This window comes from Pantoea sp. ICBG 985 (assembly GCF_002928365.1).
Classification (GTDB): Bacteria; Pseudomonadota; Gammaproteobacteria; order Enterobacterales; family Enterobacteriaceae; genus Pantoea; species Pantoea dispersa.
This window is the reverse complement of record NZ_POWM01000008.1, coordinates 171,205-227,699: the sequence shown is the minus strand read 5'-3', so window position 1 is coordinate 227,699 and position 56,495 is coordinate 171,205. Positions and strand designations below refer to the sequence as shown.

Genomic DNA, 56,495 nt, shown 5'->3' with positions numbered 1-56,495 from the left:
GCGTCGGCGGCAAGCATGATATGGACAGCCTGGCGGCCCGCTGGCTTAACCACAAAACCGTCACTTTCGAAGAAATTGCCGGTAAAGGTAAAAATCAGCTCACCTTCAATCAGATCGCGCTTGAGCAGGCGGCGCACTATGCGGCAGAAGACGCTGACGTCACGCTGCAGCTTCACCTGCAGATGTGGCCGAAGCTGGAGCAGGAAGCCGGTCCGAAGCAGGTATTCGAGGCGATTGAGATGCCGCTGGTGACGGTCATTTCCCGCGTAGAGCGCAACGGTGTGCTGATCGATCAGAACATCCTCGCGAAACATTCGCAGGAGCTGACCACGCGTCTGGCCGAGCTGGAGCAGAAGGCGCACGAGCTGGCCGGCGAGCCTTTCAACCTCTCCTCCACCAAACAGCTGCAAACCATTCTGTTTGAGAAGCAGGGGATTAAGCCGACGAAGAAAACGCCGGGCGGCGCGCCATCGACCAGTGAAGAAGTGCTGGCTGAGCTGGCGCTCGACTATCCGCTGCCGAAAGTGATTCTTGAGCATCGCGGCCTGTCGAAGCTGAAATCCACTTACACCGATAAGCTGCCGCAGATGATCAATCCGATCACCGGTCGGGTGCACACCTCTTATCACCAGGCGGTAACGGCCACCGGACGACTCTCCTCGACCGACCCGAACCTGCAAAACATTCCGGTGCGCAACGAAGAGGGACGGCGCATTCGTCAGGCGTTTATCGCGGGCGCGGATAAGCGCATCGTGGCCGCCGACTATTCGCAGATTGAGCTGCGAATTATGGCGCACCTGTCGCAGGACAAAGGCCTGCTGGATGCGTTTGCGCAGGGTGAGGATATCCACCGCGCCACGGCGTCCGAAGTGTTTGGTGTGGCGCTGAGCAAGGTTTCCGGTGAGCAGCGCCGCAGTGCGAAAGCAATCAACTTCGGACTGATTTATGGCATGAGCGCATTTGGTTTGTCGCGTCAGCTGAATATTGGTGCCGGCGAAGCGAAGAAGTACATGGATCTCTACTTTGAGCGCTATCCGGGCGTGCTGCGTTATATGGAAGCGACGCGCGCGCAAGCCGCGGATAAGGGGTACGTCGAGACGCTGGATGGTCGTCGTCTGTGGCTGCCGGACATCAACTCCAGCAATGCCATTCGCCGTAAAGCCGCCGAACGTGCGGCGATCAACGCACCGATGCAGGGCACCGCAGCGGACATCATCAAACGTGCCATGATCGCCGTTGACGGCTGGCTGCTGCAGCAGAACAGTGACGAGGTGAAAATGATCATGCAGGTACACGATGAACTGGTATTTGAGATCCACAAAGATGCCGTCGCAGGTGCCAGCCAGACGATCCGCGAACTGATGGAGAACAGCATGAAGCTGGATGTACCGCTGCAGGTTGAAGTGGGAACGGGTGATAACTGGGATCAGGCGCACTAAGGGCCCGCTACCCGCCGCAGATGCAGGCGGCGGGTAACGTCATAAGAAAAAAGTTTACTTAATCGGTTCAGCCGGTCATCAAAACTGCCGGTAAAATACAGGTTAAGTAACTGCTTATCGGCTAAGCATTTTTTTGGTAATTAAACTACATGCCCTGCGCGAAAATGTGACGAAGCTGGTAAAAAAGATGTCGAATTCTGAAACTTAACAACAAAAAAGCCTTTGTTGGTCAGAAAAAATCGGGTAAAGTTCATCGCGTAGGGTACAGAGGTAAGATGTTCTATCTTTCAGACCTTTTACTTCACGTAATCGGATTTGGCTGAATATTAGCCGCCCCAGTCATTTATGACTGGGGCGTTTTTTATTGGGCTTTTTCTGAAAAAAAGCGGACGCTAAGGTCCGCTCAGGCGCTACTCTGACAGCGCTTCACCGTCGCCTTCCTGCGCCGGGGTCAGCTCGCTAAACCAGGTATCGAGTTTCTGACGCAGCTTATCGACGCCCAGTTTTTTCAGCGATGAGAACATCTCGACCTGGACATCGCCCATAAATGCCAGCGATGCTTCACGCACCATGTTCAGCTGCGCTTTACGGGCACCGGAAGCCAGCTTGTCGGCTTTAGTCAGCAAAATCATAACCGGAATACCGCTCTGCACCGCCCATTCAACCATTTGCTGATCGAGATCTTTAAGCGGATGGCGGATATCCATCAGCACCACCAGTCCTTTCAGGGCCTGACGTTTCTGCAAATATTCACCCAGCGCGCGCTGCCATTTACGCTTCATCTCTTCCGGGACTTCCGCATAACCGTAACCCGGTAAATCCACCAGGCGTTTGCCTTCCACCACTTCAAACAGATTAATCAGCTGCGTGCGGCCTGGCGTTTTACTGGTACGCGCCAGGCTTTTCTGGTTGGTCAGGGTATTCAGCGCGCTGGATTTGCCTGCATTTGAGCGCCCGGCAAAGGCAACTTCAATGCCCGTATCCGCCGGTAGATGACGAATATCCGGCGCGCTGAGCATGAAATGGGTGACGTGATAGTTCAAAGCAGACAATGTAAAACTCCAGCAGAATGATCGGGCAATGGCGCTGATTATACCTGTTATGGCGCAAAAGTGCCCGACAGGCGTCTTAACGCGCCATTTTGTAAGAGATCGCCGCTAACTGCTACCAGTGATGACGGATTCATGCAACATTCATTCGTTATATTACTGTTTATTTTCAATAACTTACGTTAAACATGAAAAAGGCCGCTCTAAATTAGAGACAAGTCTCACTTGTTCAATTTACTGTTTGGTCTACATTTGTTGTCAGTGCACGGCAGCACCCATCAGGATGATGAGCTCAGGAGCGTCGGGGATGACCGCGAGCATGGCAGGAGAGCGATTCAGGCAGGAATCGGACAGGGACAGGGATTACTCGCAGGAGCGATGTGGCGATGGAGCAACCGGGACGTTGTGAGCCGTAAAGGATTTGACGCGTGTTTCCTTCGTATGAAGGTGCGAAATAAGGCGATAGCACAGGCTATCGCCTTTTTTCTTTGTCATCTTTCTGCTAGATTTCGCCGCAATTCTATACTGAACTCACCAGGCATCGCCGAGACCGAACACATGAAGCAACCTGCACCAGCCCAGCGTGGCAAACCTGCTGCTAAAGCGAAACGCAAATCGCGTGAAGAACTGAACCAGGAAGCCCGCGATCGCAAGCGCGATAAAAAGCACAGCGGCCACAAATCCGGCAGCCGCGCCAACCCGGAAACGCAGAGCGCCGGTAAAGGGCACAGCCAAAAGAGCGCCGATCCGCGCGTGGGCAGCAAAAAGCCAGTCGCGCTGGTGGCGGACGGCAAAACTCTGCCCGAAAAGAAAGTGGCGAAGCCAAAGCCCAAAGCCGAAAAAGTGCGTCTGACGCCGCAGGAAGAGCTGGCGAAGCTGGAGAACGATGAGCGTCTCGACACGCTGCTCGATCGCCTTGAGAGCGGCGAAACCCTGAGCGCAGAAGATCAGGCGTGGCTGGATGAGACGCTGGATCGCATTGACGAGCTGATGGAAACGCTGGGCATTGCGCTGGACGACGACGCCGAAGACGAGCAGGCAGAAGAGGATATGATGCGCCTGCTTAAGGGCCACTAACCGCCATTTTTGATCGGCATGCGGCTTTGCGCATGCCGCGCTAAACAGGTATTCACCTATGTTTTGGCCTGGATCAATTTTAGCGCTGCTGCTGACATGTTATCTGCTGTGGTTATTGTTTAAACTACGCCGCCTGTCGCGGCTGAAATCGCGCTTACGGCGGCGTTCCGCCCAGCGCTTCTTCTCCTCCTCTGCCACGCGACCCGCCCTCAGACGACGTCACCGTAAGGAGTGAGCATGTCATCGCAGCAGATTGAGTGGGATCAGCGGCTCATCGAAAAATACAATTACGCCGGCCCGCGTTACACCTCTTATCCCACCGCACTGGAGTTTAGCGAAAGCTTTGGTGCGAGCGATTTCCAGCACGCGGTTGAGCGCTATCCCGAGCGCGCGCTGTCGCTGTACGTGCACATCCCGTTCTGCCATCGTCTCTGCTACTTCTGCGGCTGCAATAAAATCGTGACGCGCCAGCTGCACAAGGCCGATCGCTATCTTGACGTGCTGGCGCAGGAGATTCGTCAGCGCGCGCCGCTGTTTGCTGGCCGTCGCGTTACGCAGCTGCACTGGGGCGGCGGCACGCCAACCTTCCTCAATCAACAGCAGGTCAGCCGGCTGGTGGCGCTGCTGCGCAGCCATTTTGATATTACCGACGATGTGGAGATGTCGATCGAGGTCGATCCGCGTGAAATTGAGCTGGAGATGATCGATCACCTGCGTGCGGAGGGCTTTAATCGCCTGAGCATGGGCGTGCAGGATTTCAACAAGGCGGTGCAGGAGCGGGTCAACCGCGTTCAGGATGAAGAGACCATTTTCGCCCTGGTGCAGCGTGCCCGCGCGCAGGGATTCCGCTCAGTCAGTCTGGATTTAATCTACGGCCTGCCGCTGCAGACGCCAGAGAGCTTTGCCTTTACGCTGCAGCGGGTGATTGCGCTCAATCCGGATCGCCTCAGCGTCTTCAACTATGCGCACATGCCTGCGCTGTTTGCCGCTCAGCGCAAAATCAAAGATGAGGAGCTGCCGACGGCGGCGCAGAAGCTGCAAATCCTGCAGCAAACCATTGCGACGCTGACCGGTGCGGGTTACCAGTTTATTGGCATGGACCACTTTGCCAAACCGGATGATGAACTGGCGGTGGCACAGCGCGCCGGCGTACTGCATCGCAATTTCCAGGGTTACACCACGCAGGGCGAAACCGAACTGCTCGGACTGGGCGTTTCGGCCATCAGCATGCTGGGCGACAGCTATGCGCAGAATCAGAAAGAGTTAAAAGCCTGGTATGCCAGCGTTGAGCAGCAGGGCCATGCGCTGTGGCGCGGTTTAACCCTGAGCGAGGATGATTGTCTGCGGCGGGATGTAATTAAAGCGCTGATCTGTAACTTTGCGCTGGATTTTGCCGACATCGAAGCCCGGTGGCCAGTGGTGTTTGAACGCTATTTTGCTGAGGATTTAGCGCTGCTGGCGCCGCTGGTGGCGGACGGCTTGCTAGAGATCGGTGAGCGCCGGCTGCAGGTCACCGGCATTGGCCGTCTGCTGATTCGCAACATCTGCATGTGCTTTGACCGCTATCTGCGGCAGAAAGCACGGATGCAGCAATTTTCGCGGGTAATTTAAGCATAAAGGGAGCCAGCGCTCCCTTTATGTTAACTGAACAGACTGACGCTGAGGGCGCAGACCACGGCGGCCAGCGCGGTTTGCGGTGAGTGAGTCACAGCATTACCGATTGCCGCCACGTTATGCGCGATCAGCTGGATGACAGATTGCAACATGTTAGCCTCTCCCGATTGCCGCCCGTATGATACTGAACGGCACCGGTCTGTACAGATGTTACGCGCAGAAAATGTGCAATAAATAACCCTTTTACACTTTTCCGCGTTATTCCATGCCCAGTTCTTTCAGTTTACGCGTGAGCGTATTGCGGCCCCAGCCCAGTAAACGTGCCGCTTCCTGCTTGTGGCCCTGCGTATGACGCAGCGCAGTGGTCAGCAGCGTACGCTCCATCTCCGGCTGTGCTTCTGACAGCAGGTTCTGATGACCGGAACGCAGCGCGCGGTCTGCCCACTGCGCCAGCAGCGTTGCCCAGCTGTCCGGCAGCGACTGCACCGGATTTTCCGGCGTACTCGACTCAAACAGCTCCGGCGGCAGATCCTGAATCAGCACTTCCTGGCCCGCGGCCATCACCGTCAGCCAGCGGCAGGTGTTCTCCAGCTGGCGCACGTTACCCGACCAGTGCAGTCGCGTCAGCGCGGCTTCAGTCTCCGGATGCAGAATTTTCGCTTCTACGCCCAGCTCACGCGCTGCGACCTGCAGGAAGTAGCGCGCCAGACGCGGGATATCCTCACGACGTTCACGCAGCGGCGGCAGATGCACGCGAATCACGTTGAGGCGATGGAACAGGTCCTCACGGAACTTGCCCTCCTGCACGCGCAGCTCCAGATTCTGGTGGGTAGCGGCGATGATGCGCACATCCACTTTGACCGGCGCATAGCCACCAACACGATAGAACTGGCCATCGGCCAGCACGCGCAGCAGGCGCGTCTGTACATCAAGCGGCATATCGCCGATTTCGTCGAGAAACAGCGTGCCGCCATCGGCCTGCTCAAAGCGGCCCTGACGAATCTGGTTCGCGCCGGTAAACGCGCCTTTCTCGTGGCCAAACAGCTCCGATTCGATCAAATCCTTCGGGATCGCCGCCATATTCAGCGCGATAAACGGGGATTTGGCGCGCGGGCTGTGGCGATGCAGCGCATGCGCGACCAGCTCTTTACCGGTACCGGACTCGCCGTTGATCAGCACGCTGATCGACGAACGCGACAGACGGCCGATGATGCGGAAGACATCCTGCATCGCCGGCGCTTCGCCGATGATATCGGTGGTCGGGCCGCTTACCGGCTGATTGCGCGGCTGCTGCTGCTCCTGATAGTGACTGATGGCACGCTCTACCAGCGCGACCGCTTCATCAATATCAAACGGCTTAGGCAGGTAATCAAACGCGCCCTGCTGATAAGCGCTGACCGCCGCGTCGAGGTCCGAATGCGCGGTCATAATGATGACCGGCAGCATCGGATGACGCTGTTTGATCTGCTTCAGCAGCGCCAGACCATCCATGCCTGGCATACGAATATCCGACAATAATACGTCCGGGGTTTTGGTCGAGAGCGCATCCAGCACCTCGTTGCCGCTGTCAAAGGTGGCGCAGCTTAAACCGGCTCCAGTGAGCGCACGTTCAAGCACCCAGCGGATGGAGCTATCGTCATCGACGATCCAGACTATCCCTCGTTGCATAGAAACCTCACTGGCGAATAGGCAGGTAAACCGAGAATTCGGTGTGGCCTGGCCAACTGTTAAATTCAATTTTTCCCGAATGCTGATCGATCAGGCTGCGGGCGATTGAGAGACCTAAACCGGTGCCGCCTTCGCGTCCGCTGACCATCGGATAGAACAGCGTATCCTGCAGCTGCGCCGGAATGCCCGGGCCATCATCTTCAATGTCGATACGCGCCACTAGCCGGTAACGCGTGCCGTGTAACGTCAGCTGAAACGCGGTACGGGTACGGATGACAATGGTGCCGCCCGCTTCGCCCAGCGCCTGCAGCGCGTTACGCACCACGTTGAGCAGCACCTGCTCAATCTGGTCCGGGTCGTGCGGCAGCTCCGGCAGGCTGGGGTCATAATCACGCACCAGCGAGACGTTTTCCGGCAGCTCCATCGACACCAGGTTAACCACACGTTCAGCTACCTGATGGATGCTCTGGGTCACGTGCAGTCCGGGCTGCTGCGGACCCAGCAGGCGGTCGACCAGGTTACGCAGCCGGTCGGCCTGCTCAATAATCACTTTGGTATATTCATTCAGCGCCGGATCGGGCAGGGCGCGCGATAACAGCTGTGCCGCGCCGCGCAATCCGCCGAGCGGGTTTTTAATTTCGTGTGCCAGGCCGCGTACCAGATCGCGCGCGGCAACCTGCTGGGCGTGCTGAATCTGCTCCTGGCTGAGACGGCGCTGATTATCCATCGGCGCCATTTCCAGCAGAATAAATCCGTCGGGTAGACGCTGTGCCGTGAGCGACATAATGTGTGCGCGGCCATCCACCACTAACGTGACTTCGCTATCGGTAAAGCCCTGGCCTGCCCCTAAACTCTCGCTCATTACCTCAATGTTCAGCGAAAAATAGCCGGTAAGTTCCGGTAAGGGCGTGCCGAACAATTTTCGTGAGCTTTGCGCCAGTAATTGCTGGGCCGCCGGGTTGGCGTAGTGGATAACCAGATCGTTATCGACCAGCAAAATACTGTTGATCAGGGAGTTGAGAATCTGCCCCGCGTCGGGCAGCGTGCCAGTTGCCATACAGCGTTCCTCTGCACTAAATTAGTGCATTATAGCCTTTGGGGACGCAAATCTATCCGTCGAACGATGAATTCGCGGTGAAAAAAGCCCATCCGGAGATGGGCTAAAGTTTCCACGGCAACAAAAAATCTTCAGCGCCAGGATTAGCACCGTCGCGGCGTTGGCGGCTACGGTGCATCTGCGCGAATCTTTTAAGGATTAAACGCTGTAGTACAGTTCGAACTCAACCGGGTGCGGCGTCATGCGTACGCGGTCGTTGTCAGCTTTACGCAGTTCGATGTAAGCATCGATAGCGTCGTCGGTGAACACGCCGCCACGGGTCAGGAACTCGCGGTCTTCGTTCAGTGCATTCAGCGCTTCTTCCAGTGAACCGGCCACTTTTGGAATCTCAGCTTCTTCTTCCGGCGGCAGGTCGTACAGGTTTTTGTCCATCGCATCGCCAGGGTGGATCTTGTTGATCACGCCGTCGAGGCCGGCCATCAGCAGTGCGGTGAACGCCAGGTATGGGTTAGCCGCTGGATCCGGGAAGCGCGCTTCGATACGGCGTGCTTTCGGGCTGGCCACCACCGGGATACGGATAGAGGCAGAACGGTTACGCGCTGAGTAAGCCAGCATTACCGGTGCTTCGTAGCCTGGGACCAGACGCTTGTATGAGTTGGTGGTCGGGTTTGCCAGGGCGTTGATGGCTTTAGCGTGCTTGATGATACCGCCGATGTAGAACAGGGCAGTTTCAGACAGGCCGCCGTATTTGTCGCCAGAGAACAGGTTTACGCCGCCTTTAGACAGTGACATGTGGCAGTGCATACCGGAACCGTTGTCGCCAAACATCGGCTTCGGCATAAAGGTAGCCGTTTTGCCGTAGGCGTGCGCGACGTTGTGCACGACATATTTGTAGATCTGAATTTCGTCAGCTTTCTTGGTCATGGTGTTGAAGCGGGTAGCCACTTCGTTCTGACCAGCAGTAGCCACTTCGTGGTGATGCGCTTCTACCACCAGACCCATCTGCTCCATGGTCAGACACATGGCAGAACGGATGTCCTGTGATGAGTCAACCGGTGGCACCGGGAAGTAGCCGCCTTTCAGACCTGGACGGTGACCTTTGTTACCGCCTTCGTACTCTTTACCGGTGTTCCAGGCTGCTTCGATGTCGTCGATAGCCACGTGTGAGCCGGAAGTTGAAGAGCCGAAACGGATGTCGTCAAACAGGAAGAACTCTGGCTCAGGTCCGAACAGTACGGTGTCGGCGATGCCGGAAGAACGCAGGAACTCTTCTGCGCGCTTGGCAATGGAGCGCGGGTCGCGATCGTAGCCCTGCAGCGTGCCTGGCTCGAGAATGTCACAGCGGATGATGAGCGTCGGATCTTCGAAGAACGGATCCATTACGGCAGTTGTTGCATCCGGCATCAGCACCATGTCTGATTCGTTAATGCCTTTCCAGCCGCCGATGGAAGAGCCATCGAACATTTTGCCTTCTTCGAAGAAGTCAGCGTTAACCTGGTGAGCAGGGATAGTAACGTGCTGTTCTTTACCTTTGGTATCGGTAAAACGCAGGTCAACAAACTTAACTTCGTGCTCGTTCATCATCGAGAGAACGTGTTCAGCGGACATACTCAACTCTCCTGGAAATGGTCATTTTGTCGTCGTGGTGAGAGAACTTCTGTTGCCGGGAATGTGTCACGACTACTGACCACCCCTGACCAAGATCTCGGCAAGCTCTTCAACCGTTGTGCAACTGTCGTTTTCGCTTAAAAGATATAAAGCGAATTCTGTGCCAACTTTATTACAATGGTAAAAATGGCGCTGTGATGCGCCCTGCGGTGAGACGACGGCTGCACCAGCGTGGATGGAATGCACCAAAACAGTGCCGTCAGTTTAGGGGTAAGCACTTAAATGGTGCAAAGCGCCATCAAAGTGCAGCTTAATGCACCGTTATTGGTGCTAAAAACGCGCACTGCGAGAATCTTTCGGCGAAAACTGTGATCATGTTCAGTCTTTCGCTTAATCCGTGTACAATACCGCGTTATTTCTATAATGCCTGAGGCAAAGCTGTGATCGAAAATTTGCGTAACATCGCCATCATCGCGCACGTTGACCATGGTAAGACCACCCTGGTTGACAAACTGCTGCAACAGTCCGGTACTTTTGATGCCCGTACCGAAGCGACTGAGCGCGTGATGGACTCCAACGATTTGGAGAAAGAGCGTGGGATTACCATCCTCGCGAAAAACACCGCCATCAAATGGAACGACTACCGTATCAACATCGTTGATACCCCGGGACACGCCGACTTCGGTGGTGAAGTTGAGCGCGTCATGTCCATGGTGGATTCGGTGCTGCTGGTTGTAGACGCGATGGATGGCCCTATGCCGCAAACCCGCTTCGTAACCAAGAAAGCCTTTGCCCACGGTTTGAAGCCGATTGTAGTCATCAACAAAGTTGACCGTCCTGGCGCGCGTCCGGACTGGGTTGTTGACCAGGTATTTGACCTGTTCGTCAACCTCGATGCGACCGACGAGCAGCTCGATTTCCCGATCATTTATGCGTCTGCGCTGAATGGTATCGCCGGTCTGGATCACACCGACATGGCTGACGACATGACCCCGCTGTATCAGGCCATCGTCGACCACGTTTCTCCACCGCAGGTTGAAATTGAAGCCCCACTGCAGATGCAGATCTCGCAGCTGGACTACAACAACTACCTCGGCGTAATCGGTATCGGCCGCATCAAGCGCGGTAAAGTGAAGCCAAACCAGCAGGTTACTGTGATCGACAGCGAAGGGAAAACCCGTAACGCGAAAGTCGGTAAAGTGCTGGGCCATCTGGGTCTGGAGCGTATTGAATCCGACCTGGCTGAAGCGGGCGACATCATCGCTATCACCGGTCTGGGCGAGCTGAACATCTCCGACACCATCTGCGACACGCAGAATGTGGAAGCGCTGCCAGCGCTGAGCGTGGATGAGCCAACCGTAACCATGTTCTTCAACGTCAACACTTCACCGTTCTGTGGTAAAGAAGGTAAGTTTGTGACGTCGCGTCAGATCCTTGAGCGTCTGAACAAAGAGCTGGTGCACAACGTAGCGCTGCGCGTAGAAGAAACTGAAGATGCTGATGCATTCCGCGTATCCGGTCGTGGTGAGCTGCACCTGTCAGTTCTGATCGAGAATATGCGTCGTGAAGGCTACGAGCTGGCGGTATCCCGTCCGAAAGTTATCTTCCGTGAATTCGAAGGCCGCAAGCAGGAGCCATTCGAAAACGTTACCCTCGACATCGAAGAAACCCACCAGGGTTCAGTGATGCAGGCGATGGGTGAGCGTAAAGGCGACCTGAAAAACATGGATCCGGATGGTAAAGGCCGCGTACGTCTCGACTACGTGATCCCAAGCCGTGGTCTGATCGGCTTCCGTAACGAATTCATGACCATGACTTCCGGTACCGGTCTGCTGTACTCCACCTTCAGCCACTACGACGACGTGCGTCCGGGCGAAGTGGGCCAGCGTCAGAACGGCGTGCTGATCTCCAACGGTCAGGGTAAAGCGGTTGCCTTCGCCCTGTTCGGCCTGCAGGATCGCGGTAAGCTGTTCCTCGGTCACGGTGCGGAAGTGTATGAAGGCCAGATCATCGGTATTCACAGCCGTTCTAACGACCTGACTGTAAACTGCCTGACCGGTAAGAAACTGACCAACATGCGTGCGTCAGGTACTGACGAAGCTACCACCCTGGTACCACCGCAGAAAATGACGCTGGAGCAGGCTATCGAGTTCATCGATGACGACGAACTGGTAGAAGTGACGCCGCAGTCAGTACGTATTCGTAAACGCCACCTGACCGAGAACGATCGCAAACGCGCGTCTCGCGGCAGCAAAGAGTAAGCGAAATCGTCTGATAATGAGCCCCGCACCCGCGGGGCTTTTTTTTTGCCTGCCGTCTGAGGCAGCGTGACCCGCACGAAATCAGACCCCGCTTGCGGAATGCGGATTTCCCCTAAGCGTACCTGTTCAGGCTTGCCTTTTACCGCTAGAGTGAATGATCCAGGGAACGTAGAGGAGAGGTGTCATGCTGTACATCTTTGATTTAGGCAATGTGATTGTTGATATCGATTTCAACCGGGTACTCGGCGTCTGGAGCGATCTGGGACGCGTGCCGCTTGCCACGCTGCAGAGCCGTTTTCGCATGGACGAGACCTTCGAGCAGCACGAGCGGGGCGAAATCAGCGACCCGGAGTTTGCTGCCCGGCTGTGTGACCAGCTCGATATTGCCCTGAGCTATCCGCAGTTCACCGCTGGCTGGCAGGCGGTGTTTGTCGGCGTGCGTCCGGAAACGCTGGCGATCATGAACCAGCTGCGCGCCAGCGGCGAGCGCGTGGTGATTCTGTCTAACACCAACCAGCTGCATTTCGAGTTCTGGCCAACGCAGTATCCGGAAGTGCAGCAGGCTGCCGACCACATCTATATGTCGCAGGATATCGGCATGCGCAAACCGGAAGCGCGCATCTGGCACTACGTACTGGAGCATGAAGGCTTCACCGCCGATCAGGCGGTATTCTTTGATGACAACCAGGCCAATGTTGATGCGGCGCGCGCGCTGGGCATTGAGAGCGTGCTGGTCGAAGATGCGAAAACCGTGCCTGACTGGTTTGCGAGCCGTCGCTGAGTGACCATGCGAACTCATCTGCGCCACTCGGCGCATGCGTTTTTCCTGTGGATCAAACTGCTGTGGCGCCGCATTGATGAAGACAACATGACCACGCAGGCCGGTAATCTGGCCTACGTGTCACTGCTGGCGCTGGTGCCGCTGATTGCCGTGGTCTTCGCGCTGTTTGCCGCCTTCCCGGTGTTCTCCGACATCAGCGTGCAGCTGAAGAACTTCATCTTCACTAACTTCATGCCGGCCGCCGGGGATGTGATTCAGCGCTATCTCGATCAGTTTGTCGCCAACGTCAATAAAATGACGGCAGTGGGGGCGGTCGGGCTGATTGTCACTGCGCTGCTGCTGATGCACTCGGTCGACAGCGCACTCAACGCCATCTGGCGCAGCGACAAGCCGCGCCCGATGGTTTACTCCTTTGCGGTCTACTGGATGATCCTGACGCTGGGACCGCTGCTGGCCGGTGCCAGTCTGGCCATCAGCTCCTATCTGCTGTCGCTGCGCTGGGTGAACGTGACCGGCGTCACCAGCCTGATCGATCAGGCGCTGCGCATCTTCCCGCTGGTTTTGTCGATTCTCGCCTTCTGGCTGCTGTACAGCATTGTGCCGACGCGGCGCGTGCCGGGACGCGATGCGTTGATAGGTGCGGTGGTCGCGGGTCTGCTGTTCGAGCTGGGCAAAAAAGGCTTTGCGCTCTATGTTACGATGTTTCCTTCGTATCAGTTAATTTACGGCGTGCTGGCGGTGATCCCCATCCTGTTTCTGTGGGTTTACTGGACCTGGTGTATTGTGTTGTTAGGCGCGGAAGTGACCGTCACGCTGGATGACTATCGCCAGTTAAAACAGCAGGAACGCGATAAAGAACGAGAGGAAACATGATTGCTTTGATTCAGCGTGTGACGCGCGCCAGCGTCAGCGTGGATAACGCCACGGTGGGTGAAATTGGCGCCGGTCTGCTGGTGCTGCTGGGGGTGGAAAAGGGCGATGATGAGCAGAAATCACAGCGCCTGGCGGAGAAAGTGCTGGGCTACCGCATCTTTGGCGATGAGAACGACAAAATGAATCTCAGCGTACAGCAGACAGGCGGTAGCGTGCTGGTGGTTTCGCAATTCACCCTGGCGGCCGACACGCAAAAAGGCATGCGTCCTTCCTTCTCTGGCGGCGCGCATCCGGCGGAAGCCGAGCGCCTCTATCACGACTTCAGCGATCGCTGCCGGGCGCTGGGCGTCACCACCGCCAACGGGCGCTTCGCCGCCAATATGCAGGTTTCGCTGATTAACGATGGTCCGGTGACCTTCTGGTTACAGGTGTGAGATTTTTAGCCGAGCGGCAAGGGATCAGCCACGCAAGCTCCGAACGAGAGAATCACTTTATGTATCATCTTCGCGTACCGCAAACGGCGGAAGAGCTGGATATGTATTACCAGTTCCGCTGGGAAATGTTACGGAAGCCGCTGCGCCAGCCGCAGGGCTCAGAACGTGATGCCTGGGATGCGCTGGCGCATCACCAGATGGTGGTGGATGAGCACGGCAAACCGGTAGCGGTAGGCCGGCTGTATATCAATGCGGAAAATGAAGCGGCGATCCGCTTTCTGGCGGTGCATCCGTCGGTGCAGGGCAAAGGGCTGGGCACGCTGGTGGCGATGACGCTGGAGTCGGTGGCGCGCCAGGAAGGGGCCAAACGCGTCACCTGTAGCGCGCGCGAGGATGCGGTGGAGTTCTTTGCCAAGCTCGGCTTTGTTAATCAGGGCGAAATTACCGCACCGCAAACCACGCCGGTGCGCCACTTCCTGATGATTAAACCGGTGGTGACGCTGGATGATATTCTGCATCGCGCCGACTGGTGCGGACAGCTGCAGCAGGCGTGGTACGAACACATCCCGCTAAGCGAAAAGATGGGCGTGCGCATTCTGCAGTATACCGGGCAGAAGTTTGTCACCACCATGCCGGAAGCCGGCAACCAGAACCCGCACCACACGCTGTTTGCCGGCAGCCTGTTTTCACTCGCCACGCTTACCGGCTGGGGATTGATCTGGCTGCTGCTGCGCGAACGCCATCTCGGCGGCACCATCATTCTGGCCGATGCACATATTCGCTATAGCAAACCCATCAGCGGACGGCCCGGCGCCATCGCCGATCTCGGCTCGCTGAGCGGCGATCTCGACCGGCTGGCGCGCGGACGAAAAGCTCGCGTACAGATGGAGGTGGAGCTGTTTGGGGATGATGAGCTGGGCGCGGTGTTTGAAGGTGTCTACATCGTGTTACCCGCCGATCCCGACGGACCGCTGGAAGAGGGCGGTTCAGGCGCGCGTATTAATTAACCACGCAGCGCGCAGCCACAAAATTAATCCGATCACCCCGGTGCGCATGAATGCGCACCCTGGAAAAACGGTGCATTGATTTTGTAGGGTTGCCATTAATGGCGACCAAAAAAGCGTGACTGACCCGCATCGCGCTTTTCAGCGCGATCGGTCATGCAATCATCACTGCACCTGCCCGCCACGCATCGTCTGCTGCAGCGACTGCGTATCCGTCGTCACCGACAAACTACCTTCTGCGCTGGCACGCAGCGGGGCGCCCGCGCTAAGCGAGCCCTTCAGCTGCAGCTGCAAATTACTGCTGCCGCTCAGCGGCAGTGCAGGCCAGCCCCAGTTTTGCAGCACGTTTGCCGGCACCGCCTGGCCTTTCAGGTTTAGCGTAAACGGACGCTGTGCTTCCTGTCCTGCGGTTGCCGTGCCTTCCAGTAATCCGCTGCCGTTAAAAGCGCTCATCTCGCTGACCTCAATCTGCCGATCGCTGGCGTTCAGGCTAATCGACGGATGGCGCAAATCGGTGCGGTTAAAAGTGGCTTCCGCCGCGTTAAAGCTGGCTTTGCCCGCCCAGATGCCCCATTGATGCTGGCGCGCCAGCAGCAGATTCTCTGCATTACCATCAAGCGCGGTCATCTGGAACGGGAAGGCCGGATTGATATCAATCACCAGGTTACGGTTAGCGGTCGCACGCTTCACCAGCACGCTATCCAGCCAGCCCGGCAGCGTCTGCTGCCAGCGATCGCGCCAGTTTTGCGGCAGCGTGTATTCCAGGCCAGCAATGGCTAAATCGTCAAGCGTCAGGCGCTTATCGCTGCGCGTCCAGCTGCCGCTGGCGCGAATCACGCCGTTGACCCAGCGGGAGCTGAACTGCGTCAGTTGAATGCCCTGCGGTGAGAATTCGGCGTTGACGATCGGATCGTTGAGTTCAAAGCTGCCGTTAATAAAGTTGCCGGCGTTCATGGCCAGCGAACCGTCGTCGCTCTGCCAGTCATCGCCGCGCAGCGTAATGTTCTTCAGGGTCAGATCGAGATCGGTCACCGCCCAGTCCGGGCCCTGCAGGCGCGCATCGGTCATATCCAGCCGGTTAATGCTCACCGAAGGCACGTCACGCAGCGGACTGAGGAACTCGCTCAGGCTCTGCTGGGTTTGCAGGCGAATATCGTTAAGACGCAGCTGGTTGATTTGCCAGTTACCCTGCGCGTCGCGCTCGGCACGTCCGGTCATTGAGCCGCGCGCCAGATCGGCGCCGATATTGCTCAGCACCAGCCGGCGTTTGGCGATATTGCCCTGCAGCAGCACGTTGTTACCGGCGACGCCGTCCAGCGTCATGGCACCTGCGCTCATCTGAAACTGCGCATCGCTGCCCAGCATATCGTCAGGCGTGGGCTTCCACGGCAAAATGCCGCCGTTGACCCGCTGCGCTGCCAGCGGCAGGGCGCTGTGCGGGCTTTCGATCTGTACGTTATTGAGCTGCAACCGGTTGGCCTGAATCGGCAGCGTGGTTTGTGGTGACTGGTTAGCGAGGTTGATGTCGCCGTCGCGCACTTCAATGCTGTCGAAATGCAGCGGATCGCTGAACTGCACCAGTGCCAAACCGAGATCGACGCGCTTCGCCACCAGTACCGCCGGCTGGCCGTCGTGGCCGAAGCTGAAGTCATCCAGGATGATGTGGGAAGGCGAGGAGAAGTTGTGCTCAATCTTACTCAGCGACAGATGCCAGGCGGTTTTATCGCTTACCCAACGGCTAAACCAGCCTGCGCCCCACTGGGTTTGCAGCAGCACATAGAGAACCACCAGCGCCAGCAGAATCAGCAGTAACAAGGTAAGGAAAAACTTGCCTAAAAATTTCATCGCATCCATCCATCCCGATATTTATCCGGTGAGTGGTTGTTATGCCTGAATTACCGTTACAGCTCAACAGCCTGGATGAAAAAGCGGATAAATAACAGGCAGGCCGTAGCCTGCCAGCAGCATTACTTTTCCTGCGGAAAGACGAGGTTGAGCACGATAGCGGTGATGCCACCGGCGGCAATGCCGGATGACAGCAGGGTTTTCAGCCAGTCCGGGGCAAATTGCAGAATCAGCGGCTGTTGCGATACGCCAAGGCCCACCGCCAGCGACAGCGCGATGATCATAATGGCGCGGCGATTGAGCGGTTCGCGCGACACAATGCGCACGCCGGAAGCGGCAATGGTACCAAACATCACGATGGTGGCACCGCCCAGTACCGGTTCCGGAATATGCTGCACAAAGCCGCTCACCGCCGGGAACAGGCCGAGTACGATCAGCATCAGCGCCACCACAAAGCCCACGTAGCGGCTGGCCACGCCGGTCAGCTGAATCACCCCGTTGTTCTGACCAAAGCAGGAGTTAGGGAAGGTGTTGAACAGCGCCGACACAAACGAGTTGAGACCATTGGCCAGCACGCCGCCTTTCAGACGCTTCATATACAGCGGACCGCTGACCGGCTGTTCGGAGACATCGGAGGTGGCGGTAATATCGCCGATGGTTTCCAGCGAGGTCACCATAAACACCAGCATCAGCGGAATCAGCAGATTCCAGTCAAAACCCAGGCCGTAATAGAGCGGCGACGGCACGGCCAGCAGCGCCTGGTTGGTGGGTGCAGAGGTCGCGGGCAACATATCCAGCGCCCAGGCCAGCGCATAACCCACTGCCATGGCGATCACCAGCGACGCGACGCGCAGGTAAGGGTTGCGCTGGCGGTTGAGCAGGATGATGACCAGCAGCACGGCACCGGCCAGCAGCAGATTTTTCGGCGCCCCAAAGCTGTGATCGTTCATGGCGGCGAAGCCACCGCCAATCGAGGTCAGGCCGACCTGAATCAGCGACAGACCGATAATCATCACCACAATGCCGGAAACCAGCGGCGTGATGATGCGCCGTGCGAGGTGCAGCACGCGTGACAGCAACATCTCGGTACAGGAAGCCACCATCAGGGTACCAAACAGCGCTGCCATCATGGTCGGCACATCGGCGCCGCCGTTTTTCAGCGCCATACCGCCCATGATCAGCGGCGTGACAAAGTTAAAGCTGGTGCCCTGAATCGACAGCAGGCCAGAACCCACCGGTCCCCAGGTTTTGATTTGCAGAATGGACGCCACGCCAGAAGCAAACAGCGACATGCTGATGATGTGCTGCGTGTCCTGCGCCGGTAAGCCGAGCGCCTGGCAGATCAGCAGTGCCGGGGTAATCACCGCCACAAACATCGCCAGCAGATGCTGGCAGGCAGCAAACAGCGTTTGCGGCAGCGGCGGACGATCTTCAAGACGGTAAATCAGTTCACTTTTGCTCTCGCCTGGCGCAGTGGCAGGCTGGCGGGATTCAGCAGTATTGACGGACATGGTGGCTTCTCAATAACAACAAAGGGGCGATTTTAAACGGTTGCGTTGTGAAAGCAATCGTTTGCAATGCCCCTTTTAGTTGCGATTGATCTAGAGCGTAAACACCGTGCGGCAGCGGCTGTCATCCTGCTGCCACGCCTGCTCTACCTCACTCAGCGGACGCTGCTGAAAAGCGATGGAGAAGTCACTTTCAGCGGCGGCGTTCAGCATCTCACCAATACAGGCGATAAGTTCGCTGTCAGAGACGCTGCCCAGTCCGCTGCCCATCAGCGTCAGCCCGGATGAGCGCAGCAGTTTACTGTGCAGCGCGATCTCCTGCCCGCTGAGCGAGCCAATCTGCACAAAGCGCACCGTTTTCTCACCGCCGGCCACGGCCGCGTGCATGATGTCGAGCGCACTCTGGCCCCACAGATAATCCAGCACCACATCAATGCCTTGCTGCATCAGCGCTGGCAGCGCGCCGGGTAGCTCATCCAGCGTCAGGATGATATCCGCGCCCTGCGTGCGCAGCTGCTCCAGCACCGCGCGGTTACGGCCGGTGGCGATGATTTTCCCGGCACCGAGGTGACGCGCAATACGCACCGCCAGCCCGCCAGAGGTGCCGGTTGCGCCGTTGATCAGCACGGTTTCACCCGCCTGAAACTGCGCGCGACGCGTCAGTGCGGCCCACGAGGACATGCCGGGATTGGCGATTGCCGCAGCCAGCAGCGGATCAAGCGTCGGCGGCAGCGCAACCACCGCCGCGGCCGGCACCCGGGTCTGCTGCGCCATACTGCCCCACGGCGCGCTAAAGGCGAGAAAATAGACCGGATCACCGTTGCTCAGCGTGCCGGTGCCATCAATACCGGCGATAAACGGATAGTGGCTACCGGCGCTGTAATGGGCGCCGGCAGCTCGCGCTTTCGCCAGCTGGCTGATGGCGGCGGCCTTCACCGTTACCACCACATGCTGTTCATCGGCCTGCGGTGCCGGGAAATCGCCCCATACCGGTTTCTCACCTGCGGCACTGACAATAGCTGCTTTCATGTTTCACCTTCAGTTCATCGGATAATATGTGTAATATGCACACATTAGGCCTGCTCTGGGATGACGTCAATGAAAAGCGTGCAAAATACACATAATAATGCCAGCTTCGATGATTTGCACAACGCGCTGCTGATGATCGTCGGCACCTTTAATCGTCCGCAACGTGATGAATTACTGATAAAAGAGTCCGGTATCCAGCTGGATCGCGCCCTGTTTCCGCTGCTGATCCAGATTGGCCGCTTTGGTCCCCTCGGCGTGGTCGAGCTGGCCGATCGCGCCGGGCGCGATTACACCACCGTCAGCCGTCAGGTGGCGAAGCTGGAAGAGCTGGGGCTGGCGCAGCGGCAGAAAAATGCCAGAGACAAGCGGGTCAATGAGGCGGTGATCACGGCAGCGGGAAAAGCGATGACGGATAAAATCGACGCGGCGCGCACCCAGATCTATCAGCAGCTGTTCGCTGACTGGCCAGCCGAAGAGCGCGCTGAGTTAACGCGCCTGTTACAGCGCTTCGTCGGGGATTTTATGGCGGTGGATCGACAGCCGCAGCTGGATTAAGCGTGGCTGTAGCGCTCGGTTTCCGGCAGCCAGCGCTCGATCAGCGCCTGAGCCTGTTCGGGATAATGCTGGTGGATATGGCGCGCCACGCGCTGAACTTCCGGAATCATGCTTTGATCGCGCAGTAAATCGGCGACTTTAAACTCGGCGTTGCCGGTCTGGCGCGTGCCGAGCAGTTCACCCGGACCGCGAATTTCCAGATCGTGCTGGGCGATGACAAAACCGTCGTTGCTGTCGCGCAGCACCTGCAGGCGTTTCTGCGCGGTTTTACTCAGCGGCGCTTTGTACAGCAGCACGCAGTGTGAGGCGACGGCACCGCGGCCAACGCGTCCGCGCAGCTGATGCAGCTGTGCCAGACCAAGCCGTTCCGGGTTTTCGATGATCATCAGGCTGGCGTTGGGCACATCCACGCCAACCTCAATCACCGTGGTGGCCACCAGCAGCTGGATTTCGTTGGCCTTGAACGCCGCCATCACCGCCTGCTTCTCCGCGGGCTTCATGCGCCCGTGTACCAGACCAACCTGCAGGTCCGGCAGCGCCACTTTCAGCTCCTGCCAGGTGGCTTCCGCCGCCTGCGCTTCCAGCACGTCGGATTCATCGATCAGCGTACACACCCAATAGGCCTGACGGCCCTCATGGCAGGCGCTTTGCACCCGGCTGATGATGTCGCTGCGGCGGGTATCGGGAATTGCCACCGAGGTCACCGGCGTACGGCCCGGCGGCAGTTCGTCAATGGTTGAGGTATCGAGATCGGCGTAGGCCGTCATCGCCAAGGTGCGCGGAATCGGGGTAGCGGTCATGATCAGCTGATGCGGATGGAAACCCTGCTCTTCGCCTTTTTCCCACAGCGCCAGCCGCTGATGCACGCCGAAACGGTGCTGCTCATCAATGATCACCAGCGCCATACCGTTGAATTTCACCTGTTCCTGGAACAGCGCGTGCGTGCCCACCACCATCGCCACCTGACCGCTGGCAATCGCCTCCTGTTGCGCTTCGCGCGCTTTCCCTTTCTGCTTTCCGGCCAGCCAGCCAACTTCCACGCCAAGCGGCGCAAACCACTGGCGGAAATTACTGGCGTGCTGTTCTGCCAGCAGTTCGGTCGGCGCCATCAGCGCTACCTGCTTGCCGTGGGCGATCACATTCAGCGCCGCCAGCGCAGCCACCAGCGTTTTACCGGAGCCGACATCACCCTGTACCAGGCGCATCATCGGGAAGTCATGCGCCAGATCGCGCTCAATCTCTGCGACCACGCGCCGCTGCGCCGCGGTGGGCGAGAATGGCAGCGCGGCCAGCAGTTTATCCACCAGTTGGTGGCGTGCCGGCATGGGCAGGGCGTGATGGCGCTGCGCGCCGGCGCGTACCGCCAGCATGCTGAGATTGTGCGCCAGCAGCTCTTCGAGAATCAGACGCTTCTGCGCCGGATGACGGCCGGTTTCCAGCTCGCTCAGGCGCAGGTCCGGCGGCGGCCGGTGCAGGGTGCGCAGCGCCTCCGGCAGGCTGATCAAACCGCCGCTCAATTCCGGCGGCAGCAGCTCGGCAATCGGGCAGCTCTCCAGCAGCGTCAGTGCCTGATCGGTGAGATTGCGCAGCGTGGCCTGGCGAATACCTTCGGTGGTGGGATAGACCGGCGTCAGGGTTTCCTGCAGCTCAACGCCACCCAACTCGCCCTGGACGCGATACTCCGGATGAATGATTTCAGCGCCGCGCTGGCCGCGTTTGATCTCGCCATAAGCGGTAACGCGACGGCCCGGTGCCAGGCTGTTTTTCATGCCGGCGTTGAAGTTGAAGAAGCGCATCGTCAGCACGCCGCTGCCGTCGGTGATCTGGCATACCAGCATGCGACGGCGGCCAAAGGTGATTTCGCTGTGCAGCACTTCACCTTCCACCGTCGCCCAGATGCCGGGCAGCAGATCGTTAATTTTGTACAGCTGGGTGCGGTCTTCGTAGCGCAGCGGCAGGTGCAGCAGCAGATCCTGAATAGTAAACAGGCCGAGTTTCGCCAGTTTACCCGCCTGGCTGGCGCCGACGCCGGTCAGGGTACTGAGCGGAATGGCATCCAGCAGACGGCCTTTCATTTTTTACCCGTCGCTTGCATGGTGGACCACCAGGCGGCATCGGCTTCGACTTCGCCCTGCGCGTTGATGTGCGGATAGGGCAGGCCTTTCTGCTTCGCTACGCGCGCCAGCACCGGATACCCGCCCTCAAACAGCAGGCGCTGCTGCTCATCCTCGTCCAGCAGGCTGTGCTGGCGGCGATACATGCCGGCGTTTTGCCGCTGGCGCTGGGCTTCATACAGAATCAGCGCGGAGGCCACGGAGACATTCAGCGACTGCACCATACCGACCATCGGAATGATGATATCGCGGTCGGCCAGCGCCAGCGCTTCAGCAGTGATGCCGGTTTTCTCCTGGCCCATCAAAATACAGGTCGGTTTGGTGTAATCGATCTCGCGGAAATCGACCGCTTTGTCAGACAGATGGGTCGCCAGCACCTGCATGCCGCGATCTTTCAGATGGCGCACCGCATCAGCAATGTGGCGATGGGTTTTCACCTTCACCCAACTGTTACTGCCCGCCGACGCGGACACCATGGTGCGCATACGCACGCTGGGCCATACCGCGTGCACTTCGTGGATGCCGACGGCGTCGGCGGTGCGGATCACCGCAGAGACATTGTGCGGCTTATGCACCTGCTCCATGCAGACGGTGAGATCGTGCTGGCGCATGGCCAGCATCTCCTGGATACGAGCAAAACGTTGAGCGTTCATGCACTAATTACGGTTACGGTGAACTTTAATCACGTCCGGCATCACGCGGATTTTACGCATGATATTGGCCAGATGGACGCGATCGTTCGCGGTGAGGCGGATGAAGGCGCTGTAAACGCGGCCGTCACGCTCTTCGGTATTAAGGCTTTGAATATTCGAACCTGCGGTATTGATTGCCGCGGTCAGGTTGGCCAGCGCGCCCTGGTGGTTAAACATATCCACCTTAATCTCGGCGACAAACTCCTGATCGGTCACTTTATCCCATTCAACCGGCATGAATTTTTCCGGTTCTTTCTGGTAGCCGCGAATATTGCGACAGGATTCGTGATGCACCACCAGACCTTTACCGGGGCTGACGTGCGCGACAATCGGGTCGCCAGGGATTGGACGGCAGCACTTGGCGAAGGTAATCAGTACGCCATCAGCGCCCTTGATTGGCAGCTTTTTACTGCGCTTGCTGCTGCCAGATGACGGTTCGCTACCGGATTGCAGCAGGTTCTTCGCCACCACCACGCTCATGGCATTGCCGAGGCCAATCTCCGCCAGCAGATCGTCGATGCTGGAGAGCTTCATACGCTCCAGCTCCTGCTGAATATTCTCCGCCGGAATCTCGGCCAGCTTTTTGCTGCCGCCGAGCGCGTGGCTCAGCAGACGACGACCGAGGTTAACGGAATCTTCGCGCTTGAGGTTTTTCAGCAGCTGGCGAATTTTGGCACGCGCTTTTGAGCTCACCACAAAGTTGAGCCACGCGGCATTTGGCCGGGCGCCAGGTGCGGTAATGATTTCAATCGTCTGGCCGCTGGTCAGCGCCTGCGACAGCGGATACGGCTGGCGATCGACGCGCGCACCGACGCAGGCGTGACCGATATCGGTGTGCACCGCATAGGCGAAATCCACCGGCGTGGCGCCAGCGGGCAGTTCGACGATGCGGCCTTCCGGCGTAAACACGTAGATCTCATCCGGGAACAGATCGGATTTTACGCTCTCGATAAATTCAAACGAGCTGCCAGCGCTCTGCTGCAGCTCCAGCAGGCTTTGCAGCCAGCGCTGGGCGCGAATTTGCGCGGTGGTACCGCTTTCGCCAGCTTCTTTATAAGCCCAGTGGGCCGCTACCCCCATCTCCGCCATCTGATCCATATCTTCGGTACGGATTTGCACCTCAACCGGCACGCCGTGCGGGCCGATCATCGAGGTGTGCAGTGACTGATAGCCGTTGGCTTTGGGAATGGCGATGTAATCTTTCACGCGTCCGGGACGCGGTTTGTACAGGCTGTGCATCTGACCGAGCACGCGATAGCAGGTATCGAGGTCCTTCACGATGACGCGAAAGGCATAGATATCCATGATCGAGTGAAATCGCTGCTCTTTCAGGTGCATTTTGCGGTAGATCGAATAGAGATGCTTTTCCCGTCCGCTGACGCGGCACGGAATGCCGGCTTCCTGCAGACGCCCGTCGATTTCCGACAGGATCTTCTGAATCATCTCTTTACGGTTACCGCGCGCCGCTTTCACCACCTCTTTAATCACGCGGAAACGGTTTGGGTAGAGCGCTTCAAAGCCGAGCTCTTCCAGTTCCGTTTTCAGGTGATGAATACCGAGGCGGTGCGCCAGAGGACTGTAAATCTCCAGCGTTTCCAGCGCGATGCGCCGTTTTTTATCCGGACGCAGCGCGCCCAGCGTGCGCATGTTGTGCGTGCGGTCAGCCAGTTTGATCAGGATGACGCGAATGTCCTGCACCATCGCCATGATCATTTTGCGGAAGTTTTCAGCCTGCGCTTCTTTCTTGTCGCGGAATTTCAGCTTATCGAGCTTGGAAACGCCTTCCACCAGCTCGGCCACGCTTTTTCCGAACAGCTGTTCCATGTCCTGATAGGTGGCGGGCGTATCCTCAATCACATCATGCAGCAGCGCCGCCATCAGCGTTTCGTGGTCGAGCTTCATCTCGGCCAGAATGCAGGCAACCGCAACGGGATGGGTGATATAGGGTTCGCCGCTGGAGCGTGTCTGGCCCTCGTGGGCATCACGTGCGACAAGGTAAGCTTGCTTGAGGCGCTTGATTTGCTCCTCAGGCAAGTATTTTTCAATCAGCTGATTGAGGCTTTCAAACAGATACAAGGTTGACCTGCAGAGTGCTGTTAACGACGACCTTCAGCGATAGCGGTAACGGCTTGTAACTCAGCGGCTTCCTGCTCTTGCTGTTCCTGACGATCACGGACATCCAGAATCTGGTTGGTGATCAGGCCTTCTTCGATTTCGCGCAGGGCGATAACGGTGGCTTTATCGTTCTCTTCCGGAACCAGCGGATCTTTGCCGCCTACCTGCATCTGACGTGCACGACGTGCAGCGACCAACACCAGGTCAAAACGGTTACCAACTTTCTCTACTGCGTCCTGAACGGTTACGCGTGCCATAGGTGTGCTACTCCACAGATGATGAAGAAATGACTGGGCATAATACTGAAAGTGACTTCAGACTGCCAATAGTTTGCTGATTAAAGCATCATGTCGCGCTTTCTGGCGACCCATACGCAGACGTTCTGCGCGAATAATGGTTTTCAGATCCGACAGCGCCAGATCGAAATCATCATTAACAATCAAATAATCGTATTCGGCATAGTGGCTCATTTCTGCCACTGCCTGCGCCATGCGGCGGGCAATCACCTCTTCGCTGTCCTGACCGCGGCCGCGCAGACGGCGATCCAGCTCTTCGGTGGACGGCGGCAGAACAAAGATGCTGCGGGCGGCCGGCATTCTCTGGCGAATCTGCTGTGCGCCCTGCCAGTCAATGTCGAGAAACACGTCAACGCCGGTCGCCAGCACCTGCTCAATCGCCGCGCGTGAGGTGCCGTAATAATTGCCAAACACTTCCGCATGCTCAAGGAAAGCATCCTCGGCGATCATGCGTTCGAATTCAGGCTTTGAGACGAAAAAGTAGTGTTCACCATGCGCTTCGCCGGGGCGCACGCCGCGGGTGGTATGAGAAACAGACACCTGCGTATCGTACAGCGGTTGTGTCTTTAACAGCGCCTGAATCAGGCTGGATTTACCTGCGCCGCTGGGGGCGGAAACAATATAGAGCGTGCCTTGAGCCATGGTTATCTTGAATTGAGTAAAGAGCGGAGTCGATTTCCTGCACAGTATACACGGCTTAAGCGCAGCACGCAGCGTTTGCCGCCCGCACGCGGCAATTCTTTTTCTGTGCGCGCCCTCCAGCGGCAGCGCAACTTTCTGCAATTCGCACAAAAATCCGTCAGCCTCGCTCCACAATCGGCTTTTTAACGCTGGTGTCACTCACCGCGGCACGCTGCAATCAGCAAAAAAGGAGGCGACGATGAAAGGATGGATATGGCTGGGTGCGATGTTGCTGGCGGGATGTGCGAATGGGATGGCGGTTTGTCCCAACTGGTCACCGGTGCGCGCTGAACAGGAGATGGGCGTGCTGCACAACCAGCTGCGCCACTGGGATGATGCCTACTACCGTCAGGGGCAAAGCCCGGTAAGCGATGCCGATTACGACAGCCTGCAGCAGCGCTTACAGCAGTGGCAGCGCTGCTTCACGCCGGCGTTGCCCGGCTATGCAGCACAGCTCAGCACCGACGGCAGCACGCTGCACCCGGTGGCGCATACCGGCGTACGCAAGCTGCGTGACAAGCTGGCGGTGGCCTACTGGATGCAGGATAAACCGGCGCTGTGGGTGCAGCCAAAAGTCGATGGCGTGGCGGTGACGCTGATGTATCGCCACGGCGAACTGGCTGGCCTGATCAGCCGGGGCGACGGACTGCGCGGTGAACAGTGGCTGGCGAAAGCGCCGCACATTGCGGCGATCCCGCGGCATATCGCGACTGACCGTGCGGAAGTGGTACTGCAGGGTGAACTGTTCCTGACGATGACCGATCACCAGCAGGCGCGCGACGGCGGTCAGAATGCGCGCGCCCAGGTGGCGGGCGCCATGATGCGGCGCGAAGCCAGTCCGCTGCTGTCGCGCATTGGCGTGTTTATCTGGGCATGGCCGGATGGGCCGCCGATGATGCAGGCGCGGCTGGTGCAGCTTACGCAGTGGGGCTTTGCCCTGACGCAGCAGTGGAGCCGCCAGGTCAGTAATGAAGAGGAGGTCGCGGCCTGGCGTGAGCGCTGGTATCGCCAGCCGCTGCCTTTTGTCACCGATGGTGTGGTGATTCATCAGTCACCGCAGCGCGTCGGGCGCGACTGGCAGCCCGGGCAGGGCAGCTGGTCGGCCGCGTGGAAATATCAGCCTGCCGAAGTCAGCAGCGAGGTGCTGTCGGTGGATTTCAACGTCGGACGCACCGGCAAAATTGCCGTGGTGCTGAACCTGCAGCCGGTGCAGCTGGAGGATAAAACCGTCCGGCGGGTCAATCTGGGCTCGCTGCGTCGCTGGAAGCAGTGGGACGTGATCGCCGGCGATCAGGTCACGCTGTCGCTGGCCGGGCTGGGTATTCCGCGGCTGGAACGGGTGATCTGGCGTGTGGCGCAGCGCGACTATCCGCTGCCGCCACAGGACGACGCATTCAATCCGCTAAGCTGCCTGCACTTCAGCGCAGGGTGTCGCGCGCAGTTTCTGGCGCGCCTCAGCTGGCTAAGTCATAAGTCGGTACTGGATATTGCTGGCATGCAGCGCAGTAGCTGGCAGCGCCTGCTGGACGGCGGCAGCGTCAGCCACCTGTTCTCCTGGCTGACGCTCACGCCAGAACAGATTTCGCAGGCGCAGGGCATCTCCACCGTACGTGCCCGGCAGATCTGGCATCGCTTTAACCTGACGCGCCAGCAGCCGCTGCGCCGCTGGATCAGCGCGCTGGGCTTACCGCTGCCGCGCACGGCACTCCAGGCGTTGCCCGATACGCAGTGGTCGCAGCTGCTGGCGCGTTCAGCCGACAGCTGGCAGCAGCTGCCGGGTATCGGCAACGTCCTGGCACAGCGGCTGGTGACGATGCTGCAGGATGCGCGCCTGCAGTCGCTGATTCACTTTCTGCAGCAGCAGAATATCCCGGCGCAGCCGTCAGTGCTCGGGGTGGGGGTAGTTGAAAATCGGCAGACCGAGGCGGAAGCGCAGCGCCAGCAGGCGGGCGAAGAAGCCGAACAGTAGCGTAATGATCACCACCACTTCATGCGCCAGCGGTGTTTTCAGCAGCAGGATATACATCCAGCCGGAGGCAAAAGCGATACCGGCATACAGCTCTTTCTGGAATACCAGCGGAATGCGGTTGCAGAACATATCGCGCAGCACGCCGCCAAAAACGCCGGTGATGACTGCGGCGATGGCGGCGATGATCGCCGCATGGCCGGAATCCAGCGCAACCTGTGCGCCGATAATCGAGAACACCACCAGACCCAGCGCATCCAGCACCAGAAATACTTTACGCAGATGATTCATCAGCGGCGCGACAAAGGTGGTGACCACAGCCGCTGCCGCGACGATCATGATGTATTCCGGGTGTTTCACCCAGCCGAGCGGATAGTGGCCCAGCAGAATATCGCGCACCGAGCCGCCGCCAATCGCCGTGACTGACGCAATAATAATGACGCCGAACAGGTCCATTTTGCGTCGGCCTGCCGCCAGCGCACCGGTCATTGCTTCGGCGGTAATACCAATGATGTACAGGACGGTTAATAACATAGAGCACTCCAGTAAACTGGCGGCAAGGCTAAAGATTTCCCAGAGTGTAGACCACTGAGATTTTCTAAAAAAATGTTTTCGGATTAGCCATCCTGATGGCAAGGCTGCTGATGGGCTTGTTACAGAGGAACTGCGGTTATCTGCCGGTGTTTTCGCATCAATAAAAATGATGCGAGACGGCGGATCGGCCCTGATTTAAGTTTCGCCGATGATGTGTCGTACCTGATTAACGCCTGCTCATTCAGGCTCATCATTTACGGGCGCGACGTGCAGCAACTCTGGACAGGCATGAAAAAACACAGCGAAGACATCCTCTATTACTCCTCCGACAAGCTGGCGGCACTCGGGCTGGAAAGCCTGCTGACGGCCTTACCGGTAGGCTGCCGGGCGCATGAGCTCTGGTCGCTCAGTACCGTCATCTCGCAGTGTGAAAAGCTGCGACCCCGCTTGCTGGTGTTTATCTTTCACGAAAATATGCCGCTGAGTGGCACCTTCAAAGTGCTGTATGCGCTGCAGCAGCAGTTTCCGGCTATGCAGGTGCTGGTACTGACGCGACGTCTGTTGCCGATGATGCACGCTCTCAGTCGTTATCTGCCCGGACTCAGCGTCCTCGATTTAAAATCCTCACACACCGCGCTGTGTCGTTGCCTGCTGGCCTGTATTGCCGGCGGGATACCGCAGTTGCAGGAGGGAGCTGACATTCTGCTACCGGACCGGCAGCTACGGGTGCTGCTGATGTTGGCTTGGGGCTACAACACGGAGCAGATTGGTAACCGGCTCGATATCAGCCATAAAACGGTGAATGCACACAAGCTGAATGCGCTAACCCGCCTGCAGGTGAAAAGCAAAAACGACATGGCCGATCTGTTTATGGTGATTGACGAGCTGCGCATGCTGGTGGGATGGCTGCGCCTGCACCGCAATGGCAAGCTGAGCGAGCTGGCTTATCATTCGCTGGAAGAGTTACTGGAAGCATAAAAAGAAAAAAGCGTGCTGGTAACCAGCACGCGAACGCATCTTGCAGATGCCCAGAGCCCACCATACAGACTTGTTGTTATTATCCGTTTCTTGCTCGCACTGCGGCGAAAGCTTTCAGGCTAAAACGGTACTCCGGCTGGAACCATGGACGTCCGTAGTAGCAGTAGATCAGCATTCTGATGGAAACCATCGCCAGGTAACCCCAGATGGCGCACAGTACTGACGGCGTCAGCCACACGGTAAACAGCGTGACCGCCAGCCCTGCCAGCACGGAAGACGTTTCCGTAAAGGCAATGCGCGTAAATTGTTTTTCCCGTTGCAGGATAGCGCGATAGTGCTGCCCCTGCGGAATAATAATAAAGATAACGGAAACCATCTCCAGCATAATTGCCAGTTCCGGCTGTCCCATTATTCGGCTGTAAATATCACTACCGATAAACAGCGCGGCAAAAATAAATAAACCGCTTAATACATTACCCCAGTAAAGCGTCGAGAGTTCGCTGTTATTTAAACTTTGATAGCGAATAAGTGCGTTACCGAAGCCGCGATCGGCTAGTGTATCAATCACTAATAATATCACTACGGCAATCGCGAGCAAATTGAGCTCATTTGCCTGCAGGATTTGCGCCAGCAGTGAAAGCTGTAATACCCCAATGCCAACGATTTTTATGGATGACAACACTGACCATTTGGCGCTGGCCAGATTTCTTTCGCGTATCGCCATACTCTGCTCATTATGGTACATGTACCAGTGCAATTAAGGGTTCACCCGGGCGGCGGCCCAGAGTACAGATCACATCAATGCAGCGCTTCCTGTCGCAGTCCTGAGATACCTTTCAGGGCCGGCCACGTCGCGATGCTGTTAATTAAGTGATGCTCTGATAATAAAATGATGCCCCTGGCGCGTAATTGTTGTGGCGTCTGCGCGGTATCTCCTCCGGTCAGGAGGAAATCCGCGAGATCGTTATAAAATCCTTTTGCATTATTATATTTCCCGGCCAGTATCCGTCTGGCAATCTCAACAAATTCTTTTTCAGATAACAAAGGATAGGTTGAGCGATCCATGTTATGTCCCTGCTGTTTTTATTATTAAGTACTGCTGTGTGTGAAGGAGTTATACCGTGTTTTATTTAAATTAACACCATAAGAAAACTCCTATAAATCGACTGCAGGAATAAATGGTTTCAGAATATGGATGTGAATATATAAATTCTGATCTTTACAATTTATTAGTTTTTTTCCACCTTTAATGGCGCTGCAAAGTTGAACAAGTCAGCGCACAGGAAAAAACAGAGATAAATCAGAAGCACTCAGCTCTCGCCAGTCCGGCACGACCAGGAATTTTCCCGGTTACGACGCTTTAGCCAGACTGGTGAATGGTGCGAAAATGCGCTTTGCGCGCGGTGAAACAGTTAAACACCGCTGCGCGAAAAAAATGCTGCTTTTTAACGATTACGTCCAGCGGAGGATAAAGGGTGGCTGGTGGGATAATGCATTGATTCTAATGGGTTAACAGATGAAGGAGGCGCTCAAGATCGCGTTTTACCCAGGCAACATCCCCGGCGAACTTCTCGTCAGACATCAGCGGCTGGCGATAAACCACCATGACGACTTCGGCACCCTGCTCGTTGGCAATGACCCGCATCGGCATATAAATCTCTTTACCGCTGCCGGTGTCGATCCAGTGATCCATCACGCCAAACGGGTTATAGGGAGTGAAACGAATCTTCACTGTGCCTTCCGGGCCTTTCGCTTTCCAGTACTGGCCTTCCTGCGTCAGCGTTCTGCTGCTCAGGCCGCTGGCCCACTTCGCAAAACATTCGGGTTTCCAGATGGTTTCGTACAGATCTAACCAGTTACGGGGAATGGTGAGCGTCACTGTCTGAGATGGCAGCATGGAGCCTCCGCGGGGCAGGTAAACGACAAATTAAACCTGAAACATCGCCTGTCACCTTAACTGAAGGTCACCGGACTGCAAATGGCCCGGTGACGGAAGTGTGCTGCAACAGCGTTTTCTGTCAGATAAAACGACCGCGGCCCTGAATGTCATGCAGTCCGGCGCTGCCGTCGGGCTGACGCAGCACGAAGCGATCGGATTGCGCCACCACCGCGCAGCTGTGGTTAGGGAAGATGCGCAACAGGGCGCCAACCGCAGGCGCATGTTCGCCATAGGTTAAAAAGCCGTGCTCTTCCGACAACTTCTGCACTTCATACTGATGGCCATGCTCGTCCACCGCGATGCCGAAACCGCTGGCATTGGTGCCGTGCGGGCCTTTGTCCGAGCTCAGCATTTTGGAGCCGGCATCAATGATGGCGTAATAAGGATTAACGGCCACCACGCGCGTCACGACCGTTAACGCCAGCGCATCCGCCTCACACAAGCCCAGACGCCAGGCAGTGAGATCCAGCAGGGCATAATTGCCGGGACGAATTTCATCGCTGCCAGCGGCTACCGGTGCCGCCAGCGCCGTGGGCGTGGAGCCAACCGAGATGGGACAAGGAACAAAGCCGGCATCCAGCAGCCGCCGTTGCAGGTCACGCATCAGCGCGATCTCCTGCTGCGCCACCTCAGCTATCGCCGTGGCATGACCCGCAGCGTACGCATGACCCGCATGCGAGATCAGCCCGGCGAAGGGCAATCCGCTGGCGACAATCTGCTGCGCCAGCGTCAGCGCGCTATCGCTATGCGGATCGACGCCAACGCGATGCAGACCCACATCCACTTTAATGGCGATCGCCAGCGCGCAGTCCGGCTGCTGCTGATGGGCGGCGGCAATGGCGCTCACGCCCGCCGCGCAATCTGCGATGCAGGTAATGCGTGCCTGATGCTGTGCCGCCAGCTGCAGCAGTTCGGTCAGCGCGGCGGCGTGCACCACGGGATAGGCCAGCAGCACATCGCGTGCCCCGCCGAGCACAAAAGCCACGCCTTCGCTCGGTTTCGACACGGTAATGCCGCGCGCACCCAGCTGGCGCTGCTGTTCAGCGATCCAGACGCTTTTATGGGTTTTAATATGGGGACGCAGCGCGACGCCGGCGGCATCGGCTTTCTGTTGCATCCGTTGCAGGTTACGCTGCAGGCGCGCAGCATCAACTTCCAGGTAGGGCGTAAGCCGGTCGGCGTGCAGCGGTCGCAGCCAGCCTGCTGTCTCAGTGTGTTCCATTATAATAGTCCGCAGGTTATGTCTTGGTGCGGACTATCATTCACGAGCGCTGGTTAGACGTAAAGTGAAGCTTCGCCTGGCGGACGGGTTTTAAAGCGGCGATGCAGCCACAGATATTGCTCAGGCGCGCGCAGAATTTCTTTCTCAATCACCCGATTCATGTACGCCGCGGCGGCCGCTTCATCATCATGCGGGTAGTTTTCCAGCTGCGGCTGAATGATCAGCTGATAGCCGTCTTTGCGCGCATTACGAATCAGCACGATGGTCAGCATCGCCGGTTTCGCCAGCCGCGACAGCACAAAGGTGCCATTGGTGGTGGCCGCTTTCTCGACCGCGAACAGTGGAGCAAACACGCTGCCTTTCGGGCCGTAGTCCTGATCCGGCGCGAACCAGACGGCTTCGCCCTGTTTCAGCGCCTGAACCATGCCGCGCAGATCGCGTCGATCAATCATTGCTTTATTGGATCGCATGCGCCCTTTGGTTTGCGCCCACTCCATCGCCTGATTATTGTGCGGGCGATACATGGCCATCATCGGCTGGCACAGTCCGGTGATACGGCCACCCAGCTCCAGCGACATAAAGTGCACGCCAATCACCATCACGCCGCGCTGCTGGCTCTGCGCATGCTGAAGATTGGCGATGCCGTGCACCTGAAAAAGTTGACGCACGCGCGCATCGGACCAGAACCAGGCGATGCCGGTTTCCGCCAGCGCCATGCCCAGCGACTCAAAATTGCCGGCAATCATCATCTCTTTCTCGGCTTCATTAATGTGCGGGAAGCAGAGTTCGATGTTACGCCGCGTGATGCGTTCGCGCCGCTTCAGGAAGTGGCGTGATAGCCGGCCCGCTGTCGCACCCAGCCGGATTAATAAAGGATAGGGGAGCTGCACCAGCAGCCAGAGCACTGCCAGCCCGAACCAGGTAAACCAGTAGCGGGGATGCAAAAGTTTGGAACAGAACTGCCCGGTTTTCTTCATAGCGCCTTCATGTCAGGAGTGAATGTAACGCGCGAAGAAGTCGGTCCATGGTTCCCGGTGCGGTACAACTGTAGTTATTACGACCGGCACTTTAGCAAATAGTGCCGTATAAGATATGTAAACTCTGCAATCTTCAGGATTCAGATGATTGATGGATCGTGCACTAAACGGCAGGGGAGTGAAATCGGATTGGGTTTAAAAGGCGTAAAAACAATAGGTTGGTGGACTGGCTGGCCAGATTTATATGTCATTTTCGGTCAGTAACAGACACAGTTGTTCATCATTCAGGCAATAATCCTTACATTGCGAAAATTAAATATTGGTCTACTGCATCGGCTGGCAGCTTCTGTAAGCCAGTTTCAGACACAGTAATGTCCTTTTTGCCCTAAAAAAGCCATGATCAGACACTATTGTGTCTGTGTGGAAGCGCTATAGCTCAACCAGGCTTACCCTACGGCTACGGTGTGCAGCAAAATCTCACCGCATACCTGCGGCAGGCCGTAAAACCGTGCCATCCAGCCACCTGGCACTATATAAACCGGCGTAATGGCTGCTGTTAGCAAGGAAAGATAAAGCCCTGAGCAGGGCTTTACAGAGATAAGCGTTACTCGATGTTCTGAATCTGCTCGCGCATCTGCTCGATCAGCACCTTGAGCTCAATTGCCGAGGCGGTGATGTCCGCATTGATCGATTTCGACGCCAGCGTGTTCGACTCGCGGTTGAACTCCTGCATCATAAAGTCGAGGCGACGGCCGACGGCTTCTTTCTTCTTCAGAATGTTGTAAGTCTCTTTTACGTGCGCATCGAGGCGATCCAGCTCTTCGGCTACATCAATACGCTGGGCCATCATCACCAGTTCCTGCTCAAGGCGATTGTTCTCCAGCTGAACCTCAGCTTCTTCCAGCTTGCTCACCAGACGCTCGCGCTGCCATTTCAGCACTTCTGGCATCTGCGCGCGCACTTTGCTGACCTGCTCGGTCACGCCCTGCAGCCGCTGTTCGATCAGCGCTTTCAGCGCGTTGCCTTCACTTTCACGCGCAATGATGAAATCGTCCAGCGCGCCATCCAGCGCTAGCAGCAGTTCCGCGTTGATGGCATCCAGATCCTGCTCCTGCGCGGTCATCACGCCCGGCCAGCGCAGAATATCCAGCGGGTTAATTGCGCCTTCATCACTCTGCATCTTCACCCAGTTCGCCGCCTGCACCAGCTGTTTAGCCAGCGACTCATTCAGCTGCAGCTCACCCTGGGCGCTGGCATCGGCGTCGAAGCGCAGGTTGCACTCGATTTTGCCGCGCGTCAGGCGGTTGCGGATGCGTTCGCGAATCACCGGCTCCAGGCTGCGAAACTGCTCCGGCAGGCGGATGTAGGTTTCGAGGTAACGCTGGTTGACGGAACGCAGTTCCCAGGCGGCGCTGCCCCAGCTGCCTTTGGCTTCACGGCGGGCGTATGCGGTCATACTGCGGATCATAAGCTTCTACTCATTCAGGAAATGTTCTTCGAATTATAGCGAGGGTGCTCCCGGCATGATAGGCGTAAACGCACAGCAGGGTGCCAGGCCTTTGACAACCGCGTTTATTGTTATTTACCGATGTTTTCAGGCGATAAAAATATCAAGGTTGTGAATGCAGAGATAAATAACATTTTAATCTGGCGAAAAAATAGCTACTGCGTGAATTGACCTGCGGTAATTATCGCCAGCTTGTGAACGGGCAGGGTTTTTACCTTGATTAAAATCATTAAAACACTGATGTAAAGCTGTGAATTGTGTCAATCCATTGATTTTAATGGCTTTAATAACCGTTAAAACATAATGGATTTGTGAGTGTTGTTTTTGATCATATATAACGAAAATACCGTTGCGCAGGGCAAAATTGATCTCTATCGTTGGCACCACTTGAGGACGACAACCACAAAAATGATGTGGACGGCCATCAGGAAAAATATAAGTAATTAAATTTTTCTATACACAGCAAATTGAATAAGACCGACGCAGAACGCGCTCCTTGTTTTATTCACCTAAATGGAAATCAGCAAATGAACATGAACAAAATCGTTGTGGCTTTAGGTCTGTCTATGTCTCTGGTGGCGGGTCCTGCGATGGCAGCAGGTGAAGGTAACGGTACTGTGACGTTTAAAGGTGCGATTGTTGATGCGCCATGCTCCATCGAACCAGGTTCAGTCGATCAGACGGTTGAGCTGGGTCAGATTTCCAACCTGGCGCTGAAAGACGGTGGCCGTTCTACACCGCGTCCATTCCAGATCAAACTGGAAAACTGCGACACCGCAACCAAAAAAGAAGTGACCGTGACCTTTGCCGGTACTGGCTCTCAGGTTATCCCGGGCAAACTGGCTATCACCGGTACTGCATCAGGCGCGGCGATCGGCATCAACTTCGGCGATACCGAAATTGAACTGGGTACCGCAACACCAGCGCAAAAACTGATGGACGGCAACAACCAGCTCTCCTTCGCAGCCTTCCTGCAGGGTGGCGGCGCTTCTGAGACTATCGTCCCGGGCGAATTCCAGAGCGTGGCTGACTTCGCACTGAACTATCAGTAATGGTCAGAGACTGGCGGGCTTCCTTGCCCGCCACTCTATCTTTTCGCTTAAGGAACTGCGGCGATGAGTCGTTTTATGCCTGCGGCGATAGTTTCGGCATCGGTGCTTTTCATCAATGACTGCCGCGCCGAACAGTTGATCGACCGCGGCCGCGTTGCGTTACGCGGCGCCATTCATCAGGGTGCCTGCGCCATTAAGGTCGATGATGCTGAACAAACCATCGCGATGGGGGTGCTGCCGCTGGCGCGCCTGCAGCGTGACGGTAAAGGGCCGGGTTTTCCCTTCTCTATCCAGCTGGTCAATTGTCCGGTGGAGTACAGCGCGTCGGGAGGCGTGGCACGCACCTTTTCTATCACCTTTGACCACGATGGCCCGCCGGGTCAGCAGCGTTTTGCTGTGTATGGCGATGCCAAAGGGGTAGAGCTGATGATTACGGATACGCAGGGCAACACCATTGCTCCCGGTGAGGCGCAGCCGATCGATCAGCATCTGACGCAGCAGCACGACCTGCGTTATCGGCTCACGCTGGTCAGCAACCAGCAGCAACTGCACAGCGGGAGTTACGCCGCCGCGATTCGTTTTCACATTAATTACAACTGATCTTTCACGGTTTACGGACACCGCTTGCCATGAAAAAGGCTTCATTAACTGCGCCAGCCTCATGCGTGCGCAGGCAGCGTATCAGGCTGACGCCGCTCAGCGTGGCGTTAATGTTAGCCCTCGGCTACAGTGCTCCGCTCTTCGCTGCCGGTGCGGTCTCATTCAACACCGATATTCTTGATCTCAACGATCGGCAAAACATCGATCTGTCGCAGTTTGCTCAGGCTGGCTACATCATGCCGGGCGAATACATGATGGAGCTGCGCGTCAACCAGACACAGATTCCGGAAATGCTGGTGCGCTACTACGCGCCCGAAAACGCGCCAAATGAAAGTCTGCCCTGCCTGACACCCGAAATGGTGGATAAACTGGCGCTGAAACCGGAAGTGCTGAAAAACGCGTCGTGGCTGCAGGATGGCCAGTGTCTGGCGGTGGATTCCATCTCCGGCATGCAGGTGCGCGGCAATCTGGGTGAATCTCGCCTCAACATCACCATTCCACAGGCATGGCTGGAGTACAGCGCCGCCAACTGGGAACCGCCGTCGCGCTGGGATAACGGCGTCCCTGGCCTGTTAATGGATTACAACCTGTTTGCCTCCACTACGCGTGCGCAATACGGCGCTAAAAGCCAGAGTGTGAGCGGCAACGGCACCGGTGGCGTTAACGCCGGTGCCTGGCGCCTGCGTGCGGACTGGCAGATGCAGCAAAATCGTGGCACGGGCAGCCATCGCCAGGAATTCACCTGGACACGCTTTTACGCCTATCGGCCGCTGCCTTCTCTCCAGGCGAAAGCCACGCTGGGCGAGAACTATCTCGATTCCGGCATGTTTGACAGCTTTCGCTATCTTGGTGCGGCGATCACCAGCGATGGCAACATGCTGCCGCCTAACCTGCGTGGCTATGCGCCGGAAGTAACCGGTATCGCCAAAACCAACGCCAAAGTCACCATTAGCCAGCAGGAACGGGTGATTTATGAATCGCAGGTGGCTGCCGGTCCATTTCGTATTCAGGATCTCAATGATGCCGTCTCCGGCCAGCTTGACGTGCGCGTCGAGGAGCAGGACGGCAGCGTGCAGACCTTTAGCGTCGATACCGCCACCATCCCGTATCTGACCCGTCCGGGCCGCGTGCGTTACAAATTCGCCAGCGGCAAACCAGGCAGCGAAGAGCATAAAACGCAGGGCCCCACATTTGCCACCGGCGAATTCTCCTGGGGGATCAGTAACGGCTGGTCGATGTACGGCGGCGGGCTGGCCGCAGGCAATTACAAAGCGTTATCGATGGGTCTGGGACGCGATCTGCTGTTGCTGGGCGCCATTTCGTTTGATGCCACCCAGTCTAAGGCTGGCTTGCCGCAGCAGGGCAACAAAAGCGGCGGCTCTTATCGCCTGAGCTATTCCAAACGCTTCGAGGAACTTGATGGTCAGGTGACGTTTGCCGGCTACCGCTTTTCGCAGCGCAACTTTATGAGTTTGCCGCAGTATCTCGACGCGCGTTATCGCAACCAGCAGGTTTCTAACAGCAAAGAGCTCTACACCATTACGCTCAACAAGCACTTTCGCAGCCTGAACCTGAGTAGTTACCTCAGCTACAGCCATCAGACCTATTGGGATCGTGCCCCGCTGGATCGCTGGAGCTTTTCCACTTCGCGCTACTTTGATGTCGGCCGGTTTAAGAATCTGAGTTTAAGTCTGTCGCTCAACCGGACGCAATATAACGGCAAAAACGATGACAGCGTTTACCTCAACTTCAGTATGCCGATTGGCGGTGACAGTAGCCTGAGCTACAGCCAGCAAACCAGCGGTAAGCAAACCACCCACTCGGCCAGTTTTTATGACCGGCTGGACAGTAACAACAGCTACAGCCTGAGCGCCGGCCTTAATAGCGATCGCCGTCAGTCGTTCAGCGGGTTTTACAGTCATCAGGGCAGTCTGACCAGCATGACGGCCAGCGCCAGCGCGCAGCAGGGACAGTACCGCAGCGCCAGCCTGTCACTGCAGGGCGGTTTAACGCTCACGCCGCAGGGCGCGGCGCTGCACCGGCTGGGCATGCCCGGCAGCACGCGTCTGATGGTCGATACCGATGGCGTGTCCGGCGTACCGGTCAACGGTGGTGGCAGTAACACGTATACCAATTTCTTTGGCAAAGCGGTGATTTCGGATGTGAACAGCTACTACCGCAACACCGCCAGTATCGATGTCACCGGACTGGCCGACAACGTGGAAGCGTCGCGCCCGGTAACCCAGATCACCCTGACCGAAGGTGCCATCGGTTACCGGCGTTTTGGTGTGATTAAAGGTATCAAAGCCATGGCCGCCATCCGGCTGGAAGATGGTAGCTGGCCGCCCTTTGGTGCCAGCGTCCAGAGTAACGGACGCGAAGTGGGCATTCTGGATGATGACGGCCTGGTATGGCTGAGTGGCATTGAGGCCGGTGCCAGCATGGATGTGCGCTGGAACGGCGAAACCCAGTGTCAGCTGGCATTACCCGATCCTCTGCCGCAGCAGTTGCTCGACGAAGGACAGAACTTGTTATTACTTTGCACGCGCCGCGCCGCGCCTGCTTCTTCAACGTAAGGAAAGAGTTAATCATGCTGGTAAAAACGCTGAGTGGCGCCTTGCTGCTCTCCACGCTGACGCTATCGCTGCAGGCTCACGCGGCGATTGCGCTTGATCGCACCCGGGTCATTTTTAACGGTAACGAAAAAAACGTCTCACTGAATATCAGCAATGAAAACAAGCAGCTGCCTTATCTGGCGCAGGGCTGGATTGAAGACAGCAGCGGTAAAAAAATTACGTCACCGCTGGTGCTGCTGCCGCCGGTGCAGCGCGTCGAACCGGGCGAACGCAGCGTAGTGAAAGTGCAGGCGCTGCCAGCCATCAAGGCACTGCCGCAGGATCGTGAATCGGTGTTCTATTTCAGCATGCGTGAAATCCCGCCGCGCAGCGAGAAGAGCAACGTGCTGCAAATCGCGTTGCAGACGCGTATCAAGCTGTTCTATCGCCCGGAAGCGATCGTGGTGAGCAATCCGTCAGTGGTGACGCCATGGCAGGAAAAACTGACGCTGACGCGCAAGGGTGCACGCTACCAGCTGAATAATCCCACGCCTTACTTCATTACGCTGGTGGATGCGCAGCCGGCGAAAGGCCAGTCGCTGAAGAAGAGCTTTGAACCGGTGATGGTCGCGCCAAAAACCAGTATCGATCTGGGCGTGAACGCAGCAGAACTGGGCAGCGCGCCGCTATTAACCTACATCAACGACTACGGCGGCCGTCCAACGCTGGCGCTGAAGTGTGCCGGCGACAGCTGCAGCGTTGTCAGTAACAAGGTGGAGCAGTAAGCGATGCGTGTGCTGTTGCTGGTGCTGACGCTGTTGAGCCCGACTCTGCAGGCGGCAACCAACGGCGTGGTGCATGTGTATGGCGCGCTGCAGGAGAGTCCATGCTGGCTTGACGTCGGTAACAATGATCAGGCGGCTGGCCTCGATACCACGCCGACCGCCGCGCTGCAACAGGTTGGTGAGCAGGTGATGAAGCAGGCGTTAACGCTGCATTTGCAGGACTGCCCGTACAGTATCCGCAATGTCGCCGATCCGCTATGGCTGCAACATGTGCCGTCCATCAGCATCGACTTTTTTGCCCCGCAAAGTCTGGCCGACCCGCAGCTGATTCGCGTCCAGGGCTCTGACGGCGTGGGCCTGCAATTGTTTGATGAGAACCATCAGCCGCTGCCGCCCACCTTCCGCAATCTGCGCGTGCCGCTCAGCGCCGGCAGCAATGTGCTGAGCTGGCTGACGGTAGAGGAGCGCACCGCGCTGCCGCTGCAGCCGGGTGCCTGGTCAGCCAGCGGTCAGTTACAGGTGAACTATGACTAAGCATCGACTTGTTCCGTTGATGAAGTATTACAGCAGGCTGCTGATCGGTAGCCTGCTGCTGTGCATCTGCTGGCCGCTGCATGCGGTGGAGCTGCGCCTGCACGGTACGCTGATTGAGAATCCGCCCTGCACGCTGAATGACAACCAGAGCCTGATGATTGAGTTTGGCGATGCGCTGAGCGTGAAAAAGATCGATGGCGTCAACTATCTGCAGCGTAAGGCGATACCGGTCAAGTGCACCGAGGATCCGGGTGCGGCATTGCAGGTGCGTCTGACCGGTACCGCTTCCGGATTCGACAGCAGTGCGCTGCTCAGCAGTGTGAGTGCGCTGGGTATTCGCTTTTATCTGGCCAGCAAGCCGCTGGCGGTCAACAGCACGTTGCCGATTGTTTTCCCCGGCACACTCGATCTCGGCGCGGTGCCAGTACAGCAGCCGGGCGTGACGCTGGAGGGTGGGGAGTTCACCGCCAGCGCGGCGCTGCTGCTGGAATATCAGTAAGGAGAGGCGATGAGAGCGGGAGTAATGCTGGTACTGGGATGGCTGCTGGTGTCACAGGCACAGGCGATAGAGATGCAGCTGCACGGTACGCTGGTGGCGGAACCCTGTTCTCTGGAGCCGGATCAGCAGCAGCTGGAGCTCAACTTTGGCGATATCGTTGCGAAATCGCTGTATCAGAATCCGCGCACGCCGGCGCGTCCGCTGGTGATGCGTCTGAGCAGTTGTGATACCGAACTGGGTAAAGACGTCGAGCTGGTGTTCAACGGTATTGCCGATGCCGAGCAGCCCGATCTGCTGGCGCTGGCCGGTGATGCCGGTGCCAAAGGCGTGGCCATTGGCCTGAGTGATGCGGACGGAAAGCTGGTGCCCATTAACCGCGGCGTGATGCATTTTCCGCTGCAGCAGGGCGACAACCAGCTGCAGTTCAGTGCCTGGCTGCAGGCTTCGGCGAGCGCGATTGCCGAGCGCACCATTGAGCCTGGCAACGTATCGGCGATTGCTACTTTTTATCTGAACTATCCCTGAGTGCCTGTTATGTGGTTGATAAATCAACATATCACGTTTGACCCGGATCGGCGCCTGTTGCGCGATCGGCATGATAACGAGCTGCTGCTCAACCAGAGCAGCGCACGCTGCCTGGCGCTGTTTCTGCAAAAGCCGGGTGAGGTCATTAGCCACGAAACGCTGCTGGATGAAGGCTGGCGTAGCCAGGGGGTGCACGTGACGGAAAACTCGCTGCGCCAGATGCTATCGATGCTGCGCAAGCAGTTTCTGCAACTGCGGGTTGAAGGAGAAACCTTTGTCACCGTTCATCGTCAGGGCTACCGGCTGCATGAGTCGGTGCGGGTGGAAGCCTGTTTACCGCTGGCTGAAGCCGTAGAAGAAGCGCGCATTGCGTCGGAAGCACGTATTCAGCCGCTGGTGACCACTCATGTGCACACGGCGCCGCTGCCGGTGATGGTGCAGCCGCCAGCCACCGCCACCGTGGAGGAGGAAACGACCGCTGCGGCACCACGCAGCCGTTCCGGGCTGGTGTTAATCGGCATGTTGATCAGCGCGGTGTTGTTACTGGTGCTGGCCTTACTCGGTATTAAGGTGCTGGAGATTCGCGACGTGGTGACTGTGACCTATGCACCCTATCGCCACGTGCAGGGCCGGCAGTGGTATATCCAGGACGACTTCAGCGCCACCGAGCGTGAAGAGATCGATCAAAACCTGCAGCTGGTGAGTGACAGCATGGCGCGCTTTATCCAGCTGGCCGAAGAGGAACGCCACATCTATATCAACCGCACCAAGCTGGCTGACCGTTACAGCTGGTTTATCTGTCAAAACCCCATCGAGCAGAAGGATGCGTTATGTCGGTCAGCCATATATTTCGTCGCCGAGTAACCTGGGTGTTGCAGGGGGGATTACTGATGCTGGCGCTGGTACTGGCGGCTATCCTGATTTATCAGCTGTCGCGCCGTATCCCTCATTGTGAAGCAGATTCGATTCTGATTTCCAGAGAGGCGGGACAGCTGGTGGTGTCGCATGGGCAGTGGAAAGTGCAAAACAGTCTGTTTCAGGCCACCGGCAATTACAGCGGCATGATCAGTTATTACTCGCCACAACAGCAACTGCAGCGCCGCGAACCGGTAGACGTCTCTTTTGAGCTGCGCCACAGCTTCTCCGGCGCCGCGCTGCGCAGCGAAACCACTGCTATCTCCTACAACCTCGCTAATCGTGCCTCACCACAGAATATTGAACGCTATATCTCCGCCGGCCTGGCGCCCGGCCATGTCAATTACGGCTGGATTTATCGTCTGCAGAATGTGCGTTATGTGATTGGCAATAATGCGAATCCGTCGGTGATTTGTAAAAAATAACTTATGGTTATACAAATGAGTAAAATTATATTTTTCGGTTTCTTATGTTTTATTTTGATAAGAATGAATAGTGCTATAGCAGGGTTAGAAGAATCTTGCTGGACTGAACCGACTCAATTAATGGTTCTTGATACTAAGGCGTTAAAATTCAATAGTTATAAGAAAGGTGCAGAAAGCTCCCTGGGCAATAGGACTTTATTACCCCGCATATTCCCTGTTATTTGTAATAAGAGCAAAATCACGCGGCCTCCGGGTAATCTTTCAGATGTTCTTTGGTTGGAAGGTGACATGGGTCCATTGCTAACTCCTTCTGATCAGAACAATAGGTATTATAAATTAACTGATGATATTGATGTGGCTGTCTTGATTTTAACAAATGCGGGCACTCGTCGTAAATATCTTCCCGTAACTTTTAATGACGATATAATGCGAGTTATAGATGCATTCGTTCCTGTTGGCAGAAATGTCTCATCACAAAGTCCAGACTTTTCGAGCGAAACTATATATTTTAAATTGCGACGTGATGTTATCGGTGGGGCAGTAGTGATACCAGGTAATATAGTTGTAGCAACTTTATATTCCGTTGACAGATTTTTTGTGCCGCTTCCTCCGCGGCCAGACAAGCCTTTGGCTCATATTATTACCGATCCTCTTGGGGTTGTTATTCCTGTGCCGATAGTTTGTAATATTAATGAAGGTAATGCTTTAAATGTTGAGTTTGGTCGTATGGTGGTTAGTGAAATTCCTGATGCACCAGTAAATGACAAATATAGCCAGGACGTACCCCTGCACATAAAGTGCAACTCTCTCCTTAATCAGGACGCAGCAATCCAGTTAGCGACTGGGGTAACCGATTTCTCCAGCGACCTGATTGCTACCAGTAATAAGGATTTAGGTGTGGCAGTGTTTCACCGTGGGCAGCTAATGAAACCTTACCAACCTTCACCTGTAAAGCTGGTTAATGGCGAAGCCCTGGAAACTATTACACTCTCGCCGGTTAAAAGGAAAGGTGCGAAACTTTCCGGTGGTGAGTTTACTGCTTCAGCCACGGTAATTGTCACAGTAATGTAATAAATTAAAAAGAAGATGGGCCGAATTTATGAAGACTAGTACGGCTGGATGTGTCCTGAGTAAATTCAAAGCCAATTGTTAATTGCTAAGTGTCTTTATTATTTTAACTGGATATGCGTATTTATGTTATGAAAACCAAATTGTCGCGAAGAAAATGCGTGTTATTTATTATAAAATTTATTTTTATGAGCACCTTCTCCGGTCAGGCTCATGCTGGTCTTGATTATGCCTGCTGGACTGACCCCTTAGCGGTAATGGTGTTGACATCTGGCCGTTTGGCTAGCCACAGCATATCTCCTGTAAAAGGAGTACACGGCAGGTTATTCTTTGATGAATCATTAGGGGGGTTTTCTGGCATATGTAATAATCCCGGTAAATATGAATGGTATAACTTACTTATTGAGGCTGATCTGGGTGCACATTTTATCCCTTCATCTACAAATATCGGTTATTATAAACTCACTGATGATGTTGATGTGAAGGTGCAAGGCTATGCTCCAAGCTGGTATCCTTATCCAATGACTTTCGAGGACCGTAGATATAAAAATCCTGGTCGTGGGACAATAAAGCCTGGGCTGGGAATGATTCATGATGTTTTTTCGGCTTCTTCATTTCTTTTAACTGATTTTATTATAACAAAAGATATTATCGGTGGAGCGATTTTTGTCCCGCCTGATGTAGAGATGGTGACCATTTATACGATTGGTTATATGAGCCCGCCTTATCCTCCGAGACCCGAAAAACCCTTGCTAAAAATCGTTATCGGACCTCACGGCATTATCATCCCGGTACCCATTGTCTGCGATATCAATAACGGCACGGATATTAACGTTGAATTTGACCGCATCGCGGTAAGCTCCGTTTCTGAATCAGTGTCCAATACCGCCAACTACAAAGATGTGCCGTTAGAAGTCAAATGCAGTTCTGCATTAAATCAGGAAGTCAATTTACGCTTAGTCGCCGGAACCACCTCTTTCTCGGATGAACTCATCGCCACCAACTATCCTGATCTGGGCATTGCGGTTAAACATAAAGGACAATTGCTCAAACCGATGGGCACTTCTGCTGTCCGGTTAATCAACGGCATGGCTTCAGAGGTCATCACCGTGTTCCCGGTGAAAAAGAAAGGACAACCGCTGAGCGGTGGTGAATTCAATGCTTCAGCAACATTGCTGATCAGCATGCCTTGATGATGCTTTAATCCGCGTTATTGATATTAATGTTAATTAATCTTTTTATGATGGTTAAAGTTAAACACTTATCAGAGGGAGATCGGCTTAACCTGCAGCGATACAGATTAACGGTGTTTGAAAATATTTTTCATCATCACAGCTGTGTGAATCACCATGATTCACGGGGGTTTTCACACCATTCACAGCTTTTTGGCCGTACATTTTCTGTAGCCAAAGTCTATCAACCATTATTCAACGAGACAGTTTTTGGCCTGTTTCGGCAATTGGGTTTGCTATGCTCTTTCTCTGTTTTATGTCGTGGTATCTGTCCGGACGAGACCCGCGCGTCACGCCACCTTTACTGATGCAGCAATTTCTGCAGCGGCGGCGTCGGGGACAGTGCGGTGAGAAAGTCGCTTCTTTCCCTTTCGCTTCGCTGGCCTGCCTTATCTGTTTTCTCCCCACGCTGATTTATCTGCCCAACAGTGGTGGCAATGGCTTTGATCTGCCGCTGAATTTGCTCACTGCAGGCTGCCTCGCGCTGCTGGCAGCCACGCTGCTGTTGAAGAACTGGCGCCAGCCGCGCGATTTAATTGATGACAACGTCATGACGCATGCGCTGTTGCTGATGCTGTTTTGCTTTGCGCTGGCGGTGATCCTGCAGGAGAACGATAACGGACTGCTGACCGGCGTTATCCGACTACTGGGGCTCAGTGCCATACTCATTCTGTGGCTGCTGCTGGGCCTGATGCCGCAGCTCTGGCAGCAGCGTCAGCAAATCATTGCCGGCATCGTATTGCTCAGCACCTTGCAGGCGCTGCTGGCGATTGCGCAAACCTGTTTTCCGGCCCAGCTGCAAACGCTGATGGAGTTTCGTTATCACGCCGGCCAGATTCGCCCTTACGGTATTTTTCAGCAGTTCAATTTGCTGGCCAGCTTTCTGGCGACCGGTCTGGCGGCTACGGTCTGGCTCTGTCTGCAATCTGACATCAGGCACCGTTTCTTACTACTGCCGGCAGTGCTGATCAACAGCCTGGCGCTGCTTCTGACGCAGTCGCGTACCGGTGCGTTTGGCTTTGCGCTGGCGCTGCTGGTGATGCTGCTGGTGTGCGATCGTCGCCAGCGCGCGGTAATCATCAGGATTGTCATGGTGATGGCGCTGGCCGTGCTGTGCGCCCTGCTGCTGCGCAATGAATTAGCGCCGGGCATGCGTGAATTTGCGGCGTCCGACCTGGCGCGCCAGCAGCTGCTGGAATACACGCTGCGGATGATCATGGAAAAACCGTTCAGCGGCTGGGGCTTTGGTCAGTTTGAGTATCATTTTTCGCGGATACGCATGGTGGACGCGATCCACCTGAAAGATTTCAACGCTACCCATCCCCATAACGAGTGGCTGTATAGCTGGGTGGAAGGCGGTGTTTTGCCGATGGTAGGCTTCACCGCCGTGTTGCTGGCATGGCTGACGCCGCTGTGGCGCTGGCGCAGTCAGCCGCAGCGCCTGATGCTGTGGAGTCTGACGCTGCCCGTCATGCTGCACACCATGGTCGAATTTCCGCTCTATCAATCGCTGCCGCATCTGTGGCTGCTGATGCTGCTTACCCATCTGGCGTTACGTCAGCCCGAAGATCGATCAATGATTGAACCTGCGACGCCGGGACTGCCGTCGCGTATGCTGCGCCTGAACATGGCCGGCGGCGCGATTGCGCTGATGCTGTTTTTCTTCAGCGGCCTGCAGACCAACGCGCTGCTCACCCAGGCGGAGCGCGGTCAGTTCCTCTCGTATCCTTCACGCGATCAGCTGTGGAATCCGTGGATTCAGGGCGAGCGCTATGAGTTCGGTGAAATGGTGCATTGCCTGATGCGCTACAACCAGACGCGGGATGAGCGCCTGCTGGCGCGCTTTGTGCAGCAGTCGTCGCTGTGGCTGGAGCGCCATAACGACCTCAACGTATTCCGGAATGCGGTGATGATTGAGTGGCATCTGCGTCACTATCAGCGCTCGCGCAGGCTGCTGCGTCAGGCGCTGACTCTCTATCCAACAGATGAAAGCCTGCTGCAGCTGAAAGCAAAAATGATGACGGAATGGTCATCGGCGGCCTATGCTGTGACAGATGAGACAGGCAACTTCTGAGGCTAAGATGTTGAATAAATGGATGAGGCCGCTGGGCTTCGCCATGATATTAAGCGGATGTCAGACTTCTCCGCCCACTCCGCAGGTTATTCCGCCGCACACCGCGCCCGTGGCCGTGTGCGGGGCCGGCGAGATGATGATGCAAACCACGCTGTGGTTTGATCTGCCGTCCTCCGCTGGCGCAGCGGGCTGGTCGCAGTTTGCTGAACGCGACATCACGCCGCACTTTCCCTCGCCGCTGACGATTTACGATGGCCGCGGCCCGCAGGGCAATCGCAAGGTACTGGTACTGCTTCATCCGGCGGATCGGGCCAGCTCCGAAAGCATTAACGCGCTGCGCGACAAGTTTAAACATCGTTTTGCGACACAACCGGTGACGCGTATCGACTCGCTGGTGTGCGCGGCGCTGTAACACGCGCTGCCTGCACGCGGGCAGGACAGCCGCGTGTGAAGTCCGTATAATGCGCAGCCAAACCCAAGCAAGCCGGAGAGAAACCATGCGTCCAGCAGGCCGTAGCACTTCTGAAGTGCGTCCCGTCACCCTCACTCGTCACTTTACCAAACATGCGGAAGGCTCGGTTCTTGTCGAGTTCGGCGAAACCAAAGTCCTGTGCACCGCGACCGTTGAAGAGGGCGTGCCGCGTTTTCTCAAAGGCAAAGGTCAGGGCTGGGTAACCGCAGAATACGGTATGCTGCCGCGTTCGACGCACAGCCGTATGGCGCGTGAAGCCGCCAAAGGCAAGCAGGGCGGACGTACGCTGGAAATCCAGCGCCTTATCGCCCGCTCGCTGCGTGCGGCGGTTGATCTGCAGGCGCTGGGTGAATTCACCATCACGCTGGACTGCGACGTGATTCAGGCCGACGGCGGCACGCGCACCGCGGCAATCACCGGTGCCTGCGTGGCGCTGGCGGATGCGCTGAACGCGCTGGTGGCGGCCGGTAAGCTGAAAGCCAGCCCGCTGAAAGGCATGGTGGCGGCGATCTCGGTCGGCATCGTGGCCGGTGAAGCGGTGTGTGATTTAGAGTATGTCGAAGACTCTGCCGCTGAAACGGATATGAATGTGGTGATGACCGAAGATGGCCGCATGATTGAGGTGCAGGGCACCGCAGAAGGCGAGCCGTTCAGCCATGACGAATTGTTGCAGCTGCTGGCGCTGGCGCGCGGCGGCATTGAGCAGCTGATTCAGGCGCAGAAAGCGGCGTTAATTGATTGATGTAACAGGCGACCACAGAGTCGCCTTTTCTTTATTTGAGGAGTGAGAAATGAAAGCCTGGCAGCGTCAGTTTATTGAGTTCGCCCTGAACAAAGGGGTATTAAAGTTTGGTGAGTTCACCCTGAAGTCCGGCCGCAAAAGTCCCTATTTCTTTAATGCCGGTCTGTTCAATACCGGGCGCGATTTAGCGCTGCTGGGCCGTTTCTATGCGCAGGCGCTGGTGGATGGCAGCGTCGATTTCGACCTGCTGTTTGGCCCGGCCTACAAAGGCATTCCGATTGCGACCACTACCGCCGTGGCGCTGGCCGATCATCATGACCGCGATGTGCCGTACTGTTTTAACCGTAAAGAGGCCAAAGATCACGGCGAAGGCGGTTTACTGGTGGGCAGCCCGCTGCAGGGCAAAGTGATGCTGGTCGATGATGTGATCACCGCCGGCACGGCAATTCGTGAATCGATGGACATCATCAACGCCCACAACGCCACGCTGGCCGGCGTGCTGATTTCACTCGACCGCCAGGAGCGTGGCCGTGGCGAGATTTCCGCGATTCAGGAAGTGGAGCGCGATTATCAGTGCAAGGTCACGGCGATCATTACGCTGAGCGAGCTGATTGATTACCTGGCGGAGAAGCCAGAGATGGCCGACCATCTGGCGAAGGTGAAGGCGTATCGCAAAGAGTACGGCATCTAAGGTTTGCCGCGGTCGCCATGAATGGCGACCCTACAGTAGCAGGATGTTTGAGCGTAGGGTGCGCATTAATGCGCACCTGGTGGCGAAGGTCGGGGCGATTGCAAAGAGTACGGCATTTAAGGTTTGCCGCGGTCGCCATGAATGGCGCCCCTACAGTCGCAGGATGCCAGGGCGTAGGGTGCGCATTGATGCGCACCTGGTGGCGAAGGTCGGGGCGATTGCAAAGAGTACGGTATTTAAGGTTTAGCGCGATATTCAGCGCCGCACGATAGCGTAGCGGCGCAATTTATTGCGCGATGGATCGCGCCGCTACAAATCCGCTGTGCGTATTAAACCAGCTGTGCGGCAATCAGCGGCCAGCGGCTGTCGAAATCGGCGGTCGGGCGATAGCGGAACTCCGAGCGCACATAGCGTGACAGCAAACCTTCGCAGAACGCCAGCAGCTGGCTGGCGAGCAGCGTCTCATCAGTCTGGAAACCTTCGCCGTCGCGCATCTTCTTCTCTTTCATCACCTGGCGCAGCTGAACTTCGATACGCTCAAACAGCTGATTAATGCGCCCCTGCAGGCGATCCTGTTCAAACATCAGCGCGTGGCCGGTCAGGATGCGCGTCAGTCCTGGATTACGCTCACCAAATCCCAGCAGCAATTGCACGATCAGGCGCAGACGCGCCATCGTCTCTTTTTCATCTTTCAGGATCAGATTGATGCGGGTAATCAGACTGTCTTCAATAAACTCAATCAGGCTATCAAACATGCGCGTTTTGCTGGGAAAGTGGCGATATAACGCCGCTTCCGAAACGCCGACATTGGCGGCCAGCTTGGCGGTGGTGATACGCTGACTGCCATCGCCCGACTCCAGCATTTGCGCCAGCGCCTGCAAAATCTCTTCGCGACGATTCCGTTTCGCGACTTTTTTTTCTGCCATGACCTTCAACACCCCTGAAATTCACCAAAAACAGGCAATACTGCCTTATCTGCCACAGATAAAGCGGCCTGTGGCGACAAGAAATAAAAAGATGGCTATGCGAAAAGTGAGCGTATTACTGACGGCCAGAGTGACCGAAACCGCCTGCGCCGCGATCGCTGGCGTCAAAATCTTCCACCAGGTTAAATTCGGCCTGCACCACCGGTACAAACACCAGCTGAGCCAGGCGATCGCCAGGCTGCAGCGTGAAGCTATCCTGGCCACGGTTCCACACTGAAACCATCAGCTGGCCCTGATAGTCGGAGTCAATCAGCCCCACCAGGTTACCCAGTACGATGCCGTGTTTGTGACCGAGACCGGAGCGCGGCAGGATGACGGCGGCCAGTGACGGATCGGCAATGTGAATCGCCAGGCCGGTTGGCACCAGCGTGGTCATGCCTGGTGCGATTTCCAGTGCGTCATCAAGGCAGGCGCGCAGATCGAGACCCGCGGAGCCAGAGGTCGCATAGGTGGGTAGTGGGAATTCCTTGCCTACGCGCGCATCAAGTATTTTTACGTCGATTTTTTTCATCATAACGGCTGACAATCTCGTCTATTAATTGTTGGCCAAGGAGCGTCTTATCACTGAGCGGTAAGACTTTCTCTCCCTCCTGCCAAAAAAGGTGAAGAGCATTGGTGTCGCTATTGAAGCCCTGCCCGGCCTGCGCCACATCATTGGCGCAAATCAGGTCCAGGTTTTTCCGCACCCGTTTTTGCCGCGCGTATTCTTCCACATTCTGGGTTTCGGCAGCAAATCCCACCACGAAAGGGCGCTGCACTTTGAGCGCCGCGACGCCTGCGACAATATCCGGGTTCTTCACCAGCTGCAGCGTGACGTTATCATCGCCACCCTGTTTTTTAATTTTCTCTGCGGCAATGTTTGCCGCCCGGTAGTCTGCCACGGCTGCGCTGGCAATGAAAATATCTTGTTGGCTGATTTGCGCCATCACCGCCGCTTCCATCTCCAGTGCGCTGTTGACATCAATGCGCGTCACGCCGGCGGGCGTGGCTAAGTTCACCGGACCGGAAACCAGCGTCACGTTTGCGCCGCGCTTTGCCGCTGCCGCAGCAACTGCATAGCCCATCTTGCCGGAGCTGTGATTACTGATATAGCGCACCGGATCCAGCGCTTCACGCGTCGGACCGGCGGTGATCATAATGTTGAGATGTTGCAGATCGTTGACGGGCGCGGCCCACTCCAGCGCATGCGCAACGATGGCCAGCGGGTCCAGCATGCGGCCCGGGCCGATATCACCGCACGCCTGACTGCCGCTATCCGGTCCCCAGATCAGCACGCCGCGCTGCGCCAGACGCTGCAGATTCTCCTGCGTTACTGCCGCGCGGTACATCTGCTGGTTCATGGCCGGCACGATGGCGACCGGTGCCGCGCTGGCCAGGCAGGCGGTGGTGACCAGGTCGTTTGCCATGCCGGCGGTAATGCGTGCAATCAGATCGGCGGTTGCGGGCGCAAGCACAATCAAATCGGCCCATTTTGCCAGTTCGATATGGCCCATTGCCGCTTCGGCCGCCGGGTCGAGCAGGTCATCAAACACCGGATAGCCGGAAACCGCCTGCAGGCTGAGCGGCGTAATAAAGGCTTTGGCCGCATCCGTCATCATCACGCGGACATCCGCGCCGCGATCGCGCAGGCGGCGCACCAGTTCCGGTGCTTTATAGGCCGCGATGCCGCCGCTGACGCCCAGCAGAATTTTTTTTCCGGCTAATCCCATCATGTTGTTTGCCTCACTTCAACGCAGAGTGCCGCGCCTGGCGCGACAGATGCAGGCAACTTTATCACAAAATCGGCGACCCGCCTTTTCACTGCCTGCGCCCTTTGCGAGCCGGCTCTGGAATTTGTCACGCGCCGCTGGTGGCCTGCAATGCACCGGCGCAGAATGGCGGCATTGCAAGGAGGGCGGAACGATGACGGAACTGGCACCACGGGAAAAACTGACGCTGCTGGGCGCCGAGGCGCTAAGCGATGCCGAACTGCTGGCGATCTTTTTACGCACCGGCACGCGCGGCAACAGCGTGATGGGGCTGGCGCGGCTGATGCTGAATGAATTCGGTTCGCTGTATCGCATCATGACCGCCAGTAAAGAGGAGCTGGGGCAGATAAAGGGCGTCGGCAGCGCCAAAATGACGCAACTGCATGCCATTGCGGAACTGGGGCGGCGCTTTTTTGCCAGCCAGCTGGCGCGCGAAAATGTGATGGAGAATCCGCAGGTCACGCGCCACTACCTGCAAAGCGTGCTGGCACATCAGGAGCGTGAAATCTTTATGGCGCTGTTTCTGGATAACCAGCACCGCGTTTTGCAGGCGCAGAAGATGTTTTCCGGCTCCATTGCCAGCGTGGAAGTGCATCCGCGTGAAATCGTGCGTGAGGCGCTAAAGCTCAACGCGGCGGCGGTGATACTGGCGCACAATCATCCGTCCGGCATGGCGGAACCGAGCCGTGCCGATCGTGAGATTACCAGCAAGGTGGCGCAGGCCTGCGCGCTGCTGAATATCCGCTTATTAGATCATCTGGTGATTGGTCACGGTGAGTTTACCTCTTTCGCTGAGCGCGGCTGGCTGTAATTCGCGGCGTCAACTGGGCAGAAATCCGGCGTTTTTGCGCGATCCGGAGGGATCTTTATCTGTTCGGGACTTGAGCACTTCGGCTTAGCGGCGTATACTACGCCACCTTTGAGAATCTCGGGTTTGGCGTTTGGGCCAGCTTAGCGGGTTCACATGGAACTCGCCTGGGCGGGCTAAGGCCTGACGAGGCGGCCAAAACCTAGTTTTTAAAGCTCGAGCTGATTTGATTTTTGGAGAATAGAAATGTCACGAGTCTGCCAGGTAACTGGAAAGCGTCCGGTGACCGGTAACAACCGTTCCCACGCAATGAACGCGACGAAACGCCGTTTCCTGCCGAACCTGCACTCTCACCGTTTCTGGGTTGAGAGCGAGAAGCGCTTCGTTACTCTGCGTGTATCTGCTAAAGGTATGCGTGTTATTGATAAAAAGGGCATCGATACGGTTCTGGCCGAAATCCGCGCCCGTGGTGAGAAGTACTAAGGAACTGAATCATGGCTAAAGGTATTCGTGAGAAGATCAAGCTGGTTTCCTCTGCTGGTACAGGTCACTTCTATACCACCACGAAGAACAAACGTACTAAACCTGAGAAACTGGAACTGAAAAAGTTCGATCCGGTTGTACGTCAGCACGTGATCTACAAAGAAGCCAAAATTAAGTAATTTTGGTGTTCTTGCGAAAAACCCGGCTCCGGCCGGGTTTTTTGTTTCTGCGCTACGTTGAGGAGATGAGATGCCTGAATTACCTGAGGTAGAAACCAGCCGACGCGGTATAGAACCTCACCTGGTGGGAGAAACCATTCTGCATGCCATTGTGCGCAATCCGCGTCTGCGCTGGCCGGTTTCCCATGAAATCCATGCGCTGAGCGACCAGCCGGTGCTCAGCGTACAGCGCCGCGCCAAGTATCTGCTGCTGGAGCTGCCGCACGGCTGGATCATCATTCATCTTGGCATGTCCGGCAGCCTGCGCGTCCTGTCCGGCGAACTGCCGGCTGCGAAGCATGACCACGTCGATTTGGTGATGAGCAATGGCAAAGTGCTGCGCTATACCGATCCGCGGCGTTTTGGCGCCTGGCTGTGGACTACCGATCCGGAAGGCAGCAGCGTGCTGGCGCACCTCGGTCCGGAACCGCTGAGCGATGCCTTCAACGGCGGGTATCTGTATGAAAAGTCGCGCGGCAAACGCACGGTGATCAAGCAGTGGCTGATGGATAACAAAGTGGTGGTGGGCGTGGGTAACATCTATGCCAGCGAATCGCTGTTTACCGCCGGGATCTTACCCGATCGTCCGGCGATGAGCCTGAGTGAAGCGGAAGCGGAACTGCTGGCGAACACCATCAAAGCCGTACTGCTGCGTTCGATTGAGCAGGGCGGCACCACGCTGCGTGATTTCCTGCAGACCGACGGTAAGCCAGGTTATTTTGCGCAGCAGCTGCAGGTGTATGGCCGTGCCGGCGAGCCCTGTCGTGCCTGCGGTACGCCGATCCTCAGCGGTAAACACGGTCAGCGCAGCACCTTCTGGTGTCCACGCTGCCAGCACTGATTACGGCTGCGCCAGCTTCGCCAGCAGCGCCTGATGCACCACGGCAGGCAGAAATGCCTGCACATCACCCTGATGGCGCGCCACTTCCTTCACCAGCGACGATGAGACAAACGAGAAGCCTTCGGAAGGCATCAGAAACACGCTCTCCAGCGTGGGCAGCAGATGACGGTTCATGTGCGCCAGCTGCAGCTCATACTCAAAGTCCGATACCGCACGCAGACCGCGCACCAGCACGTTCGCGTTCTGCGCCTGGGCAAAATTCGCCATCAAATCGCTAAAGCCAACCACCTCAACATTTGGCAGATGGGCCGTAACCTGGCGCGCCAGATCGACACGTTCATCAAGGCTAAACAGCGGCTTCTTACTCGGGCTGGCGGCAATCGCCAGCACGATGCGATCAAACATCTGCGCTGCGCGCGTGACGATATCCAGATGGCCCAGCGTCATCGGGTCAAACGTGCCGGGATAAATCGCTTTAGTGCTCATACGCGGCCCTGTGTTGAGGTGTGATGCAGCGCCCAGAGCGCCGAGTATTTATTAAAGGTGTATTGTGCGTTGACCACCGCCAGAATCCAGCCCTGTTTACCATCGAGAAAACCGGCGCGCAGCAGCAGCGTCTTAATAAACGCGCCTGCGGTGTGGCTGAAAACAGAGAGAATACTGCAGCGCTTGCCGCGCTGAAAGCGCTCCTGTGCCCAGGCTTCGGCATAGTTCATCTGCTTACGCTGGAAGGCAATCAGATCGCGGCAGGTCAGGTGCTGCAAATCACCCGGCAGCGCCACCACCGGCGTGCCCTGCGTCTCGAGCGATTCGTGCACCAGATTGTCGTTATAGCGCAGATGGCGCGGATAGAGGCGCAGCACGCGGTCGGGATACCAGCCGCTGTGGCGCATAAAGCGGCCGAGAAACAGATTACTGCGCCCGAGGCTGTAAACCTTATCGCTGGGCGGCTGTGTCAGCACCTGCTCAATGGCGCGGCGCAGCTCTGGCGTAACCCGTTCATCGGCATCCAGCATCAGAATCATATCGCCGCTGGCAAAGGCCTGGGCGCGCTGACGCTGCTTACCAAAGCCGGCCCAGCCGTCTGCCTGATAGACCTGCGCACCGTGCGCGCGTGCCACCTCGATGGTCGCATCGCTGCTGCCCGAATCCAGCAGAATGATTTCATCTGCCCAGCTGACGGAAGCCAGCGCCTCCGGAAGGAGTTCAGCTTCGTTTTTGGCGATCATCACCACGGAAAGACGTTGGCGTTGCGACATGCGTTAATGAGCTCGTGGAGGCAGATGCGGTTCGAGTAACTGTAGCAGACGCTGCAGTGCGCCCTGATTCTGGTGCAGCACGTCTACCGCGTGGCGGCCGTAGTAGCGGCGATAATCGTCATCCTGCAGCAGGTTCGCCACTTCTTTTTCCAGCGACACCACATCAGTAACGGTGATCAGCCCTTCCGCCTGTTGCAGACGGGCGCAGATATCTTTGAAGTTCCAGATGTGCGGGCCCATCAGCACCGGAATGGCATGTGCAGCGGGCTCGAGCGGATTGTGGCCGCCGCGCTCCACCAGGCTGCCGCCAACAAAGGCCAGATCGGCGATGCCGTACAGCAGCATCAGTTCGCCCATGGTATCGCCAATCACCACCTGCGTGGCGCTGGAGGGGATCTCGCCGCTGCTGCGCAGGGTAAAGCTGAAGCCGCGTTTTTGCGTCAGGTTGCAGGCATCTTTAAAACGTTCCGGATGGCGCGGCACCAGAATCAGCAGCAGGTCCGGGAACTGTTGCAGCAGGCGACGATGGGCGTCGAGCACGATGGCCTCTTCGCCTTCGTGCGTGCTGGTGGCGATCCACACCGGGCGGCGCGACGCCCACTGGCGGCGCAGCGTCACCGCGCGTGCCGCCAGCTCCGGCGTAACGGAGATATCAAACTTCAGACTGCCGGTCACGGCCAGGTGCGAGCGCTTCAGGCCGAGGCTGAGGAAACGATCGCCGTCCTCAACGTTCTGCGCGGCAATCAGCGTAATGCGCTGCAGCAGGTCACGCATGAAACCGCCGAGCTTTTTATAACCTCTGGCGGAGCGTTCAGACAGGCGCGCATTGGCAATCACCAGCGGAATCTGGCGCTGATGCAGAATGCGAATAATGTTCGGCCACAGCTCGGTTTCCATGATAATCACCAGCCGCGGGTCGACGGTATCGAGGAAACGGTTAATTGAGCCGGGCAAATCGTACGGCAGATAGACGTGGTGCACGTCTTTGCCAAACGCCGACTGAGCACGCTCGGAGCCGGTGGGCGTCATGGTGGTCACGGTAATGGGCAGCGTCGGATAGCGATGACGCAACGCGCGCACCAGCGGCACGGCGGCGAGCGTTTCACCGACCGAAACCGAGTGCAGCACGATGCCGTGCGGTGCCACTTTACCGCTGCAGT

The 56,495-nt window shown here is 56.8% G+C and carries 56 protein-coding genes (2 of these 56 only partly in view); 30 read left to right on the top strand and 26 right to left on the bottom strand.

Annotation, left to right across the window (positions count from 1 at the left end; all coding sequences use genetic code 11):
• Positions 1–1,439, top strand: partial view of a DNA polymerase I gene (polA, locus tag C1Y42_RS21025; RefSeq protein ID WP_104094271.1) — the 3' portion only. It extends 1,351 nt beyond the left edge of the window; 1,439 of the gene's 2,790 nt are visible here — the last part of the coding sequence; its start codon lies off the left edge, out of view; its stop codon occupies positions 1,437–1,439.
• A gap of 410 nt (positions 1,440–1,849) precedes the next feature.
• On the opposite strand, the gene yihA is transcribed toward polA, so the two are convergent.
• A complete protein-coding gene (yihA, locus tag C1Y42_RS21020; protein WP_031279643.1) occupies positions 1,850–2,491 on the bottom strand; it encodes a ribosome biogenesis GTP-binding protein YihA/YsxC in 642 nt (213 codons plus the stop codon).
• A 555-nt stretch (positions 2,492–3,046) separates the two neighbouring features.
• On the opposite strand from yihA, the gene yihI reads away from it, so the two are divergent.
• Together yihI and hemN are read left to right on the top strand one after the other, a co-directional pair.
• Entirely contained in the window at positions 3,047–3,565 is a 519-nt protein-coding gene (gene yihI / locus C1Y42_RS21015; protein ID WP_058775454.1) for a Der GTPase-activating protein YihI, read from the top strand.
• Positions 3,566–3,802: 237 nt separating this feature from the next.
• Positions 3,803–5,176: an oxygen-independent coproporphyrinogen III oxidase gene (gene hemN / locus C1Y42_RS21010; protein ID WP_104094270.1), complete on the top strand. Its 1,374-nt coding sequence runs from the start codon at positions 3,803–3,805 to the stop codon at positions 5,174–5,176.
• Positions 5,177–5,205: 29 nt separating this feature from the next.
• On the opposite strand, the gene C1Y42_RS23490 is transcribed toward hemN, so the two are convergent.
• The 4 genes from C1Y42_RS23490 to glnA form a co-directional block, all read right to left on the bottom strand.
• Entirely contained in the window at positions 5,206–5,331 is a 126-nt protein-coding gene (locus C1Y42_RS23490; protein ID WP_146068812.1) for a YshB family small membrane protein, read from the bottom strand.
• A 106-nt stretch (positions 5,332–5,437) separates the two neighbouring features.
• Positions 5,438–6,847, bottom strand: coding sequence for a nitrogen regulation protein NR(I) (gene glnG, locus C1Y42_RS21005; protein WP_031279642.1), 1,410 nt, complete (start codon positions 6,845–6,847; stop codon positions 5,438–5,440).
• Positions 6,848–6,854: 7 nt separating this feature from the next.
• Positions 6,855–7,904 carry a nitrogen regulation protein NR(II) gene (gene glnL / locus C1Y42_RS21000; protein ID WP_021507118.1) on the bottom strand — a complete coding sequence of 350 codons (1,050 nt, stop codon included), beginning with the start codon at positions 7,902–7,904 and terminating at the stop codon, positions 6,855–6,857.
• Between the two features lie 198 nt (positions 7,905–8,102).
• Positions 8,103–9,512: a glutamate--ammonia ligase gene (gene glnA, locus C1Y42_RS20995; protein ID WP_031279641.1), complete on the bottom strand. Its 1,410-nt coding sequence runs from the start codon at positions 9,510–9,512 to the stop codon at positions 8,103–8,105.
• Between the two features lie 440 nt (positions 9,513–9,952).
• Here glnA and typA point away from each other — a divergent pair, with 440 nt between their 5' ends.
• The 5 genes from typA to fabY all read left to right on the top strand — a co-directional run bounded on the left by typA (position 9,953) and on the right by fabY (position 14,868).
• Positions 9,953–11,773: a ribosome-dependent GTPase TypA gene (typA, locus tag C1Y42_RS20990; RefSeq protein ID WP_104094269.1), complete on the top strand. Its 1,821-nt coding sequence runs from the start codon at positions 9,953–9,955 to the stop codon at positions 11,771–11,773.
• Positions 11,774–11,957: 184 nt separating this feature from the next.
• On the top strand, positions 11,958–12,554 hold the full coding sequence (gene yihX / locus C1Y42_RS20985) for a glucose-1-phosphatase (RefSeq protein ID WP_021507115.1): 597 nt from the start codon (positions 11,958–11,960) through the stop codon (positions 12,552–12,554).
• A gap of 6 nt (positions 12,555–12,560) precedes the next feature.
• The gene (locus C1Y42_RS20980; RefSeq protein ID WP_021507114.1) at positions 12,561–13,427 is read left to right on the top strand and encodes a virulence factor BrkB family protein; all 867 of its coding nucleotides are present in this window, start codon (positions 12,561–12,563) and stop codon (positions 13,425–13,427) included.
• Positions 13,424–13,861, top strand: coding sequence for a D-aminoacyl-tRNA deacylase (gene dtd / locus C1Y42_RS20975; protein WP_021507113.1), 438 nt, complete (start codon positions 13,424–13,426; stop codon positions 13,859–13,861). Before C1Y42_RS20980 ends, dtd begins: the two co-directional genes overlap by 4 nt.
• A gap of 59 nt (positions 13,862–13,920) precedes the next feature.
• Positions 13,921–14,868, top strand: a complete 948-nt coding sequence (gene fabY / locus C1Y42_RS20970; RefSeq protein ID WP_021507112.1) for a fatty acid biosynthesis protein FabY — start codon at positions 13,921–13,923, stop codon at positions 14,866–14,868.
• A 162-nt stretch (positions 14,869–15,030) separates the two neighbouring features.
• On the opposite strand, the gene C1Y42_RS20965 is transcribed toward fabY, so the two are convergent.
• From C1Y42_RS20965 to C1Y42_RS20955, 3 genes are all read right to left on the bottom strand, one after another.
• Positions 15,031–16,710, bottom strand: a complete 1,680-nt coding sequence (locus tag C1Y42_RS20965; protein WP_104094276.1) for an AsmA family protein — start codon at positions 16,708–16,710, stop codon at positions 15,031–15,033.
• Between the two features lie 122 nt (positions 16,711–16,832).
• Complete coding sequence (locus C1Y42_RS20960; protein ID WP_104094268.1) at positions 16,833–18,221, bottom strand: NCS2 family protein; 1,389 nt, start codon at positions 18,219–18,221, stop codon at positions 16,833–16,835.
• A gap of 90 nt (positions 18,222–18,311) precedes the next feature.
• Positions 18,312–19,247 carry a zinc-binding alcohol dehydrogenase family protein gene (locus C1Y42_RS20955; protein WP_088516694.1) on the bottom strand — a complete coding sequence of 312 codons (936 nt, stop codon included), beginning with the start codon at positions 19,245–19,247 and terminating at the stop codon, positions 18,312–18,314.
• A gap of 69 nt (positions 19,248–19,316) precedes the next feature.
• On the opposite strand from C1Y42_RS20955, the gene C1Y42_RS20950 reads away from it, so the two are divergent.
• Positions 19,317–19,802, top strand: coding sequence for a MarR family winged helix-turn-helix transcriptional regulator (locus tag C1Y42_RS20950; RefSeq protein ID WP_104094267.1), 486 nt, complete (start codon positions 19,317–19,319; stop codon positions 19,800–19,802).
• Here C1Y42_RS20950 and recG read toward each other — a convergent pair.
• From recG to gmk, 5 genes are read right to left on the bottom strand one after another with little or no spacing between them, the layout of a single operon-like run.
• Positions 19,799–21,877 carry an ATP-dependent DNA helicase RecG gene (gene recG / locus C1Y42_RS20945; protein ID WP_104094266.1) on the bottom strand — a complete coding sequence of 693 codons (2,079 nt, stop codon included), beginning with the start codon at positions 21,875–21,877 and terminating at the stop codon, positions 19,799–19,801. The two genes, C1Y42_RS20950 and recG, sit on opposite strands and share 4 nt — an antisense overlap.
• Complete coding sequence (trmH, locus tag C1Y42_RS20940) at positions 21,874–22,569, bottom strand: tRNA (guanosine(18)-2'-O)-methyltransferase TrmH (RefSeq protein ID WP_031279638.1); 696 nt, start codon at positions 22,567–22,569, stop codon at positions 21,874–21,876. The genes recG and trmH overlap by 4 nt, the downstream gene beginning before the upstream one ends.
• 3 nt (positions 22,570–22,572) lie before the next feature.
• Positions 22,573–24,684: a bifunctional GTP diphosphokinase/guanosine-3',5'-bis pyrophosphate 3'-pyrophosphohydrolase gene (spoT, locus tag C1Y42_RS20935; RefSeq protein WP_021507105.1), complete on the bottom strand. Its 2,112-nt coding sequence runs from the start codon at positions 24,682–24,684 to the stop codon at positions 22,573–22,575.
• 20 nt (positions 24,685–24,704) lie between these two features.
• Complete coding sequence (rpoZ, locus tag C1Y42_RS20930) at positions 24,705–24,980, bottom strand: DNA-directed RNA polymerase subunit omega (RefSeq protein ID WP_021314198.1); 276 nt, start codon at positions 24,978–24,980, stop codon at positions 24,705–24,707.
• Positions 24,981–25,037: 57 nt separating this feature from the next.
• A complete protein-coding gene (gmk, locus tag C1Y42_RS20925; RefSeq protein ID WP_021507104.1) occupies positions 25,038–25,661 on the bottom strand; it encodes a guanylate kinase in 624 nt (207 codons plus the stop codon).
• Positions 25,662–25,899: 238 nt separating this feature from the next.
• Here gmk and ligB point away from each other — a divergent pair, with 238 nt between their 5' ends.
• On the top strand, positions 25,900–27,669 hold the full coding sequence (gene ligB, locus C1Y42_RS20920; protein ID WP_104094265.1) for an NAD-dependent DNA ligase LigB: 1,770 nt from the start codon (positions 25,900–25,902) through the stop codon (positions 27,667–27,669).
• On the opposite strand, the gene C1Y42_RS20915 is transcribed toward ligB, so the two are convergent.
• The gene (locus C1Y42_RS20915) at positions 27,583–28,200 is read right to left on the bottom strand and encodes a trimeric intracellular cation channel family protein (protein WP_031279636.1); all 618 of its coding nucleotides are present in this window, start codon (positions 28,198–28,200) and stop codon (positions 27,583–27,585) included. The genes ligB and C1Y42_RS20915 overlap by 87 nt on opposite strands.
• A gap of 288 nt (positions 28,201–28,488) precedes the next feature.
• Here C1Y42_RS20915 and C1Y42_RS20910 point away from each other — a divergent pair, with 288 nt between their 5' ends.
• Positions 28,489–29,178, top strand: coding sequence for a LuxR C-terminal-related transcriptional regulator (locus tag C1Y42_RS20910; RefSeq protein ID WP_104094264.1), 690 nt, complete (start codon positions 28,489–28,491; stop codon positions 29,176–29,178).
• Positions 29,179–29,257: 79 nt separating this feature from the next.
• On the opposite strand, the gene C1Y42_RS20905 is transcribed toward C1Y42_RS20910, so the two are convergent.
• From C1Y42_RS20905 to C1Y42_RS20880, 6 genes are all read right to left on the bottom strand, one after another.
• Positions 29,258–29,902: an oligosaccharide flippase family protein gene (locus tag C1Y42_RS20905; RefSeq protein ID WP_104094263.1), complete on the bottom strand. Its 645-nt coding sequence runs from the start codon at positions 29,900–29,902 to the stop codon at positions 29,258–29,260.
• Positions 29,903–29,976: 74 nt separating this feature from the next.
• Positions 29,977–30,243, bottom strand: a complete 267-nt coding sequence (locus C1Y42_RS20900) for a hypothetical protein (RefSeq protein WP_021313935.1) — start codon at positions 30,241–30,243, stop codon at positions 29,977–29,979.
• Positions 30,244–30,679: 436 nt separating this feature from the next.
• Positions 30,680–31,075, bottom strand: coding sequence for a hypothetical protein (locus tag C1Y42_RS20895; protein WP_058771009.1), 396 nt, complete (start codon positions 31,073–31,075; stop codon positions 30,680–30,682).
• Between the two features lie 121 nt (positions 31,076–31,196).
• Positions 31,197–32,339: an alanine racemase gene (locus C1Y42_RS20890; RefSeq protein WP_104094262.1), complete on the bottom strand. Its 1,143-nt coding sequence runs from the start codon at positions 32,337–32,339 to the stop codon at positions 31,197–31,199.
• Between the two features lie 53 nt (positions 32,340–32,392).
• Positions 32,393–33,316 carry a kdo(2)-lipid IV(A) palmitoleoyltransferase gene (gene lpxP / locus C1Y42_RS20885; protein ID WP_058780491.1) on the bottom strand — a complete coding sequence of 308 codons (924 nt, stop codon included), beginning with the start codon at positions 33,314–33,316 and terminating at the stop codon, positions 32,393–32,395.
• Positions 33,317–33,920: 604 nt separating this feature from the next.
• The gene (locus tag C1Y42_RS20880) at positions 33,921–34,784 is read right to left on the bottom strand and encodes a YicC/YloC family endoribonuclease (protein ID WP_058771011.1); all 864 of its coding nucleotides are present in this window, start codon (positions 34,782–34,784) and stop codon (positions 33,921–33,923) included.
• Positions 34,785–35,350: 566 nt separating this feature from the next.
• On the opposite strand from C1Y42_RS20880, the gene C1Y42_RS20875 reads away from it, so the two are divergent.
• The 15 genes from C1Y42_RS20875 to pyrE all read left to right on the top strand — a co-directional run bounded on the left by C1Y42_RS20875 (position 35,351) and on the right by pyrE (position 48,992).
• Entirely contained in the window at positions 35,351–35,875 is a 525-nt protein-coding gene (locus C1Y42_RS20875; RefSeq protein ID WP_104094261.1) for a fimbrial protein, read from the top strand.
• A gap of 63 nt (positions 35,876–35,938) precedes the next feature.
• Positions 35,939–36,475: a fimbrial protein gene (locus C1Y42_RS20870; protein ID WP_021507094.1), complete on the top strand. Its 537-nt coding sequence runs from the start codon at positions 35,939–35,941 to the stop codon at positions 36,473–36,475.
• A gap of 29 nt (positions 36,476–36,504) precedes the next feature.
• Positions 36,505–39,051, top strand: coding sequence for an outer membrane usher protein (locus C1Y42_RS20865; RefSeq protein ID WP_104094260.1), 2,547 nt, complete (start codon positions 36,505–36,507; stop codon positions 39,049–39,051).
• A gap of 14 nt (positions 39,052–39,065) precedes the next feature.
• Positions 39,066–39,815 carry a fimbria/pilus periplasmic chaperone gene (locus C1Y42_RS20860; protein ID WP_104094259.1) on the top strand — a complete coding sequence of 250 codons (750 nt, stop codon included), beginning with the start codon at positions 39,066–39,068 and terminating at the stop codon, positions 39,813–39,815.
• A 3-nt stretch (positions 39,816–39,818) separates the two neighbouring features.
• Positions 39,819–40,349, top strand: a complete 531-nt coding sequence (locus C1Y42_RS20855) for a fimbrial protein (protein ID WP_058771014.1) — start codon at positions 39,819–39,821, stop codon at positions 40,347–40,349.
• Positions 40,342–40,848: a fimbrial protein gene (locus C1Y42_RS20850; protein WP_081035969.1), complete on the top strand. Its 507-nt coding sequence runs from the start codon at positions 40,342–40,344 to the stop codon at positions 40,846–40,848. The genes C1Y42_RS20855 and C1Y42_RS20850 overlap by 8 nt, the downstream gene beginning before the upstream one ends.
• Positions 40,849–40,857: 9 nt before the next feature.
• Positions 40,858–41,373 (top strand): fimbrial protein, encoded by a 516-nt coding sequence (locus C1Y42_RS20845; RefSeq protein ID WP_031279633.1) that lies wholly within the window; start codon positions 40,858–40,860, stop codon positions 41,371–41,373.
• A 9-nt stretch (positions 41,374–41,382) separates the two neighbouring features.
• Complete coding sequence (locus C1Y42_RS20840) at positions 41,383–42,237, top strand: winged helix-turn-helix domain-containing protein (RefSeq protein ID WP_021507088.1); 855 nt, start codon at positions 41,383–41,385, stop codon at positions 42,235–42,237.
• A complete protein-coding gene (locus C1Y42_RS20835; protein WP_127833493.1) occupies positions 42,204–42,713 on the top strand; it encodes a hypothetical protein in 510 nt (169 codons plus the stop codon). Before C1Y42_RS20840 ends, C1Y42_RS20835 begins: the two co-directional genes overlap by 34 nt.
• A 15-nt stretch (positions 42,714–42,728) precedes the next feature.
• Positions 42,729–43,784 carry a fimbrial protein gene (locus C1Y42_RS20830; protein WP_158251412.1) on the top strand — a complete coding sequence of 352 codons (1,056 nt, stop codon included), beginning with the start codon at positions 42,729–42,731 and terminating at the stop codon, positions 43,782–43,784.
• 128 nt (positions 43,785–43,912) lie between these two features.
• Entirely contained in the window at positions 43,913–44,974 is a 1,062-nt protein-coding gene (locus C1Y42_RS20825; RefSeq protein ID WP_158251411.1) for a fimbrial protein, read from the top strand.
• A gap of 277 nt (positions 44,975–45,251) precedes the next feature.
• Positions 45,252–47,087 (top strand): PglL family O-oligosaccharyltransferase, encoded by a 1,836-nt coding sequence (locus tag C1Y42_RS20820; RefSeq protein ID WP_104094256.1) that lies wholly within the window; start codon positions 45,252–45,254, stop codon positions 47,085–47,087.
• Between the two features lie 133 nt (positions 47,088–47,220).
• A complete protein-coding gene (locus C1Y42_RS20815) occupies positions 47,221–47,499 on the top strand; it encodes a DUF3574 domain-containing protein (RefSeq protein WP_233210741.1) in 279 nt (92 codons plus the stop codon).
• 85 nt (positions 47,500–47,584) lie between these two features.
• Positions 47,585–48,301, top strand: coding sequence for a ribonuclease PH (gene rph, locus C1Y42_RS20810; protein ID WP_021507082.1), 717 nt, complete (start codon positions 47,585–47,587; stop codon positions 48,299–48,301).
• 49 nt (positions 48,302–48,350) lie between these two features.
• Entirely contained in the window at positions 48,351–48,992 is a 642-nt protein-coding gene (gene pyrE, locus C1Y42_RS20805) for an orotate phosphoribosyltransferase (RefSeq protein WP_104094254.1), read from the top strand.
• A gap of 329 nt (positions 48,993–49,321) precedes the next feature.
• On the opposite strand, the gene slmA is transcribed toward pyrE, so the two are convergent.
• The 3 genes from slmA to coaBC all read right to left on the bottom strand — a co-directional run bounded on the left by slmA (position 49,322) and on the right by coaBC (position 51,690).
• Positions 49,322–49,918 carry a nucleoid occlusion factor SlmA gene (slmA, locus tag C1Y42_RS20795; protein WP_021507079.1) on the bottom strand — a complete coding sequence of 199 codons (597 nt, stop codon included), beginning with the start codon at positions 49,916–49,918 and terminating at the stop codon, positions 49,322–49,324.
• A 115-nt stretch (positions 49,919–50,033) separates the two neighbouring features.
• On the bottom strand, positions 50,034–50,492 hold the full coding sequence (gene dut / locus C1Y42_RS20790) for a dUTP diphosphatase (RefSeq protein ID WP_031279631.1): 459 nt from the start codon (positions 50,490–50,492) through the stop codon (positions 50,034–50,036).
• On the bottom strand, positions 50,461–51,690 hold the full coding sequence (gene coaBC / locus C1Y42_RS20785) for a bifunctional phosphopantothenoylcysteine decarboxylase/phosphopantothenate--cysteine ligase CoaBC (RefSeq protein ID WP_104094253.1): 1,230 nt from the start codon (positions 51,688–51,690) through the stop codon (positions 50,461–50,463). Before coaBC ends, dut begins: the two co-directional genes overlap by 32 nt.
• Positions 51,691–51,880: 190 nt before the next feature.
• Between coaBC and radC the strand changes: the two genes are divergently transcribed.
• From radC to mutM, 4 genes are all read left to right on the top strand, one after another.
• Positions 51,881–52,537 carry a DNA repair protein RadC gene (gene radC / locus C1Y42_RS20780; RefSeq protein WP_021507076.1) on the top strand — a complete coding sequence of 219 codons (657 nt, stop codon included), beginning with the start codon at positions 51,881–51,883 and terminating at the stop codon, positions 52,535–52,537.
• Positions 52,538–52,780: 243 nt separating this feature from the next.
• Entirely contained in the window at positions 52,781–53,017 is a 237-nt protein-coding gene (gene rpmB / locus C1Y42_RS20775; RefSeq protein WP_010616494.1) for a 50S ribosomal protein L28, read from the top strand.
• A gap of 11 nt (positions 53,018–53,028) precedes the next feature.
• A complete protein-coding gene (rpmG, locus tag C1Y42_RS20770; protein ID WP_001051798.1) occupies positions 53,029–53,196 on the top strand; it encodes a 50S ribosomal protein L33 in 168 nt (55 codons plus the stop codon).
• A gap of 70 nt (positions 53,197–53,266) precedes the next feature.
• Positions 53,267–54,076, top strand: a complete 810-nt coding sequence (gene mutM, locus C1Y42_RS20765) for a bifunctional DNA-formamidopyrimidine glycosylase/DNA-(apurinic or apyrimidinic site) lyase (RefSeq protein ID WP_058771020.1) — start codon at positions 53,267–53,269, stop codon at positions 54,074–54,076.
• Here the strand turns inward: mutM and coaD are convergent, their stop codons facing one another.
• The 3 genes in view from coaD to waaA are tightly spaced (at most 3 nt apart) and all read right to left on the bottom strand, a layout consistent with a single transcriptional unit that may run on beyond the window.
• Positions 54,077–54,562 (bottom strand): pantetheine-phosphate adenylyltransferase, encoded by a 486-nt coding sequence (gene coaD, locus C1Y42_RS20760; protein WP_021507073.1) that lies wholly within the window; start codon positions 54,560–54,562, stop codon positions 54,077–54,079.
• Positions 54,559–55,335 carry a glycosyltransferase family 2 protein gene (locus C1Y42_RS20755; RefSeq protein ID WP_010616498.1) on the bottom strand — a complete coding sequence of 259 codons (777 nt, stop codon included), beginning with the start codon at positions 55,333–55,335 and terminating at the stop codon, positions 54,559–54,561. Before C1Y42_RS20755 ends, coaD begins: the two co-directional genes overlap by 4 nt.
• Before the next feature lie 3 nt (positions 55,336–55,338).
• A protein-coding gene (gene waaA, locus C1Y42_RS20750; RefSeq protein ID WP_021507071.1) for a lipid IV(A) 3-deoxy-D-manno-octulosonic acid transferase crosses the window boundary here: on the bottom strand, positions 55,339–56,495 show its 3' portion. The gene runs 118 nt beyond the window's last position; 1,157 of the gene's 1,275 nt are visible here — the last part of the coding sequence; the start codon falls outside the window, past its right edge; the stop codon is at positions 55,339–55,341.

Excerpts from the sequence above, each read along its gene's own strand:
- yihI (WP_058775454.1), top strand. The coding sequence starts at position 3,047 with ATGAAGCAACCTGCACCAGCCCAGCGTGGCAAACCTGCTGCTAAAGCG.
- hemN (WP_104094270.1), top strand. The coding sequence starts at position 3,803 with ATGTCATCGCAGCAGATTGAGTGGGATCAGCGGCTCATCGAAAAATAC.
- C1Y42_RS23490 (WP_146068812.1), bottom strand. The coding sequence starts at position 5,331 with ATGTTGCAATCTGTCATCCAGCTGATCGCGCATAACGTGGCGGCAATC.
- glnG (WP_031279642.1), bottom strand. The coding sequence starts at position 6,847 with ATGCAACGAGGGATAGTCTGGATCGTCGATGACGATAGCTCCATCCGC.
- glnL (WP_021507118.1), bottom strand. The coding sequence starts at position 7,904 with ATGGCAACTGGCACGCTGCCCGACGCGGGGCAGATTCTCAACTCCCTG.
- glnA (WP_031279641.1), bottom strand. The coding sequence starts at position 9,512 with ATGTCCGCTGAACACGTTCTCTCGATGATGAACGAGCACGAAGTTAAG.
- yihX (WP_021507115.1), top strand. The coding sequence starts at position 11,958 with ATGCTGTACATCTTTGATTTAGGCAATGTGATTGTTGATATCGATTTC.
- C1Y42_RS20980 (WP_021507114.1), top strand. The coding sequence starts at position 12,561 with ATGCGAACTCATCTGCGCCACTCGGCGCATGCGTTTTTCCTGTGGATC.
- dtd (WP_021507113.1), top strand. The coding sequence starts at position 13,424 with ATGATTGCTTTGATTCAGCGTGTGACGCGCGCCAGCGTCAGCGTGGAT.
- fabY (WP_021507112.1), top strand. The coding sequence starts at position 13,921 with ATGTATCATCTTCGCGTACCGCAAACGGCGGAAGAGCTGGATATGTAT.
- C1Y42_RS20965 (WP_104094276.1), bottom strand. The coding sequence starts at position 16,710 with ATGAAATTTTTAGGCAAGTTTTTCCTTACCTTGTTACTGCTGATTCTG.
- C1Y42_RS20960 (WP_104094268.1), bottom strand. The coding sequence starts at position 18,221 with ATGTCCGTCAATACTGCTGAATCCCGCCAGCCTGCCACTGCGCCAGGC.
- C1Y42_RS20955 (WP_088516694.1), bottom strand. The coding sequence starts at position 19,247 with ATGAAAGCAGCTATTGTCAGTGCCGCAGGTGAGAAACCGGTATGGGGC.
- C1Y42_RS20950 (WP_104094267.1), top strand. The coding sequence starts at position 19,317 with ATGAAAAGCGTGCAAAATACACATAATAATGCCAGCTTCGATGATTTG.
- recG (WP_104094266.1), bottom strand. The coding sequence starts at position 21,877 with ATGAAAGGCCGTCTGCTGGATGCCATTCCGCTCAGTACCCTGACCGGC.
- trmH (WP_031279638.1), bottom strand. The coding sequence starts at position 22,569 with ATGAACGCTCAACGTTTTGCTCGTATCCAGGAGATGCTGGCCATGCGC.
- rpoZ (WP_021314198.1), bottom strand. The coding sequence starts at position 24,980 with ATGGCACGCGTAACCGTTCAGGACGCAGTAGAGAAAGTTGGTAACCGT.
- gmk (WP_021507104.1), bottom strand. The coding sequence starts at position 25,661 with ATGGCTCAAGGCACGCTCTATATTGTTTCCGCCCCCAGCGGCGCAGGT.
- ligB (WP_104094265.1), top strand. The coding sequence starts at position 25,900 with ATGAAAGGATGGATATGGCTGGGTGCGATGTTGCTGGCGGGATGTGCG.
- C1Y42_RS20915 (WP_031279636.1), bottom strand. The coding sequence starts at position 28,200 with ATGTTATTAACCGTCCTGTACATCATTGGTATTACCGCCGAAGCAATG.
- C1Y42_RS20910 (WP_104094264.1), top strand. The coding sequence starts at position 28,489 with ATGAAAAAACACAGCGAAGACATCCTCTATTACTCCTCCGACAAGCTG.
- C1Y42_RS20905 (WP_104094263.1), bottom strand. The coding sequence starts at position 29,902 with ATGGCGATACGCGAAAGAAATCTGGCCAGCGCCAAATGGTCAGTGTTG.
- C1Y42_RS20900 (WP_021313935.1), bottom strand. The coding sequence starts at position 30,243 with ATGGATCGCTCAACCTATCCTTTGTTATCTGAAAAAGAATTTGTTGAG.
- C1Y42_RS20895 (WP_058771009.1), bottom strand. The coding sequence starts at position 31,075 with ATGCTGCCATCTCAGACAGTGACGCTCACCATTCCCCGTAACTGGTTA.
- C1Y42_RS20890 (WP_104094262.1), bottom strand. The coding sequence starts at position 32,339 with ATGGAACACACTGAGACAGCAGGCTGGCTGCGACCGCTGCACGCCGAC.
- lpxP (WP_058780491.1), bottom strand. The coding sequence starts at position 33,316 with ATGAAGAAAACCGGGCAGTTCTGTTCCAAACTTTTGCATCCCCGCTAC.
- C1Y42_RS20880 (WP_058771011.1), bottom strand. The coding sequence starts at position 34,784 with ATGATCCGCAGTATGACCGCATACGCCCGCCGTGAAGCCAAAGGCAGC.
- C1Y42_RS20875 (WP_104094261.1), top strand. The coding sequence starts at position 35,351 with ATGAACATGAACAAAATCGTTGTGGCTTTAGGTCTGTCTATGTCTCTG.
- C1Y42_RS20870 (WP_021507094.1), top strand. The coding sequence starts at position 35,939 with ATGAGTCGTTTTATGCCTGCGGCGATAGTTTCGGCATCGGTGCTTTTC.
- C1Y42_RS20865 (WP_104094260.1), top strand. The coding sequence starts at position 36,505 with ATGAAAAAGGCTTCATTAACTGCGCCAGCCTCATGCGTGCGCAGGCAG.
- C1Y42_RS20860 (WP_104094259.1), top strand. The coding sequence starts at position 39,066 with ATGCTGGTAAAAACGCTGAGTGGCGCCTTGCTGCTCTCCACGCTGACG.
- C1Y42_RS20855 (WP_058771014.1), top strand. The coding sequence starts at position 39,819 with ATGCGTGTGCTGTTGCTGGTGCTGACGCTGTTGAGCCCGACTCTGCAG.
- C1Y42_RS20850 (WP_081035969.1), top strand. The coding sequence starts at position 40,342 with ATGACTAAGCATCGACTTGTTCCGTTGATGAAGTATTACAGCAGGCTG.
- C1Y42_RS20845 (WP_031279633.1), top strand. The coding sequence starts at position 40,858 with ATGAGAGCGGGAGTAATGCTGGTACTGGGATGGCTGCTGGTGTCACAG.
- C1Y42_RS20840 (WP_021507088.1), top strand. The coding sequence starts at position 41,383 with ATGTGGTTGATAAATCAACATATCACGTTTGACCCGGATCGGCGCCTG.
- C1Y42_RS20835 (WP_127833493.1), top strand. The coding sequence starts at position 42,204 with ATGTCGGTCAGCCATATATTTCGTCGCCGAGTAACCTGGGTGTTGCAG.
- C1Y42_RS20830 (WP_158251412.1), top strand. The coding sequence starts at position 42,729 with ATGAGTAAAATTATATTTTTCGGTTTCTTATGTTTTATTTTGATAAGA.
- C1Y42_RS20825 (WP_158251411.1), top strand. The coding sequence starts at position 43,913 with ATGAAAACCAAATTGTCGCGAAGAAAATGCGTGTTATTTATTATAAAA.
- C1Y42_RS20820 (WP_104094256.1), top strand. The coding sequence starts at position 45,252 with ATGCTCTTTCTCTGTTTTATGTCGTGGTATCTGTCCGGACGAGACCCG.
- C1Y42_RS20815 (WP_233210741.1), top strand. The coding sequence starts at position 47,221 with ATGATGATGCAAACCACGCTGTGGTTTGATCTGCCGTCCTCCGCTGGC.
- rph (WP_021507082.1), top strand. The coding sequence starts at position 47,585 with ATGCGTCCAGCAGGCCGTAGCACTTCTGAAGTGCGTCCCGTCACCCTC.
- pyrE (WP_104094254.1), top strand. The coding sequence starts at position 48,351 with ATGAAAGCCTGGCAGCGTCAGTTTATTGAGTTCGCCCTGAACAAAGGG.
- slmA (WP_021507079.1), bottom strand. The coding sequence starts at position 49,918 with ATGGCAGAAAAAAAAGTCGCGAAACGGAATCGTCGCGAAGAGATTTTG.
- dut (WP_031279631.1), bottom strand. The coding sequence starts at position 50,492 with ATGATGAAAAAAATCGACGTAAAAATACTTGATGCGCGCGTAGGCAAG.
- coaBC (WP_104094253.1), bottom strand. The coding sequence starts at position 51,690 with ATGATGGGATTAGCCGGAAAAAAAATTCTGCTGGGCGTCAGCGGCGGC.
- radC (WP_021507076.1), top strand. The coding sequence starts at position 51,881 with ATGACGGAACTGGCACCACGGGAAAAACTGACGCTGCTGGGCGCCGAG.
- rpmB (WP_010616494.1), top strand. The coding sequence starts at position 52,781 with ATGTCACGAGTCTGCCAGGTAACTGGAAAGCGTCCGGTGACCGGTAAC.
- rpmG (WP_001051798.1), top strand. The coding sequence starts at position 53,029 with ATGGCTAAAGGTATTCGTGAGAAGATCAAGCTGGTTTCCTCTGCTGGT.
- mutM (WP_058771020.1), top strand. The coding sequence starts at position 53,267 with ATGCCTGAATTACCTGAGGTAGAAACCAGCCGACGCGGTATAGAACCT.
- coaD (WP_021507073.1), bottom strand. The coding sequence starts at position 54,562 with ATGAGCACTAAAGCGATTTATCCCGGCACGTTTGACCCGATGACGCTG.
- C1Y42_RS20755 (WP_010616498.1), bottom strand. The coding sequence starts at position 55,335 with ATGTCGCAACGCCAACGTCTTTCCGTGGTGATGATCGCCAAAAACGAA.